33 protein-coding genes and 21 pseudogenes are annotated in these 57,671 nt (G+C 59.6%); 19 read left to right on the top strand and 35 right to left on the bottom strand.

Going from position 1 to position 57,671, the window contains the following annotated elements; translation table 11 throughout:
* Nucleotides 1-127: 127 nt before the first annotated feature.
* Nucleotides 128-229: pseudogene (locus tag AB4Y43_RS30500) on the bottom strand (IS5/IS1182 family transposase); the annotation flags it as partial.
* Nucleotides 230-1,116: 887 nt separating this feature from the next.
* On the opposite strand from AB4Y43_RS30500, the gene AB4Y43_RS30505 reads away from it, so the two are divergent.
* Together AB4Y43_RS30505 and AB4Y43_RS30510 are read left to right on the top strand one after the other, a co-directional pair.
* Complete coding sequence (locus AB4Y43_RS30505) at nucleotides 1,117-2,283, top strand: porin (protein WP_368729505.1); 1,167 nt, start codon at nucleotides 1,117-1,119, stop codon at nucleotides 2,281-2,283.
* 528 nt (nucleotides 2,284-2,811) lie between these two features.
* Nucleotides 2,812-4,098, top strand: a complete 1,287-nt coding sequence (locus tag AB4Y43_RS30510) for a cytochrome P450 (protein WP_069268846.1) — start codon at nucleotides 2,812-2,814, stop codon at nucleotides 4,096-4,098.
* A 418-nt stretch (nucleotides 4,099-4,516) separates the two neighbouring features.
* Here AB4Y43_RS30510 and AB4Y43_RS30515 read toward each other — a convergent pair whose 3' ends face one another.
* From AB4Y43_RS30515 to AB4Y43_RS30560, 10 genes and pseudogenes are all read right to left on the bottom strand, one after another.
* Nucleotides 4,517-4,720 carry a cold-shock protein gene (locus tag AB4Y43_RS30515; RefSeq protein ID WP_069268847.1) on the bottom strand — a complete coding sequence of 68 codons (204 nt, stop codon included), beginning with the start codon at nucleotides 4,718-4,720 and terminating at the stop codon, nucleotides 4,517-4,519.
* A gap of 509 nt (nucleotides 4,721-5,229) precedes the next feature.
* Nucleotides 5,230-5,955: pseudogene (locus AB4Y43_RS30520) on the bottom strand (transposase); the annotation flags it as partial.
* Between the two features lie 236 nt (nucleotides 5,956-6,191).
* The gene (locus tag AB4Y43_RS30525; RefSeq protein ID WP_368729506.1) at nucleotides 6,192-6,419 is read right to left on the bottom strand and encodes a group II intron maturase-specific domain-containing protein; all 228 of its coding nucleotides are present in this window, start codon (nucleotides 6,417-6,419) and stop codon (nucleotides 6,192-6,194) included.
* A gap of 92 nt (nucleotides 6,420-6,511) precedes the next feature.
* A complete protein-coding gene (locus AB4Y43_RS30530; RefSeq protein WP_368729513.1) occupies nucleotides 6,512-7,129 on the bottom strand; it encodes a reverse transcriptase domain-containing protein in 618 nt (205 codons plus the stop codon).
* A gap of 172 nt (nucleotides 7,130-7,301) precedes the next feature.
* Nucleotides 7,302-7,472 (bottom strand): annotated as a pseudogene (locus AB4Y43_RS30535) (IS5/IS1182 family transposase); the annotation flags it as partial.
* A 17-nt stretch (nucleotides 7,473-7,489) separates the two neighbouring features.
* Nucleotides 7,490-9,148 carry a C2 family cysteine protease gene (locus AB4Y43_RS30540; protein WP_368729507.1) on the bottom strand — a complete coding sequence of 553 codons (1,659 nt, stop codon included), beginning with the start codon at nucleotides 9,146-9,148 and terminating at the stop codon, nucleotides 7,490-7,492.
* A gap of 332 nt (nucleotides 9,149-9,480) precedes the next feature.
* The gene (locus AB4Y43_RS30545; protein WP_069268849.1) at nucleotides 9,481-10,929 is read right to left on the bottom strand and encodes a TolC family protein; all 1,449 of its coding nucleotides are present in this window, start codon (nucleotides 10,927-10,929) and stop codon (nucleotides 9,481-9,483) included.
* Entirely contained in the window at nucleotides 10,919-12,262 is a 1,344-nt protein-coding gene (locus AB4Y43_RS30550) for an HlyD family type I secretion periplasmic adaptor subunit (protein ID WP_368661803.1), read from the bottom strand. The genes AB4Y43_RS30545 and AB4Y43_RS30550 overlap by 11 nt, the downstream gene beginning before the upstream one ends.
* A complete protein-coding gene (locus AB4Y43_RS30555) occupies nucleotides 12,259-14,412 on the bottom strand; it encodes a type I secretion system permease/ATPase (RefSeq protein WP_069268851.1) in 2,154 nt (717 codons plus the stop codon). The genes AB4Y43_RS30550 and AB4Y43_RS30555 overlap by 4 nt, the downstream gene beginning before the upstream one ends.
* Before the next feature lie 276 nt (nucleotides 14,413-14,688).
* Nucleotides 14,689-15,649: pseudogene (locus AB4Y43_RS30560) on the bottom strand (transposase).
* 557 nt (nucleotides 15,650-16,206) lie between these two features.
* Here AB4Y43_RS30560 and AB4Y43_RS30565 point away from each other — a divergent pair.
* From AB4Y43_RS30565 to AB4Y43_RS30575, 3 pseudogenes are all read left to right on the top strand, one after another.
* Nucleotides 16,207-16,980: pseudogene (locus tag AB4Y43_RS30565) on the top strand (transposase).
* Between the two features lie 161 nt (nucleotides 16,981-17,141).
* A pseudogene (locus AB4Y43_RS30570) lies at nucleotides 17,142-17,534 on the top strand (Tn3 family transposase); the annotation flags it as partial.
* Between the two features lie 61 nt (nucleotides 17,535-17,595).
* Nucleotides 17,596-18,297, top strand: a pseudogene (locus AB4Y43_RS30575) (IS6 family transposase).
* Between the two features lie 39 nt (nucleotides 18,298-18,336).
* Here AB4Y43_RS30575 and AB4Y43_RS30580 read toward each other — a convergent pair.
* From AB4Y43_RS30580 to AB4Y43_RS30640, 13 genes and pseudogenes are all read right to left on the bottom strand, one after another.
* Nucleotides 18,337-18,933, bottom strand: coding sequence for a 4'-phosphopantetheinyl transferase superfamily protein (locus AB4Y43_RS30580; protein WP_368729508.1), 597 nt, complete (start codon nucleotides 18,931-18,933; stop codon nucleotides 18,337-18,339).
* A gap of 329 nt (nucleotides 18,934-19,262) precedes the next feature.
* Complete coding sequence (locus AB4Y43_RS30585) at nucleotides 19,263-19,502, bottom strand: hypothetical protein (protein WP_368661811.1); 240 nt, start codon at nucleotides 19,500-19,502, stop codon at nucleotides 19,263-19,265.
* 65 nt (nucleotides 19,503-19,567) lie between these two features.
* Nucleotides 19,568-19,741 (bottom strand): annotated as a pseudogene (locus AB4Y43_RS30590) (oxidoreductase); the annotation flags it as partial.
* A gap of 396 nt (nucleotides 19,742-20,137) precedes the next feature.
* The gene (locus AB4Y43_RS30595) at nucleotides 20,138-20,275 is read right to left on the bottom strand and encodes a hypothetical protein (RefSeq protein WP_256095096.1); all 138 of its coding nucleotides are present in this window, start codon (nucleotides 20,273-20,275) and stop codon (nucleotides 20,138-20,140) included.
* Nucleotides 20,276-20,302: 27 nt separating this feature from the next.
* Nucleotides 20,303-21,178, bottom strand: coding sequence for an NAD(P)-dependent oxidoreductase (locus tag AB4Y43_RS30600; RefSeq protein WP_069269252.1), 876 nt, complete (start codon nucleotides 21,176-21,178; stop codon nucleotides 20,303-20,305).
* Nucleotides 21,179-21,253: 75 nt separating this feature from the next.
* Complete coding sequence (locus tag AB4Y43_RS30605; protein WP_141710950.1) at nucleotides 21,254-21,673, bottom strand: DUF86 domain-containing protein; 420 nt, start codon at nucleotides 21,671-21,673, stop codon at nucleotides 21,254-21,256.
* Between the two features lie 34 nt (nucleotides 21,674-21,707).
* Nucleotides 21,708-22,448, bottom strand: a complete 741-nt coding sequence (locus AB4Y43_RS30610) for a thioesterase II family protein (RefSeq protein WP_368661801.1) — start codon at nucleotides 22,446-22,448, stop codon at nucleotides 21,708-21,710.
* A 24-nt stretch (nucleotides 22,449-22,472) separates the two neighbouring features.
* Nucleotides 22,473-28,730, bottom strand: coding sequence for a type I polyketide synthase (locus AB4Y43_RS30615; protein WP_368729509.1), 6,258 nt, complete (start codon nucleotides 28,728-28,730; stop codon nucleotides 22,473-22,475).
* On the bottom strand, nucleotides 28,727-29,086 hold the full coding sequence (locus AB4Y43_RS30620; protein WP_069269249.1) for an acyl carrier protein: 360 nt from the start codon (nucleotides 29,084-29,086) through the stop codon (nucleotides 28,727-28,729). The genes AB4Y43_RS30615 and AB4Y43_RS30620 overlap by 4 nt, the downstream gene beginning before the upstream one ends.
* Nucleotides 29,080-29,820, bottom strand: coding sequence for an SDR family NAD(P)-dependent oxidoreductase (locus AB4Y43_RS30625; RefSeq protein ID WP_069269248.1), 741 nt, complete (start codon nucleotides 29,818-29,820; stop codon nucleotides 29,080-29,082). The genes AB4Y43_RS30620 and AB4Y43_RS30625 overlap by 7 nt, the downstream gene beginning before the upstream one ends.
* Complete coding sequence (locus AB4Y43_RS30630) at nucleotides 29,817-31,181, bottom strand: fatty acid--CoA ligase family protein (RefSeq protein ID WP_069269247.1); 1,365 nt, start codon at nucleotides 31,179-31,181, stop codon at nucleotides 29,817-29,819. Before AB4Y43_RS30630 ends, AB4Y43_RS30625 begins: the two co-directional genes overlap by 4 nt.
* A gap of 7 nt (nucleotides 31,182-31,188) precedes the next feature.
* Nucleotides 31,189-31,491 carry a hypothetical protein gene (locus AB4Y43_RS30635; protein ID WP_069269246.1) on the bottom strand — a complete coding sequence of 101 codons (303 nt, stop codon included), beginning with the start codon at nucleotides 31,489-31,491 and terminating at the stop codon, nucleotides 31,189-31,191.
* Nucleotides 31,492-31,577: 86 nt separating this feature from the next.
* A complete protein-coding gene (locus tag AB4Y43_RS30640) occupies nucleotides 31,578-32,018 on the bottom strand; it encodes a hypothetical protein (protein ID WP_368729510.1) in 441 nt (146 codons plus the stop codon).
* Nucleotides 32,019-32,619: 601 nt separating this feature from the next.
* Between AB4Y43_RS30640 and AB4Y43_RS30645 the strand changes: the two are divergent.
* Nucleotides 32,620-32,742, top strand: a pseudogene (locus AB4Y43_RS30645) (IS6 family transposase); the annotation flags it as partial.
* Between the two features lie 104 nt (nucleotides 32,743-32,846).
* Nucleotides 32,847-33,511: pseudogene (locus AB4Y43_RS30650) on the top strand (IS6 family transposase); the annotation flags it as partial.
* Nucleotides 33,512-33,708: 197 nt separating this feature from the next.
* Here the strand turns inward: AB4Y43_RS30650 and AB4Y43_RS30655 are convergent.
* Complete coding sequence (locus AB4Y43_RS30655; protein WP_069269255.1) at nucleotides 33,709-34,542, bottom strand: LysR substrate-binding domain-containing protein; 834 nt, start codon at nucleotides 34,540-34,542, stop codon at nucleotides 33,709-33,711.
* Between the two features lie 89 nt (nucleotides 34,543-34,631).
* Between AB4Y43_RS30655 and AB4Y43_RS30660 the strand changes: the two genes are divergently transcribed.
* Entirely contained in the window at nucleotides 34,632-35,645 is a 1,014-nt protein-coding gene (locus tag AB4Y43_RS30660; protein ID WP_083245714.1) for an NADPH:quinone reductase, read from the top strand.
* A gap of 97 nt (nucleotides 35,646-35,742) precedes the next feature.
* Here the strand turns inward: AB4Y43_RS30660 and AB4Y43_RS30665 are convergent.
* The 3 pseudogenes from AB4Y43_RS30665 to AB4Y43_RS30675 form a co-directional block, all read right to left on the bottom strand.
* Nucleotides 35,743-36,741 (bottom strand): annotated as a pseudogene (locus AB4Y43_RS30665) (IS110 family transposase); the annotation flags it as partial.
* A gap of 131 nt (nucleotides 36,742-36,872) precedes the next feature.
* Nucleotides 36,873-37,118 (bottom strand): annotated as a pseudogene (locus tag AB4Y43_RS30670) (transposase); the annotation flags it as partial.
* Between the two features lie 54 nt (nucleotides 37,119-37,172).
* A pseudogene (locus AB4Y43_RS30675) lies at nucleotides 37,173-37,976 on the bottom strand (IS110 family transposase); the annotation flags it as partial.
* A gap of 112 nt (nucleotides 37,977-38,088) precedes the next feature.
* On the opposite strand from AB4Y43_RS30675, the pseudogene AB4Y43_RS30680 reads away from it, so the two are divergent.
* The 3 genes and pseudogenes from AB4Y43_RS30680 (at nucleotide 38,089) to AB4Y43_RS30690 (ending at nucleotide 41,500) form a co-directional block, all read left to right on the top strand.
* A pseudogene (locus AB4Y43_RS30680) lies at nucleotides 38,089-39,058 on the top strand (IS110 family transposase).
* Nucleotides 39,059-39,767: 709 nt separating this feature from the next.
* Nucleotides 39,768-39,902, top strand: coding sequence for a gamma-glutamyl-gamma-aminobutyrate hydrolase family protein (locus AB4Y43_RS30685; protein WP_368710022.1), 135 nt, complete (start codon nucleotides 39,768-39,770; stop codon nucleotides 39,900-39,902).
* A 500-nt stretch (nucleotides 39,903-40,402) separates the two neighbouring features.
* Nucleotides 40,403-41,500 (top strand): OpgC domain-containing protein, encoded by a 1,098-nt coding sequence (locus AB4Y43_RS30690; RefSeq protein WP_069269243.1) that lies wholly within the window; start codon nucleotides 40,403-40,405, stop codon nucleotides 41,498-41,500.
* Nucleotides 41,501-41,644: 144 nt separating this feature from the next.
* Here the strand turns inward: AB4Y43_RS30690 and AB4Y43_RS30695 are convergent.
* A pseudogene (locus AB4Y43_RS30695) lies at nucleotides 41,645-42,028 on the bottom strand (hypothetical protein); the annotation flags it as partial.
* A 474-nt stretch (nucleotides 42,029-42,502) separates the two neighbouring features.
* On the opposite strand from AB4Y43_RS30695, the gene AB4Y43_RS30700 reads away from it, so the two are divergent.
* From AB4Y43_RS30700 to AB4Y43_RS30725, 6 genes and pseudogenes are all read left to right on the top strand, one after another.
* Entirely contained in the window at nucleotides 42,503-42,772 is a 270-nt protein-coding gene (locus AB4Y43_RS30700) for a hypothetical protein (protein ID WP_342922778.1), read from the top strand.
* A gap of 554 nt (nucleotides 42,773-43,326) precedes the next feature.
* Nucleotides 43,327-43,639 (top strand): annotated as a pseudogene (locus tag AB4Y43_RS30705) (transposase); the annotation flags it as partial.
* 660 nt (nucleotides 43,640-44,299) lie between these two features.
* Nucleotides 44,300-45,417, top strand: a pseudogene (locus tag AB4Y43_RS30710) (IS5 family transposase).
* A gap of 327 nt (nucleotides 45,418-45,744) precedes the next feature.
* Entirely contained in the window at nucleotides 45,745-46,365 is a 621-nt protein-coding gene (locus AB4Y43_RS30715) for a carbonic anhydrase (RefSeq protein ID WP_368661798.1), read from the top strand.
* A 100-nt stretch (nucleotides 46,366-46,465) separates the two neighbouring features.
* The gene (locus AB4Y43_RS30720; RefSeq protein ID WP_368729514.1) at nucleotides 46,466-47,995 is read left to right on the top strand and encodes a SulP family inorganic anion transporter; all 1,530 of its coding nucleotides are present in this window, start codon (nucleotides 46,466-46,468) and stop codon (nucleotides 47,993-47,995) included.
* A gap of 113 nt (nucleotides 47,996-48,108) precedes the next feature.
* Nucleotides 48,109-48,771 (top strand): annotated as a pseudogene (locus AB4Y43_RS30725) (IS5 family transposase); the annotation flags it as partial.
* Nucleotides 48,772-49,386: 615 nt separating this feature from the next.
* Here AB4Y43_RS30725 and AB4Y43_RS30730 read toward each other — a convergent pair.
* Nucleotides 49,387-49,761 (bottom strand): annotated as a pseudogene (locus AB4Y43_RS30730) (transposase); the annotation flags it as partial.
* Nucleotides 49,762-49,850: 89 nt separating this feature from the next.
* On the opposite strand from AB4Y43_RS30730, the gene AB4Y43_RS30735 reads away from it, so the two are divergent.
* Both AB4Y43_RS30735 and AB4Y43_RS30740 read left to right on the top strand, forming a co-directional pair.
* The gene (locus AB4Y43_RS30735) at nucleotides 49,851-52,721 is read left to right on the top strand and encodes an insulinase family protein (protein WP_368729511.1); all 2,871 of its coding nucleotides are present in this window, start codon (nucleotides 49,851-49,853) and stop codon (nucleotides 52,719-52,721) included.
* An 83-nt stretch (nucleotides 52,722-52,804) separates the two neighbouring features.
* Nucleotides 52,805-53,404: pseudogene (locus tag AB4Y43_RS30740) on the top strand (transposase); the annotation flags it as partial.
* Between the two features lie 155 nt (nucleotides 53,405-53,559).
* On the opposite strand, the gene AB4Y43_RS30745 reads toward AB4Y43_RS30740, so the two are convergent.
* From AB4Y43_RS30745 to AB4Y43_RS30765, 5 genes and pseudogenes are all read right to left on the bottom strand, one after another.
* Nucleotides 53,560-53,775, bottom strand: coding sequence for a hypothetical protein (locus tag AB4Y43_RS30745; RefSeq protein ID WP_069269390.1), 216 nt, complete (start codon nucleotides 53,773-53,775; stop codon nucleotides 53,560-53,562).
* Between the two features lies 1 nt (nucleotide 53,776).
* Entirely contained in the window at nucleotides 53,777-54,634 is an 858-nt protein-coding gene (locus AB4Y43_RS30750) for an ExeA family protein (protein ID WP_368661796.1), read from the bottom strand.
* Nucleotides 54,631-56,065 (bottom strand): annotated as a pseudogene (locus tag AB4Y43_RS30755) (DDE-type integrase/transposase/recombinase). The gene AB4Y43_RS30750 and the pseudogene AB4Y43_RS30755 overlap by 4 nt, the downstream one beginning before the upstream one ends.
* A gap of 260 nt (nucleotides 56,066-56,325) precedes the next feature.
* A complete protein-coding gene (locus AB4Y43_RS30760; RefSeq protein WP_256095109.1) occupies nucleotides 56,326-56,739 on the bottom strand; it encodes a hypothetical protein in 414 nt (137 codons plus the stop codon).
* Between the two features lie 100 nt (nucleotides 56,740-56,839).
* Nucleotides 56,840-57,085 carry an ectoine synthase gene (locus AB4Y43_RS30765; RefSeq protein ID WP_256095110.1) on the bottom strand — a complete coding sequence of 82 codons (246 nt, stop codon included), beginning with the start codon at nucleotides 57,083-57,085 and terminating at the stop codon, nucleotides 56,840-56,842.
* Nucleotides 57,086-57,671 lie beyond the last annotated feature (586 nt).

The raw sequence follows: 57,671 nt of genomic DNA on the forward strand, positions 1-57,671 counted from the left end.
TCACCAGCCGCACCGCCTCCAGCTTGAATTCCAGGGTGTACCGCGCACGCTTCAATTGGCTCATCTTCGTTTCTCCTTGCTGCAGTTTAAACCTCAGCAAGGGATACGTTTTTCAGGGGCAAGCTCAGATCTTCGACTTGTTACGGTTCTTGCGCCACGCCACCTCGTCGACGACGCCCTTGCGACGCGTGCGCTTGTTGGTGAAGTCTAGCGCCTGGCCCAGTTGCGATGGTTGCCGGCCTCGCCTTGCTCAGCCTCGTTGTCGCATCATGATTTACCAGTTCGATACTACCGAAGAACTTCTTGATGTCGAGGCCCAGCGCCCAAGCATAGCCCCCGGCCGCGCCGCCGGCCCACGTCGGGCGCCTGATGCGCGGACCGCCCAGGATGATAGCCGCATGAGTCGTCGTGAAACCACAAGCGATTACAGATATCGCTTGACCACCGTCTGAGCGATGCATTGAGATGTGGGAATTCCAACGGCCTCGTCCCCACACCCTGCCTTCCGGGGGTATGTCAACCTTCGGCACCGGTGGTCTTCGCGGCATGACTGCCGCCCTCGTGAGACGAATTGTTGAGCGCGACTCGTGACAAGCCCCCCGTTTTACACGACTAGTCAAGGACGCTACCGGCTTCACGATCTCTTACGAGGGTTCTTGTTCGAATAGACGCCTCTTCAGCCCATGTCGATTGTCGCGTATTGACCAAATGCTCACAAACGAAATGAGGACTGTCGCACATCGGGCGGTCCGCACGACAATCTTCATCGGATATCAATCCACCTGAAGACGTCGCACTGCGCCTGGTGGCTCCTTTTCGCCGACTAATCTGAGTCGGCACGATCTGTGCTCTGGAAATGTGAAGCGATCTCGCGCTCAACCCGTTTGACACCTTGGACGCCATACAGTAAAGCCTAAGTCGCACAGATATGATCTCCAAAAAATGCAAAGAGGCAACTGCACATATCAACGATACAGTGGCTTTCTTCCGCTGTAGCGCTCTATTTTGGAGCACACCAACATCGGCGCAATCGTGGCAGCACGTCGCAGCGCTGTACAGACAGATGTCGTCGAGCGAAACAGAGCTTCTCACTCACACGCTCCTGGAAATCTAATTATGCGTGGTTGGGAAAGGTCGATATTTCTGGCTTTATTTGGTGCGTCATCCTTGGCTCAAGCACAAGGGACTGTGAATCTCTACGGTGTACTCGACGAAGGCATTATGTACCAAAGCAACGTTGCTGATAGCAAGAGAATTTCGCTTGACTCGCTTAGCGGCCTCATGGGAAGTCGATGGGGCCTGACCGGAAGCGAGGACCTCAGTGGCGGTTTACATGCAACGTTCACCCTTGAGTCAGGCGTAAACCTAAATCAAGGTCAGGCTGGTCAGGGCGGCCTGCTATTTGGTCGTCAAGCCTTCATCGGTATCAAAAGCGACAACTGCGGCGGCCTGACATTTGGACGTCAATACGACATGATCTTCTACTTTCCCGAGCCGCTGACTGCCGAAGCACTGGTCGGAGGCGCGCCGGCGGGACACCCAGGGGATCTGGACAATGCGTCCAACACGGTTCGACCGAATAATTCTGTCCGATACATGAGCCCTGACATCTACGGCGCGAGCTTCGGAATTGAGTACAGCTTTGGTGGTATTGCCGGTAACTTCACATCTACCAGTGGTTATTCGGTAGGTGCAGGTTACGTGAACGGGCCATTGAAACTGGGGGCATCATTCGAGTACTTTAAGAACCCCACCGCAGCGCCAGGCACAGGATTTTTTACTGCTTATTTGAATGGAATCTCTCCTCTTCAAGGTGCTATCAACCGTGGATATGCCTCCGCCCAAGCGTATCAGTCTGTAGTCGTAGCATCCAACTTCACAATCGGCCCCGTCATCGTGGCAGCATCGTTCTCTAATGTTCAATACGCGAATCTCGCCCTGCCTCAGCTGGACGGAACAGTCATATTCAACAACTACGATGTCGGAATAATGTATCGTTTCAGCCAAGCGTGGACAGTCGCAGCATCATACGACTACTTGCAATCGAATGGCATTCAAGACGTTTCGGGACACATACTCGGAAACCAGCACTTCAACCAAGTAACGATTTCAACAGACTACTTTTTATCCAAGCGAACCGACGTCTATTTAGAAATCGGTTGGCAACAAGCATCTGGGACATCGTCTCTTGGGGTTCCCGCTGTTGCGAGCGTCGCGAATGTGGGTGACTCATCCAGCAATCGCCAGATCCTTGCTCGCGCCGCGATCCGTCAAAAGTTCTGAATAGAGCTAAACATGCTGGAATGCAACGACTCACAGCACCGATCGATCCTCCCAAATGACGCGACTGACGCTGCCAGCGTTGGCGAGTCACGCCCCCACTTTCGATGCATGACTAAATTTTCTGACCTTCCTGACATTCCTGATCGGCGTTGCGTCTTATTGGTTAAACTGGCGAAACCATCACACCAATTAATTATCTTAACTTCAACAGGAGACTACAGTCCGCGCACTAATTTGCATACGTTCCGCCGCGTATTCTCAATATCGTCGATATCAAAGAACAATGTTGATATGGATTAAGGATGAAATGAGAAATCATAATATGATAATTAGATACCCCGGACGAAAATTGACAGCCACCACACCAACCACCACCCGCGGGGAGCACCCGCCTGCGATAAAGTTAAATCGATCGGCAAGCACCAACTGAAATGAGCTCTCTACGTTAGCAGACTGGATCATCGCGCGCGTCGACGCTCGTTCGTGTCGCGCGTCCACTAACACGAACCTCCCCTGGACTCAAACAGAATGCAAAAATATGACCTACCAAGAGAAATAGCGAACCGCATCGTCGATCCGAAGTCCCACACGGACATCGATGGCCTCCACGAAATTTACACTTGGGCACGCGCAAACAACCCTGTCGGGAGAGCGACGGCTGCCGGGCATGACCCGTTTTGGGTGATTACAAAACACGCCGACGTCTCTATGATCTCACGGAATAATTCTCTATTCCACAATGGAGATTATTCTGTCGTGTGTCGCCCTAGAGCATCGATAGAGCATATTATGTCCACGACCGGTTCACCGAACATTGTTCGGTCGCTCGTGCACATCGATGGCGAAGAACACAAAAGTTTACGCGCGCTGACTCAATCCTGGTTCATGCCGAACAGTATTCTCAAGCTTGAAGACCGTATTAGATCGCTAGCCCGTGCGATGGTCGCGAAGCTGCAGCAACACAACGGAAAGGTGATCGATTTTTCAGGCGCATTCGCGTCGCAGTACCCACTGCACGTAATCATGGATATTCTCGGTGTCCCTCAGGAGGATTTTCCTCGCATACTTGCACTAACTTACGAGATGTTCGGGAGTGAAGACGAGGAATACACACGCGATACGGTGCGCCAAGGCGACGCGAGCAGTGCGACGGGCAATGCGCTCCTGTCTGTAGTTGACGACTTCAGGGAGTACTTCGAAAGCTTAAACGAAGCGCGCCGGAAGGACCCGCGCAATGATGTCGCGACTTTGCTAGCCAACGCGGTCATCAATGGGCAGCCTATCGATGACGTAACCCGCCTCGGCTATTACGTAATTATCGCTGCCGCAGGGCATCATACAGTGTCGTCGTCCACGTCGGTCGCAATGTGGGCATTGTGCCGCTTTATGGAGTTGCTACCACAGCTTCAGGCAAATCGATCGCTCATTCCACATTTTATCGATGAATGCCTTAGATTCGCATCGCCGGTTCATCATTTCATGCGTACAGCGACTGCCGACACTAATATCCGGGGCCGCAAAATTCGCAAGGGAGATTGGCTGATGTTGTGCTATGGCTCGGCGAATCGCGACGAAGAAGTCTTCCCTTCGCCATTCACATTCAATATTGATCGCAGACCCAACCCACATATCGCGTTCGGTGTCGGCGGCCACGTATGCCTTGGTCGACATCTCGCGCACATGGAGATGCGGATTCTGTTCGATGAGCTGATTCCGAGATTGCAACGCGCTGAGCTAGTGGGTGAGATCGAATACATGGAGTCAAACTTCGTTTGTGGACCGAAACACCTTCCCGTTCGCTGCATGTTGCAATAACACAACCCGCGATATCCGCATGCACGAAACAGCTAGCCGTGTATCGAACGAGCACGTCAATAACAGGGGTGGCATCATATCCGGCATGAGGTGATAGGCCTACACAGAAAGCAGCCCAGGCCCAACCTTCGATCCGGGCGCCATACACGCTGGCTCTATGACATTGACATGCCAAGCTGCGAATTGGACTCTAGAACCGTGCGCGTTGCCGGGATTGCATCGCACCCTTGCGTTCGCGATGAGGACAGCTGCCGTATCACGCGCAGCGACCATTCCGCCGCTGTGTCACCTCGGCTATCAACCAGTGTTAGGTTCCAGCTCTCCTCGCCCAGATTAAACGCCACCTACCGGCGGCCACCTGATGCCGCATTGCGCCGATGTCTTCCTTGCTGCCGCGGCATTACCAGAAAGCGCATGGTCAGTGCGGCTGAATGCTTATCGCCTGCCTGCCCTTGGGCCCGTTTTTTGCTTCGAAGGTTACCCTTTGATTATCCTGTAGCGTCTTGAATCCCTCTATCTGGATATCAGAGTAATGCACAAACAGATCGCAGCTTCCGTCGTCTGGCTGAATGAATCCGTACCCTCTTTCATCGTTGAACCATTTAACCTTACCCGTTGCCATTTTCATTTCCTTATCGACGCTTTCTATCAATATAGGATATGCTTAAAGAAAAGTAGCCGACGCACCAAACTCGCAAATTGATTTGCGTCGACCTACCTTGTCCAAATACAGACCATTGCCGCGCGTCGCGCTCTTTAACCGCATATGGCCCCCCAAATCTCCCCTTCCGGACACCCCCGGGTTATGCAGCAGAATCCCCTTCCCGCTGCGCCGCCAGCCAGGCTTACACGAACCGGGTTGGCGTCATGAAGCCAAGCGATGGATGAGATGACTGTTCTACATGCAAGTTTCAACCGGGAATCTTGGTCCGGGACATCGGAGCGCGGCCGCAGTCACACCCCCCTCATTCATTCGCCCTCATTCACTCACAATGAGCGGAATCCACGATCTCTTTGTCTTCACGCAACACGAAACAGAGCTAACGTCAAGAGTGGTGTATGGGCAGCATCGTGACGGTCGATATCAAGCGGCGAGTTTCTGCTGAACCGGTCGATCGTCTTGCACCGAGTCGCCGCCCAGAAGCCCATTGCGCCGTCGCCGACCGCCAGCCAGAGGTCCTGCCTTCAGACCGCGCTTTTTCAGGTCGAGCAGAAGCTCCAGCCACGACGCTTTCGTCTCGCGATACCCATCGCCGATCGCCACACGCTCTTTGCTCCCGTCCGGTTTCACGCCGATGATCACGAGCAAGCATTGCCCATCGGAGTTCTCGCTGCGCAGCCCCGTGTGAATGCCGTCGACCCACCAATAGACATAGTGCGACTCCGACAGATCACGCCGGCTCCAGGCCACATGCTCGTCGGCCCATTGCGCCTTAAGCCGGCTTACCACGTTGGCCGACAAGCCCTTGGCGTCATCGCCTGGCAGCACGCTCAACGCTTCGCTCATATCGCCCGTCGAGATACCCTTCAGATACAGCCAGGGCAGCGCTGCGCTCACGCGAGGCGACTCCTCACGTACGGCGGCCAATCGTCGAATTGAACTTCACGCCCGATCCCGATCGGTCGCGCACCTTTTGGCACCTTCACAGCAATCGGGCCGGCGGCTGTCAACACCTCGCGCTCTGGCAAGCAGCCGTTGCGCACGACGGCGCGCTGCCCGTGCAAAGTCTTGACGTTCGCGAACCGCTCCATCAGTTCTGCCAGCTCCGCTTCGATCGCTTATTGAATCACTTGCTGCGCCCCGTGACGAACCAATTCGTCCAGACCAAGTCCACCGCCTTCAATTCCCCGCCTCAGATCCCCCGTACACCGTGGGTGAGTAGCCCGCGGGAATCGCACCCGCAGGCCCTCTCAGGTAGGGTCGAGAACTGGCGCGCGCACGGTAGGCTCCGGTGGTCTTTCCACCGCTTTCGCGGTGGCCCTCAGTCCGGCTGCCATAGTCACGTTTCCAGCTCCCGCCACGTCGAACGCAGCTTGCGGTTTTCCCGCACTACGCTCTCCTGTTTGCTTCACGTCAAGGTTTATGGGGCCTATCATGCCGGGCGCGCTTTCGGTGCGACGGTACGGCGGACCCTGTAGCCATTGAACAGCCCCAGTTCCTCATACAGCCAACGCCTACTCCACCGCTTCCAGCCGAAGCCCCGTCGGTTCCGGGATCGCCCCGTGTGGCGCCGGATCTTCTTTTCCACCCAGTCCCTGATGAAGTTGAAGCACTCGTTGGAGTCCCCGATAGCGAAGTAATGCACCCAGCCCCGCAGCACCGGATTAATCAGTTAGACTACTGGATTTACCGGCTGTGACTGGTATCGCCGGAACACCTCCTTGAGCTTGCGCAGTAACGCCGTACGCTTCTTCAGCTTCGGCGTGTAGTGCGCTCGCCACGCCCTGTCCCGAAGCTGCGGAATTGACGGAAGTCAAGCCCCAGAAAGCCGAAGCTCTCCTTGCATCTCAGATCCACGGTGCGGCTCTTCTCCTCGTTCACCTCGACCTGTAGCCTGTCAAACTCCTCCCGTAGTCGTCTGCTTACCGCCCCCAGCAGCCAGTCATGGCGCGGGTGTGCATCGATCAGCACGACGAGATCATCAGCGAAGCGGGCATACTCGACGTAGGTATACTTCCCATTGCGCGTGGCTTCTTTCGCCCGCCCCAGCATCCGATCCACCTCAGTGAGGTAGACGTTACTGAGCAGTGGCGAAATCACCCCGCCTTGCGGAACACCTTGCTTACCCGATGCCGTCAGCATCAGCTTCAGCAAATGCATGGCGTCCCGGTCATTGACCCGACGCGCCACTTTTTCGAGCAGTAGGTGATGCCGCACGGTGTCAAAGTACGCACGCAAATTCAGATCTATGACTCGGGTCTTCCACTGAACAATCGCCGTCGCCACCCGATGCACCGCTTCATGCGTGGTACGCTTGGGACGATAACCATACGAATACGCATGGAATAGTGGATCGAGGATCGGCTCAATGAGCCCCCGGCGTCATAGTAGTTGTCGCCTCTGAACTTTCTTATCGAGAAGAGTCAGAGGTACGAGTTGAAGACGAAACAAACGTATTCTGTTGAGTTCAAGGACAACCGAGCGCTTGAACCGCACGCTGTACTTGCTCATGAAAAAACACCCCAAATTGTTGGACGGGTGTCGCATGCAGCGCGTCACCGAGCGCTCCCTTCGGCCAGTTCCGATCGAGTTTGCCATCTGTTTTCATGTGGCCGATGGCTGGCTCAATCGCACTGCGGCGTCTGATCATCGCCCGCCATCCGCGCGTGACGCCTCGCCGCAGTCCCGGGTGGTAGACCTTCACACCTTCGATCCACCTTGCGTTTTGGCCTACGCTATATGTGTTGTGTTGATTTGCTGATCGACCGAATGCAGCCTCGTATACGCCGCACCCCATTCGGATGATTGAAAATGCAGCGCGCTCATACTGGCGACCAGGCTATTAACCTGACTACCAAGCGTGCCACCGGATGTGGATTTGGCAACGCAATTAGATTCGGGATCTGAAATGATTACTTCGCCGCCCCCACCCTTGTTCCAAAGTTGATCGGCAGACACTTCAAACTGAGTGTCGTATCGATTGTTGCCATTATGGTTTCCCCACGGATTCCGGAGAATAAAATCCCCGGTTGATTGGTCATACCCAAGAACAGAGAACATGTGTTCGTTCACCAGCTCTATCTGGCCTGAAGGATCCGTAGTGTTCTGAGAGCAACCGTACATCACCTCGGTTTTATTATTCAAACCACTGATGATGGATTGCTTCACCGTGTCATCCCACGATGTCTGTGAAAAAGAGGAACACTCATAGGACTCCGCTTGCCTTCCAGTCACAGCCGTGAGGCCAATGTCACAGCCACCGTCAATTGCTTTATATTGATTCGCGAGGCCGTTCATGTGCTGGTATTCTACAAAGGCCTTCTCGAGAATTTGAACCCAGCTATCACAGGAATTTTCCGCAGCATTTTGAGCAACTGCATCATTCACAGTAACGTAAACGGGATTTCCTGGGCCATCAAAGAACCTAACCCCGTAAACCCCGTTGCCATCACTCGTAAACATCGACGCAATTTTGCTCGGCTCATCCTGTGCCACACATGCGAGTGCCGCCATCAGATAACAGTCGCCTACGCGGCCTTGGTTGACATCGTTTGCAGTTGGCGCGCCGCTCGTGCCGAACAACGGGTGCGTAACGTTCGCATAGCTACCGCCAAGGCCCGACAACGATGGGTTGTCGGAGCCTAGGAACCATTTATCAATCAGCTCGTTGAACTGGAGCTGACTACTGCCAGGGGCAAGATCGCCCAGCTTGGATGAGGTGTTCTGTCCGCCCGTCCAGTCAACGTTAGCGGCGTTGCCGTTGACCAATGCATTGGTCACATAGGCAAGGCATGACGATTTTCCAAGTTGCGCCGATACTTCTGACGCGTAAGTCTTAAGACTATTCAATTGTGCGTCTGTTAATCCACCGCTTCCAATGGCGCTAGCAACGCTTTGTAAATCTGAAAGTATCGAGCTGTATGTGTATTTTTGCTGTGATTGTGGCTGCGGATGAACGCAGGCGATCTTGTCGTTATATCTGCGCATTTCAAAGCTATCGATCGTATCAGATAGATATGCGGCGACGCAGTTTCGGTATATATCGACTCTATCCGTAAGCTCTGAAAGATGGGTTCTCAAGCCATTGACACCGGTTTGGGCGATATCATCGGTCCTGTACATACGAGTTGATTTTGGAAGCCCGCAATCAATTGACATAGAGTCGAAATCGTTACGAGCGAGCCCCACTGAGTTGGCTTGACCGCCGATCATATCGTTAAAATTTCCAGATCCTGCGCTGATTAATGGGCTCCCAAGTGAATTACGTAACACATCGATATTGTTATCTACTCTACCCTCGATCGTCTCGCCCGTTTTTGATGATTTCGTCAAAAATCCCTGTCTTTCCGTAACGACCAGTTCCCTTCTGCTTCGCGTAATTGACGCCATGTCACCCCCTGAAAAGATCACAAATCACAACACCTTGAGGAACAAGCAGGCACGCCTTTCAAACTGCCTACCAACTATTCCGGGCCCCTTCAAACACATGAACGCGCATAGAAGAGAGATCGTGGAGATTGAGTTTCATCTTGCGCTGATATGCCGGAGAAATCGTCAAGAGTGGTGTATGCGGGTCGGTCGCATGATTAGGCGGCCAGCGCTTGAGGAACCGGTGCGCTTTCAATCACCGGGACTCCGTCTTCAAAGGGAATGCCCATTACGGATGGCAGCTGCTCCATAACCACCGCCAGTCCGATGCTTGCGGCAAACTGGATTCCCCGCTAGAACACATGATCTCCTATCGCACTCCGATCAAGTGCGCCGGCTGCCGCCCGCAGCTTCACGCGGTCCGACTCCCATTCGACAACGCTGCGAACTCGCTCCTGCTGAGCGTCCGCAAGTGCCGACTGCACCGATAGCAACTCAAGGATGTTGGCAACGCCCTTGTCGTAGCGCCGCCGCGAAGACGCAACCGCAGAGCGGGCCGCTCGAAGCAGCTCTTTCGCGGCTTGCAATTTTCCTGCCGCGGCGACAGCCTCCGCCTGAGCCTTAATCACGTCCGTTAAAACTTGCTGCTCAGTATCATGGAGCTGGGACTCGCTTTGTTCTGCCTGCGCTTGCGCTCTTCTCACCTTGTATGTGCTTGAGAACCCATCAAAGAACGGAATCGTCACAGTGATACCCACAGTTGTTGTATTACTGTGAATCGCCTGCATCCCTTGGTTCTGGTAACCGTTCTGATAAAAGTTGCCCACGAGGTCAATAGTCGGTAGGCCTTCGGACCGTGCGACCTTCACCTCCGCCCGCGCGGCTTTCCACTGCTCGCGGGCCGCGATAATCGCTGGATGCCGCGTGGCAGTCTCCTCGAGCCAGTAATTCAGGTCTTCCACAACATGAGATGTCGCCGCGTCTTCCAATCCTGCGAGCCTCAGTTCGGTTGAAGGAGCTACCCCGAGAAAATAGAGCAAAGCTCCATTCGATACGCGATCGTCCGCGGCAGCCTGCTGTTCGGCGAGTTTCGCCTTGGCAAGGGCCGTGGCGGCTTGCAAGCTATCGCTTTGCTCAGCCACGCCCATTCGCTGCCGGCGTTCAACGGCCTCATAGGTTTGTTGAGCCATCGAGGTAGATTCGGCGCGCGCCGCTAGCGTCGCCTGAGCCATCTGTGCGTTGAAGTAAGCCTCCACAATGTCCGACATCACCTTTTGAATCGACGCGTCGTGGCTAGCCAAAGCGGCCTGCAATGAACGGTTTGCAGCTTCGCTGCTCGCAGCGCGCGCGCCAAAGTCGAACATTCGCCAAGCCACGCCCGCACTCAGGGTATGCCCATTTGCGGTTGAGCTAGAAATAGGCGAGTCAGGGTACTGTGTCCGGGTACGTAAGGGTGATACATCTGCCGACAGCGTTGGAAGATAGGACGCCCGTGCTTCGCCGACCGCCGCGGCTTGCGCTTTGATTGCGGCAAACGAAGCACCGATCTGTGGGTTGTTGCATAAACCGATGTCGACTGCGCCGGCCAAGGTCAGCGGCCGTGCGAGATCGATGGCGGCGGGACATGTAACCGCCGGCGTTCCACTTTGTAAAATGGCACCATGACTGAGCAGGGGCGGTCGGGTCAGCAGCGGGTCTTCCAGAAGGTCCGGTACGCCAGAGCTATGGGCGCGTGCGCCGACGAATAAGCCAAGCAGAATCACTATTCCGCGCAGCCGGCTGCTCGCTCTCTTACCGTTCATGCAAACTCTCGCGGGATTCCTCAATAAGCGGTGACAAAACATATTCAATGACTCGTCGCGTTCCAGTTTTGATTTCGACACTTACGCCCATACCAGGCGTCAGGGCAACGGATCGGCCATCAATTTCCATCGTCGGTCGATCCAGCATCACCTTTACGGAATAAATCAGCCCCCGCTTCTCATCCTTGATAGCGTCGTGTGAAACATGGGTCACACGCGCAGCAACAGTGCCGTATTTTATGTATTCGAAGGCATCGATCTTGACAGCCGCGCTTTGTCCCTCCCTGACGAAACCGACATCCTTACTTTCGATAAAGGCTTCGACCTCTACCTTGCTCTTGGTGGGAACTAGCTTCATCAAAGGCACAGCCGCCGGGACCACTCCTCCGATAGTATGTACAGCCAGTTGCTGCACAGTACCGTCCACAGGCGCAACCAGTTTGAGAAGGTCGCCGTGCGCTTCGGCGCGTGCAGCATCCTTCGTAGCATCATTGAGCACCCGCTCCGCGTCGTCCAGCGCATCGAGTGCCGTCTTGCGCGTTTCCGCAATCAAAACCGCTCTCTGGTTTCGCGCGTCAATAAGTTGAGCCTGGAGGTCGATACGCTCCTGCTTCTTCTTGAGATATGCATCGCGTGACACGTCGTCTTCTTTCGACAGCTGCGCGTAGTCCCGCTCGCGCTCTACTGCCAACGGAAGCGCCGCTTCAGCGTGGCTGATCTCTCCCTCCAATCGGCGCCGCTTGGCGACATAGTCATGCCACTGCCCGTTCAAGTTCTGTTCGGTTTCATGCCAGCGCTCACGCGGAACGCCCGAATTCGGCGCCAGAACAGGCGGCCGATCGCTGTCAACCGCCGCAATCAAAGCGCGTGCACCGGCAGCGTGCGATGCAGCTATCGCTGCACCGCCGCGAGCCTTTTCTAGGTCGCTGTCCACAGTGCGCGAATCGAGTTCAACGAGAACGTCGCCAGCGTGAACCGTCTGACCTTCCGTGACGTGCAATGCTCGCACGCGAGCGACCTCAACTGACGCAAGAGCCTTGCTGTATCCTGATGGAATCACCTTGCCGACGGCATTCACAACTATGTCGACATGCCCCAGAATTGACCACGTGATTGCGACTACAATCCACAGAATTAAGATCTTTGCCACCCAGCGGCCAGTTGGCGAGACCGGTTTTTCCTGCAACGATAGAGCTGCAGGCGAAAACTCCGCCTCCTCGGAGTTCAGGTCACGTGGTGTAAGTGCGCGTCTCTCCCGCCACGCGTACGCGAAATGATCGCGGTACCTGCGCCACAGTTCACCCCATGCCTGCCATTGGTGACGCAGATTCACGCCATGCCCCCCTGCTGCAGGCTGTACAAGTGAGCGTACATTCCCTGCGGGATCTTGAGGAGCTCTTCGTGACTGCCGACCTCCGCTATCTGGCCGCGCTCCATTGTCACGATGCGATTCGCCCCACGGACGGTTGATAGTCGGTGCGCGATGATCAGCACAGTGCGCCCACGGCAGATGCTTCGCATGTTTTTGTGAATGATCTTCTCCGATTCATAGTCCAATGCGCTCGTGGCCTCGTCAAAAATCAGGATTCGCGGATTGGGAAGGAGCGCACGGGCAATCGCAACGCGTTGCCTTTGCCCGCCCGACAGACCGGTGCCGTGCTCGCCTACCATCGTGTCGTATCCTTCTGGCAACTGGCAAATAAACTCATGCGCACCGGAAAGGCTAGCCGCTGCGATGATCGCATCCAGAGAGGCGTTCGGCATTGACAACGCGATGTTGTCTCGTATCGATCGATTGAATAGCATGTTTTCTTGCAGCACCACTCCGATTTGCTGGCGCAATGAAGCGGTTTCAATCGTAGCAATATCGTGACCGTCAATTAGTACACGCCCGCTTTCCGGGATGTAGAGCCTTTGTGCCAGCTTCGTAAGCGTGCTTTTTCCCGAACCCGAACGACCAACAATTCCAATCACCTCGCCCGGCCTGATGGACAATGAAACACCGCGAATGACTTCCGGTGCATCGGGCCGATAGCGGAACACAACACGGTCGAATTCCACCGCACCGGTCAGCTTCGGCAAGCGCGACTTGCGGCCGACGACCTCCGTGCGAGCGTTGAGGATGTCGCCTAATCTTCCCATTGAGACGCCTACCTGCTGGAAATCATTCCATAGTTGCGCTAGGCGCAAGATTGGGTTGGAGACCTGCCCTGCCAGCATATTGAAAGCAACCAATTCACCTACTGTCATCTTTTGGTCTATCACGAGCTTCGCGCCCCACCACATGATGGCTACGTTGACTAGCTTACTTATCAGTGTGACCCCGCTATTGGCGATGGCCGCGACGTTATTGACAGACAGCCCCGCGGCTACATAGGCAGCTAGCTGTTTGTCCCACTTCTGAGTCCAGCGGGGTTCGACGGCCATCGCCTTGACGGTATCAATCCCACTGATCGTCTCAACCAGAAACGATTGGTTTTCGGCGCTGCGATTGAACTTGGCATCAAGTCGGTTGCGAATGATAGGCGTGCACACCATTGATAGCAGTGCATAGAGCGGAATCGAGACAGTCACAATTAACGTTAGCGCTCCGCTGTAAACCATCATTACAGCAAAGAATACGATCGAAAAAATCAGATCCAGCACTAATGTCATGGCGTTGCCGGTCAAAAAACTTCGGATATTTTCCAACTCCCGTACGCGCGCCACTGAATCCCCAACCCTGCGAGTATGAAAATACGTTAGCGGCAAGCCTAACAGGTGGCGGAATAGCCGAGCTCCGAGTTCAACGTCGATCTTGCTGCTGGTATGAGCAAATACCCAGTTTCGAATTGCAGTCAAGGTCACTTCAAAGAAGATCGCAGAAATGAGCCCAATCGCGATCACATTCAACGTCTGCATCGCATTACTGACAAGAACCTTATCCATTACGGCCTGAAAGAACATCGGCGTGACAAGGCCGATGATTTGCAATACTAGGGATATCAATAAAATTTCGCGCAGCAGACTCCGATATTTTACGATCGCAGGGATAAACCACGTGAAGTCGAACTTGGCCAGGTTTCCGGTAAAACTAGCTTTGCTGGTGCAAAAAATTAGCTTCCCGGACCATAACCCGATGAATTCATTCAATGGGAGGATAACTGGTGTGCTACCCGGCCGTTGCATGACCATTCGCGGCTCTTCCCCACTAGTATCGTATTTTCCTGCGATGAAATACTGCCCGTCGTTGTCGATACCGATGGCTGGCAACGGAGCGCGATCAATTCGGTCCACGGACTGATGCACCAGCTTTGCTGTCATGCCGATTTCCTTGGCCGCCAACAGCAGCAACTGGTTGCCAAAGACGTTGTTCCCAAATTGGTGGCGCAGCTGAGATTCATCAACCGGAAGGCCGTGCAACATCGCCATCATGATGAGGCAAGAAAGCCCAGAGTCTTGGCCGGACGGCACGGCGTGCAAAGAAGCGTCTAATTTTGTCATCTTGTAATGTCAGTAGACATTCGGCATGGTGGCTTTGACACTTTTGAACACTCCCCTATTGCATTGCCGCAATCCTTGCCGTTGTCGTGGTTTGCGTGCCAGTGTTAGCCGCATTCCTTGTGCGTGTACGCAGTCCCCGTGATCCGTCCAGACAAGGGTCGCGGGTTCGTGGCAGGCACACGCTCCGCAACCGTGTTGGGTGCTCGCGCAAAAACGCCGGCTGTAACTGCAGCGCCGTTGAGATTTGATTTCGTGTTCAATCGTCATTCATAGGACTTACGCAAAACGCATGGTTACGGACGGATTTCTGAGTTCGCGGCGGAGGAAATCATCGAGCAGTTCGTGCTTGACTTGGTAGAGCGTGCGCCCGGTCTTGCGCGCGATATCGGCCAGACGGACCCATACGAGTACCGCGCTCGCGATATGGTTGCGCTGGATGCCGGCCTTTCGGCACTGGCAACGCTGAAGACCCGTGAGCTGCTTGAGTTCGCGGTTTAACTGCTCGACCTTCCATCGCAGGCCACACGCGTCTTGTGTCGCCGGCAAAGAATCCTGGGTGAGCTCGTTGGTCACGACCCAGTCCGTGCGGTGTGTCGACACCTCTACCCGGAACAGTTTCACCTTGTGATGTTTCGGAAAGCCCCTGATCTTGATCGTCTTCGTGCGCGAGAGAATGGGCGTCCCATTGCAGCGAATCAACATGCCGGTATGGCAATTCACCTTCGGAGTCGTCGACCAGCCGGTTACTGCGCAGCGGGCAGTAGTACGTCCTCAAAAGCGATTCGATGAACAGCATCATATCCATGAGCACGCGGCGAAACGGCAGGTTTTTGTGATGAACCACGTTGGTCAGCATGTCCAGCACGTGATCGAGTTTGGACCTGCCGTCGCCGTCCGGATCGTAAATACGGTAATCGATAATCCAGTATTCGCCGCTCTGCGGATTCACGTACACACAGTTCACCACACCGATGCCCTTGATGAGGCCGTGGGCGTTGCCGCTGTATTGCCGCCGCACGAGTTCGATCTTGTGCGAGAAGTCCTTGTCGGTCACGGAATCGTCGAATACGATGCAGCCGTCTTCATGCGCGACGAGCTGCCCACGCACGTTGTCCCACACCAGGCGCAGCGTCATGTGCTCCCGTCGCAAAAAACGGTTGATGGCATCGTGGCTCATGTTGTCAACGTGGTCGGCGAAGTTGGTCAGCGTGCAGTTGGTCGAGACATAAAGGCGCAACGCTCGACGCTGCGTAAGTCCTAATTCAATCCACTCATAATGGTCCGCGAAAAGCAAACGCAAAACTTGGGCCAACGCCATCACATGTGCATCGGTTGCTAATGGTTTCAAGCGCGGCCGCAGTCCAAACCCAATGCTCTGCAATGGTTTGAGCCTTGCGAGGTGACGCGGTAAACGCGCAGCCAGATCGCAACCGGTTCGCGCGGTGGCCATCCGGTGAGCATATGCACGTGGTAGGCGTACGGCTGAAGGTCGCTGGCGCTGAATGCGAGCACGACACAGCCAACGGAGTCTGGCCATCTCGACGTGAAGTGTCGAATTTCTTCCAATCGGGCCGACGGATGTAGGCAATGTGGGGTTGCGGACAAACGGTGTCAGAGCCAGAGGGGCGGTCGCCCGTGATGGTCTGATGTGATGGACGACTCCCGCGACGGTGTCAACGCCGATTGAAATCTGACCCCTAGACATCATGTATGGACCTGCCGCACCTCAAGGTACGCGGATTAAGCTTGAGGTGGGCTACACCGCGGCTCAGAGCCGCATTGAGGGGGCAGGTCATGAACAAGTTTAGCAAGTACGTGGGCCTGGATGTACATCAGGAAACGGTTGCCGTGGCGGTCGCCGACACGGCCGGCGAGCTGCGGTATATGGGCGAGATCGTGATCACGCCCGAGGCCATCGCGAAACTGGTGGCACAGGTCAGGCGCGGCACGGGAAGGTTGTCGTTCTGCTACGAAGCCGGCCCCTGCGGCTACACAATTTGCCGACAGCTGCGTGAGCTCAAGCAGGACTGTCAGGTCGTGGCGCCGTCGCTGATTCCGAAGAAGCCGGGCGAACGTGTGAAGACCGACCGGCGCGAGGCCCTAAGCCTGGCGCGCCTGCACCGAGCCGGCGAGTTGAGCCCCGTGTGGATTCCGGATGAGGCACAGGAGGCGCTGCGCGATCTGCCCCGTGCGCGGGAGGACATGAAGCATCTGCAACGCCAGGCCAAGCAATGGCTGCCGTCGTTTCTGTCGCGCCATGGCTATCGCTACATGGGCCGCTCGAGGTGGACGCAAGCGGACGGGCAACAGCCATGTGCGACGCATGCTGGTTGAAGCAGCGTGGGCCTACCGACATCCCGCACGAAAGACCGCAATCCTGCAGCGGCGCGCAGAGCGTACACCGCCGGAGGTCCAGGAGATCGCGGCGCAAAAGCGGCTGTGTCAGCGCTTTCGAAACCTGATGGCACGCGGCAAGCTCAAGAACCAATCTGTACCGCCATTGCGCGCGAACTCGTAGGCTTTATCTGGGCAACCGGGCAACACGTCGCCCCCCTCAGTTGGGCTTAGCCAGCATGAGAGGTTAGTTGAGCACGCAACAGGATGTTTGGGCTAGGACCAGGCAACGGTGAGAGAACCCTCTTGGCAACACTAGGAGGTAACTGGAAACAGCACAACCCTCAAATCTAGATTGAGGCAGCTCCCCGACGTTTTGTTTGTCATGCGGTAACCAACCCACGCATATCAGAATGATCAACCGTCGGATACCCTACGCGAAACTGTCGTGGCTGCAGGCGTGGCACATCCGGGATGAGACCTACTCACAGGCGCTCGCTGAACTCGTCAACGCACAGTTCGCCCTTCCGTTCGCCGCCCACTGGGGCGATGGCACCACCTCGTCATCCGATGGGCAGCGCTTCCGTGCGGGCAACAAGGCCGAGAGCACGGGACACGTGAATCCGAAATACGGCGCCGAGCCCGGACGCATGTTCTACACGCACATCTCCGACCAGTACGCGCCGTTCTATCCGAACCTCGTGAACGTCGGTGTGCGCGATTCGACCTATGTACTCGACGGACTGCTGTATCACGAGTCGGATCTGCGCATCCAGGAACATTACACGGTTCTGTTGCAATAGCGGAGGCTGGTATGCTGCGGGACCTTACAGGATGATGTGAACGACAATGAAAGCGCTGAGTCCAGCGCTAGCCAAAGTGCTGAAGCGGTTGCACTATCCGCTCGAGATAATGTTGGTGTACGTGCGTTGGTACGTGGCCTACCCGCTGAGCCTGCGCAATCTCGAGGAGATGATGTCGGAACGCGAGATCGCGGTCGATCATTCGACCGTGCACCGGCGGGCCATCAAGCTTTTGCCGGTGCTTGAAAAGGCGTTCCGCCGCTGCAAGCGCCCGGTCGGCAAGAACTGGCGGATGGACGAAACCTATGTGAAGGTACCGGGGTACATGGAAGTATCTCTACCGCGCCGTCGACAAGGCCGGCAACACGGTTGACTTCCTGCTGCGAGCCAAGCGGACAAGGAGGCGGCCCGACGGTACTTCGAGAAGGCCGTCGATCAGAATGGCGCGCCCGAAACGGTAACCATCGACAAGAGTAGTGCCAATCTGGCCGGGCTGCGCGCCGTGAACGCCGAGCGTGAGACGCCCATCAAGATCCGCCAGGCCAAGTATCTCAACAATATCGTGGAACAAGACCATCGGGCGATCAAGCGCCGTACCCGACCCATCTTGGGATTCAAGGAATTTCATTGTGCCCGCATCTTGTTGAGCGGCATTGAACTCATGCATATGATCGCCAAGGGGCAGATGGAAGACGCAGGCGAACTCAAGCCATCGGCCGCCCGGCAATTCTACTCGCTGGCGATGTAAGCAATCCTCATCATATCGTTATCGTTCGCCCAAATCGTCTTACCGCGACAGAACCCCTGGCCACAGCACAGAAAAATCGGCGAGCCCGGCTCCGACACTCCCGTGCGCCTTGAGAAATGCCTCGTTCGCGACCCAGACGTCAAAGAACTGGTCGCGTCGCTTCTGGTGCGGCAGCGCTGAAAACGCAGCGCGATCCGACTCACCCAGCACCCTATCCTGCAGGGTTTCCCAATTCAGCGACGCCGAACATTGCTCGATGTCGACGCCGACCCGGCGGCAATGCGACCAGGCAACGAGCGCAAAAGCACCGCTATGAGAAACGTTGAAATCGATCGTCGAGCCGGGACAGTTGCTGAGAAATGGCCGACCCATGGCTGACCGGGAGAAGTCAAGATCGCTATCACTGAAACCAACCTCTCGCGCAAGATGCGCCCGGAGCATGGAACGCGTAGCGGCGAACCGCACTGCGTCGCGCTCATTGCAGAAGCGACGCGCAGACCGAATTTCGTCGCGCGATAGCGCCGGAAAAGTCAACGTTCTCGGGGATTTTTCGAATTCGAGACCGGCAAGCAGTACGCGAACATCGTCGGGCACACCTACGCCTGTTTCGCGCCGGCAAAGAAACTGTTGATACATGGGCGTGTCACTCCAGGCCAGAACATCTCACGCATCCCATTGGTCGCTTCGAACCTCTTTTGAGCAGCAATGCGGCCTGCACATCGCGAAGCCGTCCGTAACGGACATGCCGGGACTCGCCGCGTTTTCGCGGATACCCGGTGGCCTGTCCCGTTTCGCGAGCTTGTTGCACAAGCTGAATCCTGCGGGGGAAGCAACCAGCCGGACGCGCATCGCTGCGGGACTACGACCTCGCGACGTCCCGTCCGTCATGTCTCCCGGCGACATCTCTCGCCAAGCCCGGTCAACACCGAACGCTTCCCAAAGGCATGGGACATCGACCCGACACATCACCCCGATCTGGGGTCCGCCTTCAGATTGACTACCGTCCTGCCATGCCCCCGCCCTTTTGCCAGCTCGTCCGCAGCATCGACGAGCTGTTCGAGCGATATCTCGCGAATCATGCTGTCGAGCTGTGAGCCTGGCACGCATTCCGAAAGCCGCTCCCACGCTTCGACGCGTCGCGGCGTGGGACAGCGCACCGAATCGATGCCAACGACGTTGATCGCGCGCAGCAGAAAGGGAAACACAGTGGTTTCAAGTTCGGTCCCACCACGAGTCCACAGACCGCCACATAGCCGCCGGATGCGAGCCGTGCAATCGCTGACGACAGCACGGGGCCGCCAACGGTATCGATGACACTCGCGAACAGTTCGAACATCATGCCGTGACGCCCGGGCTTGCACGCCACCGCGTAATCTCCGCGGCCGATGGTCCGGGCCGCGCCGAGCGACCTCAGATAGCTTTCGTGCTCGGGCCGCCCGGTCATTGCGACGACGCGATAGCCGAGTTGTGAGAGGATCACGATCGCGAAACTACCGACGCCCCCACTCGCGCCTGTCACGAGAATCTCTCCGGCCCGCGGGACGGACGTCGTGCGGTTCCAGAGCGAATGCGCAAAGCATTGACGTGAACCCGGCGGTGCCGATCCCCATCGCCCGCCTTGGCGTGAGACCAGGCGACAACGGGACGAGCCAGTCCGACTGGACGACCTGTGTCAAACCGCCCCAGTGACGCTCGCCTATCCCCCAGCCTGTCAGCACGACTGCGTCGCCCGGCTGGAGCCCGGGGCTGGCCGACGTCGCGACAACGCCGGCGAGATCGATGCCCGTATCGCTGGAAACGTACGAATAATCCCGCGATTGGCAATCGCCATCGCGTCCTTTTAGTTGACGCTTGAGTAATGGACGTCGACGACGACATCGCCGTCCGGCAGATTGTCGACGTTCAGCCATTCGATTGACGGTAGGACGCCATTGTCCGTTTCCTTCAGCATCAGTGCCTTGAGTCGGGATGTGCTCATTGTCATTGTGGTTCGCGCCGTGAAACGTCACGGCGACGCGATCTGTTTGGCGAACATGTCGGCAGAGCGCATGCCCGGCAACGCATCGACGAAGAAGTCCGCCTGCAAGGGCGCGCCCGCCTGCATGTCATAATGGGCGAAATCGCGCACGCCTGCGGCAAGCAGTACCTCGTCGTCGATGAAAAACCTGCCAGTGCATGTGGCTGCCGGCTGCGTGAGAATCGCGTACGCGGCGTCGGCAACGATTTCAGGCGTGCGCGACGCCGCGATCATGTCCTCGCCACCGAGCACGTTGCGCACCGCCGCAGTCGCAATCGTCGTTCTGGGCCACAGCGAGTTGACGGCAATTCCAAGGTCCGCGAATTCTGCCGCAAATGCGAGCGTGAACAGGCTCATCGTGTACTTTGCGATCAGGTACGGCGGGTAGTCACGAAACCACCTTGGGTTCGTCGACAACGGTGGCGACAGTGTGAGGATATGGGGATTTGACGACCTGCGTAGGTGCGGCACGCACGCCTGTACGCAGACAAACGTGCCGCGTCCGTTCACGCCATGCATCAGGTCGTAGCGACTGACAGGCGTGTCGAGTGTGCCGGTCAGGCGAATCGCGCTCGCGTTGTTGACCACGATGTCGATCCCGCCGAACGCTGCAACTGTCTCATCGACAACTGCCTGCACCCGCGCTTCGTCGCGGATATCGGCGACGAGCGGCAACGCATGGCCACCTGCGTCCTCAATTACTTTCGCAGCCGTGTAGATCGTCCCTTCGAGATGGGGATGTCGCGTCGCGGTCTTCGCGGCGAGCGCAACATTGGCACCGTCGCGGGCTGCGCGCACCGCGATCGCGAGACCGATGCCGCGACTACCCCCCGACATAAACAACGTTTTTCCGGCAAGGTTCATGACTGCTCCTTTCGCCTACGTCTGCGTCCGTGTTGGACATCGTGCTACACAGGGTACGGTGATGCGAATGATCCGTCATGCGGCCCGTTCATCCCGTTGCGCTACGGCTTTCAGGTCCGGACGCGGGCCGGGCAATGCACCGCGGTCCACGGGCATTCCATCGATCTCTGGAACATGCTTGCGCATCGCCCGCTCTAGTTCTGGCACACTACGCCGCACTGCGAGCCAGACGAGCTTCCTCAACCGTTCCGGGTTGCGCTGGTGCATCAGGTAGTCGACGCGCGCGCCGATCAGCCGCCACGGAAAGTCCGGTAACCTCAACCGGTACTCTGGACTGAGACAGGTCCATGTGTAGCCGATCATTTCAATGTTGCGCACGACAGCGTCCTGCATCATGTTCGACGCCATGAATGCGCGACGGCCCTCCCGTGTATATTCGCGAATGCGCCGGAGCCGGTGCTTCATTTCCTTTAGGTACTGTAGATCGTCGTCCATTTGCGCCCCCTCCCGCGTCACCATGAAGCTCCGCTCATTGCAGGTCGGCGGGCAAGCCAAGCATTTGCCGCGAAATCGTATCGAGCAATGCCGACTGCGAATCGCGCAGATAGAAGTGGCCGCCCGGAAAGACACGCACTGCCGCGACGCGCTCGACCCCCCTCCAGCGCTCAAGTTCGGCGGCACGCACAACAGGGTCGTCTGCACCGCCGAGTACGGTCACCGGACAGCGTAGTTGCACCACGGCGGGCCGGTAAGCATCGAGCAGCGTCATGTCGGCGCGCAACACGCGCACGAATTCCTGTGCGAATTCGGCGTCGCGCAACAGCCCGTCGGGCAGGCCGCCGTATCGCGAAACCGTCTGGAGCAACTCCGTGTCCGTCACCTGGTTCACGAAACGTCCCGGATGCGGCGCAGGTTTAGGCAGCAGCCACGACGACACGAACAGATGCACGGGCGCGCACGTGAGCCGCATCGCCACCTCGAACGCGATCGCCGCCCCCATACTGTGTCCGAACAACGCAAACGGTCGGCAAAGATAGGGCTGCATCGCCGCTGCGACCTCGTCTGCAGCCTGGTCCATGCGAGTATGCGGAACCTCGTCGAGCCGGCTCTCGCGCCCCGGCAACTGGACAGCGAACACATCGATCGCAGGTTCGAGGAGGCGACGCCAGCCGCGAAATGCCGACGCGCCACCGCCGGCATGCGCAAAACAGAACAGCGACAGCCGCGCTGTCGTCGTCGGGGTCGCCGAGGGGAACCACCGCGTCGTCATTACGGGCATCATTGTCATCGGTGTTCACCCGGCAAGCGCGTCCGAAATCGCATCCAGAATGAACGCGCGATCGTCGACGACGCCGAAATGCGCCCCGTCGCGTGTAAACAGGCTGAACTCACCTGTTGTGAAATCGCGCCACGCGAGCGCGTCCTCGTGCGTCACATAGATGTCGTCCTTGCCCCGAAAGCTGGTGATCGGCACGGACCACGGCGAACGCGGCACAAACACGTAGCGGCTTGCCATCTCGAACTCCGCCCGCACGACAGGCAGCACGAGCTCGCGCAACTCCGGAATCGCGAGCATCCGCTCGGTCGCCTCGATCTGGAAGTGACGCAGCGCTTCCGCGAGGACGTCATCCGGTTGCCGGTAGAGCGGTGCGATAATATCGAATTCACGCAGTTCGACAAGCGTCGCCGCGAGCCTGCGCTCGAACGCGGCATCGGCAACGAGGCGGTGCGGCGGACGCGCACCCGATGCGAACAGGTGCGCGGGTGTAACGCCCTCGCGCTCGATCAGTGCACGCGTCGTTTCGTACATGGTCAGACCGCCGACACAGTGCCCGAAGAATGCGACCGGCCGGTCCAGCAGCGGACGCAGCTCGGCGAGCAGACCATCGACGAACGCGTCGATCCGGTTCACGGGCGGCTCGCTAATCCTCGAGAGCCGGCCGGGCGGCTCGACCGCAAGGATCTCCGCATCCAGGCCTGTCGCATCTGCCCACGCGCGGTAGACGGCTGAACCGCCACCTGCGAACGGAAAGCAGATCAACCGGTAACGCGCCTCGGGATTCGGCCGGATCCGGACAAGCCATCGTTCGGCCGGCACAGTCGCCGAAGCCGCCGTGCTCAAGGTGGTCTGTACAAGCGCAGGCATCGCTGCCCCCATCTGTTCGGGTACGGCGTCGTCGCTCTCAACCTTGACCTTCGGTAGCAGTTCGTCGACAAGCTGATCGAGACTTGGCCCCTTGAGCATTGCTGCGGCTGGCAATCTCACGCCAATGGCCGCATCGAGCTGGTTGATCAGTGTGATCGCCATCAGCGAATCGAGACCTAGCTCGCGAAGCGGCTGTGTCGAATCGAAAGCGCCCTTGACTTCAAGGATGGCGCGGACCATCTGACCGACGATGTCGCGCAGCACGTCACGCCGTTCGTGGTCCGGCACCGATCCCAGCCGCGTATTCACCTGGGCGCGCGTGAAGAGGGCGCTGGCAGCAGGCGCTGGCGCACCACGCACGAGCCGCTCAAGCAGGAGCGGGCGCCTGGGGTACTGCGCGGCCCATTGCGGCCATTCAGTGATCGAAACGATGCTCTGCTGGACCCCGCGCGCGAGAATCGCGTGCAGCAGCGCGATCCCTTCTTCTGTTTCAATGTACACTGTGCCGCGCGCGCGCCAGATTGCCGCGCCCCGTTCTCCTGACTCAGTCGCAAGACCCTCACCGCCCCACGGCCCCCAGTTGATCGCCTGCGCCGGCAGACCGAGCCGGCGCCGATATTCGGTCAGACCGTCGAGAAATGCATTACCGGCAACATAATTCGCCTGCCCCATCGCCCCCGTCAGGCTCAGCACGGAGGAGAACAACACAAAATGATCGAGCGGCAGGTCACGCGTCGCGACGTGCAGCGCCCAGCCACCGAGCACCTTGGGACCGGTCGTTCCCGCGAACCTGTCCCAGTCCATCTGTGCTAGCACGCCATCGTCAAGATTGCCTGCACAGTGGAACACGCCCTTCAGTGCCGGTAGCTCGGCCCCGATCTGCCGGATCAGCACATGCGTGTCCGCCTCGCGCGTGATGTCGGCCTGCCTGACGACCACACTCGCCCCCTGCTTTTCCCAACGCTCGAGAACCGCCCTGGCCTGTTCGCCTGGGGCGCGACGCGCCGTCAACACCAGATGCCGGACGCCCTGCGCGGTGATGAGCCAGTCCGCGACCTTCAGACCGAGCGCCCCCAGCCCTCCGGTAAGGAGATAGGTCGCGGCCGGATCGAACGGCGGAACAATCCGTTCGGGCGCCGGTTCGTCATCCTGATCGAGGCGCACGGCATAGCGGCGACCCGCGCGCAACGCGACCTCATTTTCGCCGTCAACGGCGAACAACTCCGCTGCCAGTGCTGCGGCGTCTTCTTTCCCGCCGATGTCAATCATCCCGGCCCATAGTTCGGGATATTCGAGCGCGGCAACACGTCCGATGCCCCAGACTGACGACTGCAGCGGGTCGCCGCCGGGCGCGCGCGCCACAGGGGCGTGCGCGCCGCGCGTGACGAGCCAGACGCGTGGCGCGGCCTCGATGTTCGCTTCGGCGAGCGCACGCACGAGCGCAAGCGTACCGCCACTGAAGCGGCGCTCGGCCGCGGCGAGTGCGTCGACTGAGGTGGCCTCGTCCACGCGCTCGCCGAGCCCATGCAGGAGCACCACACCAACGGAGCCGGTCCCGTCGGGGTGCGCGGACAGCGCGGTGCCGAGCGACGCCTGCACGTCGCCGTCCGTGCCGCTTTCCGGAAGCGGCAGCACGGACGTATGGTGTCCGAGTGCACGTAGCCGTGCGTCGAGCGCGTCGGCGATGCCGAGATCGGAACTGGTGACGATCAGCCAGTTCGACGGTCCGGCCGCAGGCGCGTCCTGCAGCGGCTGCATGGGCCGCTCGATCCATTCGAGCCGATGCAGCGCGCGATTGCGTGAGTTGACCTGCGGCGAAATCTGCGTGCGCGTGATCGGTTTCACCGTCAGTCCACCGAGCAGTGCGACGGGAGCGCCGTCATCGCCGTAGATCTCAATATCCAGTGTGACGACGTCCGCCTGCGCCGGGCGCCGTTTCGCCCGTACCCATACGTGCCCGGCACCCGTGCGCTCGATCTCGAACCGTTCGACTGAAATCGGCAACCATGTGCCTTCCGGTTTCGGTTCTAGGCCGGTAAGGCTACGGTACTCGGGTACGAGCGCGGGATAGATATGCAGGCACGCGTCAAGCAGAGCGGGATGCAGCGGATACGCGGCCACTTCGAGATGCGCGGGCAGTTCCACCCGGCCCAGCGCTTCCTCATCGCCCTGCCACAATGCGACGATGCCGCGAAAGCCCGGGCCGTAGCCGAATCCGAGCGGTGCGATCGCCTCGTAGTATCGCAACGGCTCGATCGGCACCATCCTTTCGAGGTCTGCCGATGCGGGTAACGGCATCGTGATCGACGCGAGGCGTGGTGCGGCACGCGCACACACCCGCGCGCGAAGGTGGCGCCGCCACGCGTCGTCAGTCGCACTGCGGCTGACGAGTTCGGCATCAATGTCACTCCCATCGCCTTGCAGAACGACCTGAACGGCGCGCGCGCCGTCATCGGGGACAACGAGCGCATCGTCGTACGTCAAAGATTCAACCGACACGGGCGCGCCTGCAAAACGCTCGTTCCCGGCCACCGCGAGGGCAACCAGCCCCGCTGTCACCGGTAGCACTGCCATCCCGAAAATCCGGTGATCGGTGAGCCACGGTACCGTGTCGAGGTCGTAGGTCGCGGCGAACTGCCACGCGGCGAGCGGCGAGAGCAGACGCCTGCCCGGAATATCGCCTCCGGGTCCCGTTGCGGTACCGACCGCAAAACCAATGTTTCCCGCCGGCACGCCGCGGCCCGCGTCGAGCCAGTAACGCTCGCGCTCGAACACACAGGTCGGGGCGGACACGCGGCACCGCGAGTACGGTGCGTCGAACGCACGCCAGTCGACTGGCGTGCCGCTGCGCCAGAGCGCGGCAAGCGACGCCGTCAGCTCGCTCCATTCACGGTCGGGTCCGATCGAGGCGAGGAAGCGCCGCTCGCCTGCTTCGCCATCGCCCAGAATCTGCTGCGCGAGCGACACGAGCGTCGTGCCGGGGCCAACCTCAACGAAATCGACAATGCCAGCCTGTGCGAGCGTGCGCACACCGCGAATGAAACTCACCGGCTGCAGCGCGTGATCGCTCCAGTACCGGGGTGTCGGCGGAGCGTCCGCGAAGGCGCCAGTCAGGTTCGCAACGAGCGGGATCGTCGGCGCGGCCGCGCAATAGTTGCCCGCAAGCGCTTCGAGCCCAGTCGCAGCAGGCGCCATCAAAGGCGAATGGAATGCATGCGAGACGCTCAGCTCCCGCCCGCCGATGCCCGCCTGCTGCGCACGCGCGAGCACTTCGGCGACGGCCTCTGCGCGACCCGACACGACCGTGTTCTCGGGCCCGTTGTACGCAGCGATGCCAATTGCCTGCGGGTCGCAAATGTCAAGCAGTTGCGCGACCGTCTCTCCCCCTGCGAAGAGCGCGGCCATCGCACCGCCCTTCGGCAACGCCTGCATCAGCCGGCCGCGGGCCGCGATCAGCGCAATGCCTGTCTCGAGGTCATAGCAGCCGGCCACACAGGCCGCCACGTATTCGCCAACGCTGTGCCCAAGCACTGCGTCCGGCATGATGCCCCACGACCGCCAGAGTTCGGCAAGCGCCCATTCGACTGCAAAGAGCGCTGGCTGCGCATACGCGGTCTGGTCAATGCGCGCTTTTGAGCGCGCGTCCCCATACAGGACCGACAGCAGCGGCTTGCCGAGATGCGGGCGCAACAATGTGTCGCAGCGGTCAAGCGCAGCGCGGAATACCGGCTGCGTTCGATGCAGCGCGGCCGCCATCCCGGCGTACTGCGCGCCCTGCCCGGCAAACAGGAACGCAAGCGGGCGCTTGCCAAGGCGCTCCACCGACGGGGGCGCAGCGAGTTGCGCCGCCAGTTCGCTCGCTGTGCCGCCGATCGCCGTCAGCCGCCAGTTGAACGGCTGGCGCCCGGTATTCGCGGTATGGCAGAGGTCGGCAACCGGCTTGTCTGTCGTCGCAAGAGACTGGCGCCATCGGTCCGCGAGCGCTCCGAGCGCGCGCCCGGAGCGGGCAGACAGCGTGAGCACGTGCAGCGGACGGTCGTCCTCAACGGTCGTCGGCGCCCGAACGGGTGCCTCCTCAAGCACGGCGAACGCATTTGTGCCGCCAAGACCGAGCGAATTGACGGCCGCGAACCGCGGCGCAGCGCCGCGCGGCCAGTCGCGCAACGCGGTGTTCACGAAGAACGGGGTCTGCGGGAACGCAATCCTGGGATTCGGTGTATCGAAGTTCAGGCTCGGTGGAATCTGCCCGCGATCGAGTGCAAGCGCGACCTTGATCACGCTTGCGATCCCCGACGCCTGTTCGAGATGTCCGATATTCGTCTTCACCGAACCGACCGCACAGAACGCGCTGTCCTGTGTGTGGCGCCGGAACGCCTTTGTCAGCGCATCGATTTCGAGCGGATCGCCGACTACCGTGCCGGTGCCGTGCGTCTCGACGTAGCCCACTGCCCGTGGCGCAACGCCCGCGCAGGCGAAAGCGTCGAGCATCGCCTTCGCCTGCCCGCTCACGCTCGACGCCGTGTAACTCACTTTCGACGCACCGTCGTTGTTGATCGCCGTGCCGCGGATCACCGCATAGATGTGATCGCCATCCGCACGCGCGTCTTCGACGTGCTTGAGCACGATCGCGCCCGCGCCGCTGCCAAACACCGTGCCTTGCGCACGCGCGTCGAACGCGCGGCAATGCCCATCCGGAGACAGGATATCGCCCTGGCGCGCCGTGTACCCGGCGATGTGCGGCACGCGTACGGTCGACGCCCCGGCGATCGCCATGTCGCATTCACCGTTCAGGATGCTGCTGCATGCGAGATGGATCGCGACGAGTGACGTCGAGCATGCAGTCTGCACCGTGACACTCGGCCCCGTCAGGTTCAGCTTGTACGACACACGCGTCGCGAGAAAATCCTTGTCGTTGCCGATGTGCTCGACACCGCCCGTCGAGCCGCGCAACGCAGGGTTCGACGCGAAGTAGCTGCTGACCACGCCGCCCGCGCCAGCGAACACCCCTATCGAACCGTCATACGTATCTGGCCAGTATCCGGCATCCTCGAGCGCATCGTGGACAACTTCGAGAAAGACGCGGTGCTGCGGGTCGATCACGCGTGCTTCGCGTGGCGAATATTCGAACAGGCCCGCGTCGAAGCGGTCAAAGTCGTCAATGACGGGCGACGCTTTCACGTAACCGGGCGATGCGAGCTGCGCGGGGTCGACCCCCGCGCGCAGCAGCGCGGCATCATCGAAGAAACGAATGGACTCGACACCATCGATGAGATTCTGCCAGTACGCTTTCCAGTCGCTCGCCCCCGGCAACCGGCAGCCGATCCCGACGATCGCGATGCCACGACTGGAGGACGACCGAGAAGTATTCGCTCCGTCGTTGGGCGTGTGCGTGGTCGCGTCCGTCATCCTCGCGCCCCCCGCCGTTGTCGGCGACGCTCGCTTGCCGCCTGCGCATCGGCCAGTTCGTCATTCGGGTCGGCCAGCCCCGTGTCGTCGAAGAGCCGCAGATAGGCGCCAACGAGCTGCCCGACAGTCTGGACCGACGTGATCGGCACGAGGGTCTGGAACGGATCGGCGCCGAACGTCAGTTCCAGATCGAACACAAGCTGGGCGAGATCGAGCGAACTCAGGCCGAGCGTCGCATTCAGCCTGTCGTCCTCACGCAGTTCTCGCGCCGGCAGCCCGCGCTGGCTCATGATCTTGCTCACGGCACCATGGACGAGCCGCTCGGTCTCGTGGCGCTCAAATCGTTGATTCAGCATGTGATGCCTCCGTCCACGGCGACCGTCTGCCCCGTGACGAACGAGGCGCGATCGGATATCAGAAATTCGACGACGTTTGTGATGTCGGTCGTATCGGCGAGCCGGCCGAGCGGGGTGCGTCGCGCAATCCGCGCACGCGCCTTCTCGTCGAGGTGCTGCACCATATCGCTTTCGAAGTAACCGGGCGCGACCGAATTGACACGAACGTTGCACGCACCGAGTTCGCGCGCAAGGCTGCGCGTCAGGCCATCGAGCGCCGCCTTCGTTGCGCTGTAGACGGCGACCCCCGCGTGGCCACGAATCGCGTTCACCGACGCAATGTTCACAATCGCGCCGCGGTTCGCTCGGAGCATCCACTTCGTGCAGCTTTGCGTGAGCAGGATCGTGCCAGTCAGATTGACCGCGATCATCTGTTCGATCGCATCCTCGCGCATCAGCGCCAGGAGCCCGTCGTGACTCACGCCTGCATTGTTCACAAGCGAGCTGACGCCACCCCAGCGGTCCGCCACGCCCGCAACGAACTGCGAGACCGCCGCGCTGTCGGTACTGTCAACTGCTTGCCAGTGAAACCGCGCGGCGTGCGTGTCGCGTTCGATCAGATCGTCGATGTCGCCGGTGCGCGCACGGCTGAAGGTCGCGACCCGCCGGCCAGCGCTCAGACACGTGCGCACCAGCGCAAGCCCCAGGCCCCTGCTTCCTCCACTGATGATAACTACGTCGTCTGCATCGCTCATACGGGCTGCTCCGTCGGTCGTGACACTCTGGCTTTCTTGAACCTGTCGTTATGATGCACGCCGTCATCGACATCGATATGGACCGGCACCTTGAAACGTTCGAGGCGGCCCGCGCAGAAATCCCGGAGCCGGGCGGCAAGCATCGCCGGCGCCTCCGGCTCGATCAAGGATACGCGCGCGACGACGACGTGTCCGGTCACCGGATTGGGCCGGCCCGACACCGTCACGTCGCGGACGTTACCGGCAGCGAGCAGCGTGCTCTCAACTTCGCCCGGGTAAACCTTTTCGCCGCCAACATTGATGATCTCCGAGCGGCGCCCGAGCACGCGCACATACTCGCCGTCAGTCTCGACGACATCCTGGGTGTTGAACCACCCTTGCTCATCGAAGGGCGACGAGGCATTCAGGTAGCCGAGCATCGCCGTTGCGGAACGTACCCACAGTACGCCGTCAACGATCTTGTGTTCGAACCCGTCCGTGCCGAGCTTCATCCACAACGAACCCGCGCCTTTCGATTGCGTTGGCAGGATGCCAAGCTCGGACAGTCCGTACGTCTGTTTCAGCTTCACACCGGGCAGTGCGCCGTGCAGCGCGGCAAGGGTCGTTTCGGGCATGGGTTCAGTGCCGTATGTAATGAGCCTCAGCGACGACAGGTCGTAGCGCGCCGCAACACCGCCAATCAGCATCATGTTAATGAACGTCGGACTGGTCGGCAGCAACTCGACACGGTAGCGCGCGATCGCTTCGCACACCGCATCGGGTGTCCGCGTAGCCGGCGTCACAATCGTCCCACCCTGGCACAGCACGTTCAGCAGCGTGTTGATGCCGCCGATGTGATCGAGCATCAGAAAGACAAGCGTGATGTACGCGCGGCCCTTCGCCCGTTCGAGCCTCGCTGCCATCCGGTCAAAGTCAAGCAGGGAAGCCTTGCTTCGGCCTGTGGAGCCGGAACTGAAGAGAATCAGGCCAGCGGCACCTTCCGCGCGCAACTGCCGGATCAGCGGATGCGCGGTAACGGGCATCGACCGGCGTTCAACTCGGGGAGCACCTGCCACGTCGAACATGATGACGAGGCCGACCTCCGCAATCTCAAGAAACTCGTCGCGCTTCACGCCGGCAGACGCAATGGGCACGATGATCGCTCCGGCAAACGCGAGTGCGAGCAGCAATGCGCAGACATCAGGCGCATAGTCACCGCACACGGCCACCGTGTCACCGCGCCTCACGCACCAACGGTCGAGTTCGCCGTGCCAGAAATCGATCCGCTTGCCGAATGCATCATAGGTGACGGTCTCGCCTGCCGACACGAGACACGGACGCGGACCGAAAGAACGAATGCGCTGCTGCAGAAAGGTCGTCATCGCGAGCCTACCTCGACGCGTGAGAGACGACGGCGCCGTCGCTCGCCGATCCGCACGCTGCCATTTTGACCGCAGCCGTCATCGCCTGCCGTAGCGGCTGGCCGAACAGCCTGCCAACGACGTTCTCGTCGATCACCACGCGCAGCACCGACTGGTACGACACAAGCGACGCGACGCCAACGTCGATCGCAAGAGCGCTGATGCGCAACTGCGCGTCAGCGAGCCTGCGGAACGCCTCGTTCGAGTCGCTCAGGCCCTGTACCCATTGCTGATAGACGGTCGCCTGACTCGGAATGACTGCATTCAACATCGTGTAACCCCCTATCGAAAACAAGCGCGCACGCGGCACCGCAGATGCCGGCGTGCATCGCTGTGAAATACGGGCGACAAGCCCTGTCAGGATGGTGGACGGCTGGCATGACTGCGACGATCGAGCGCGTCGTGTAAGGCGGAGAGTTCGTCTTCGATCTCGTCGCCGCGATAGTAGAGAAAAGCGCCCGTCTCGCCGCCGACGAGGACTTCGAGATAAGGTTCGGGTTCGGCCAAACCCGCATCGCAACCAGCATGGAGGACGTCCACGCTGTCACGCAACGATTCACCGACCGTCGTCACGACCGAAGCGAGACCGAGCGTACGCAACCGGTCCGCCCATACGGCGAGCCCCCTTTCCCCACTGCCTGCGACGATCGGTACGTAAAGGCAGAACGAGCGCTCGTCGAGCCAGCTCGCGTGCCCGTCAAGATCGGGATACGTGGCATTCGCCTCAGGACACGTCCGGGACGAGTGTGTGGAAACAGGCTCCGCCTGCGCGACGTCCTCTGATGCGCTACGTATCACACTATGGCGACGCCGACCGGACGACAGCCCGATGAGGCGCGCAACCACTGCCGGCCATGCGCGCGCAAAAATGGATCGGTTCGCTTGCCCCATTGAATGCTCCTTCGTCCCCGGAGTGAATCCGGTCAAATTGTGGCGATCCGATAACACGTGCGATTGCGGCGCAGCGTTTACGTGTCGCCCCGCGAATTGCGGGTGGCATCGAGCAGCCACAGGGATTTTCAATGCAACGGGAATCCTAAATCTCTTCCGTTCGTGAATCAGACCGCCGAATACGCGTTGAGCAAACGACGCGTACACTGACACTCCAGGCTCGTCGGCGTGAGGTACCGCGCCCGCATTGATCATAGGAGAAAATCCGGAAGGTACAAAACCTCGACCGCATAAAATTCTGCTCTGCGGTGATCTGTCGCAATACGGCGGTCTGCTATGCTGACGGCCCTTAATGTGTGACTTGATCGATGACCGAGAAGCTCAATCCGAGCTGTGGCAAAAGTACTCAAACAGTTGCATCACCCGCTAGACGTGATGTTGCTGTGTTTTGTTGCAATAGGTCGAGTCGGCTATGATGTTCGTAACAAGACGAACGACTGAAAGCTGGATGAAGACGCTGAATCCGACCGTGGCCCGCGTGCTCAAACGCCTGCATTACCCGCTTGATGTGATCCTGACTTGCGTGCGCTGGTATGTGGCCTATCCGCTCAGTCTGAGAAACCTGGAAGAATGATGGCGCATCGAGGCATCTCAGTGGGGCTCTGGTGCAAATAGGGCCGGCGAATGGGTTAGAGTTGTCGGAACAAAACAAACCGACGAGCCGCGACGAACAAGCTGAAGAGTCCGGAGAAGTTGTTCGGCGGACGCCATTTTGATCGGGAGATCATCATTGTGTGCGTTCGCTGGTACCTACGCTACAAGCTCAGCTTTCGCGATCTGGTCGAGTGATGGTCGAACGGGCATTGTCGCTGGCTCACACGACGATTCTGCGCTGGGTGAGGCGTTATACACCCGAGTTCGTCAAACGCTGGAACCGCTTTGCTACACCTGCGGCTCGCTCGTGGCGTACCGATGAGACCTACCTGAAGATTCGCGGCAGGTGGGTCTACCTGTACCGGGCAGTGGATCGGGCTGGGCAGACGGTGGACTTCATGCTCAGAGTCCGACGCGACGTGGCTGCGGCCAAAGCTCTTTTCAGCAAGGCCATCAAGCGTCAGGGCCAGCCGCTGCAGACCATCACGCTCGACGGCTATGCCGCCTCACACCGCGCGGTACGCGAAATGAAGACCGATGGTCTGCTGGCTGAAGACACGAAGGTCCGCTCCTCAAAATATCTGAACAACGGGATCGAGCAAGGCCATCGCCACATCAAGTCCAGAACGAACGTGATGCCTGGTTTCAAGCGATTCGGGAGCGCCGCGACCACGATTTCAGGAATCGAGTTGACGCATCGCATTTGCAATGGGCAGTTCGATCTCGCGAAGCTCGGCCTCAAGGAGGAACGCCATACAGTCGCGGTTGCATTCGCATATGCAACAGACAACTTCTTGCCGGGGCCTGCGCCGATTTTTTTTTGGCCCCGGCTCGGCGCGCACGATAGCGGTCAAGCATTGCGTCGGTGCTGGGCGCGCGCAGCACCGAGCATTTTAACGAAGGCGCCCGGAAATTGCCGCCACTCCCGCACGGGTAGCCGCACTCACTCCTTCAGAAGGTCAATCAGCGCACGACCAAGTGGATCAGGACTTCGCTCATAGGTCACCAGCCTTATCCCCGGCAATTCGGGCCAGGCACCATTGCCTTGCGGCAAGGTAACAAGTCCGTCGTCCAGCGCGGATTCGCAAAGGACCGAAATGCCAAGGCCCTCCTTGATGCGGGACTGGACACCGACGACGCCACTCAAAGTCAGCGCTTCTCGCCATTGGATCGTGCCCGAATTGAGCGCCGAGATGGCAGCAGCTCTGAACGCGCAGGGAGCGGGCAGCAGGCACAGGTCAACCAAGGGTGGTGGGACGTCCAGATCTTGAGCCGCGACCCAGTGCATCTTTTCCTCGCGAAACAGGTGAGGTGAGCCGCGACCCTCCTGCTCCTTTACGAGAACGACATCAAGGTCACCGGCATCGAACGCACGTAGCAACTCCTCACTAAGCGCTACCCTGACGCTCAGCTCAACCCGCGGGAGCAGTCGACGAATCCGGCCTAACAGTTCCGGCAGCCGGTGAGGAACAAGATACTCGACGATGCCCAGGCGCAGGCGCCCTTCGAGGTTCCTGCGGCCAACCATACCGACAGCCTCATCGTTCAGACGCAGCAGACCGACAGCGTAGTTGAGGAACTGTTCCCCGGCAGTAGTTAGCTCGACCTGGCGACTGTTGCGGGAAAAAAGCTCGACCCCGAGTAAATCTTCAAGCCGCTGAACCCGCGTGCTGATCGCGGACTGCGATCTGCAAAGGCGCTTCGATGCACCGGTGAAGCTCCGCGCATCCGAGACAGCAACGAAGCAGCGGACGAGGTCTATGTCAAGGTCTCGCACATCAATCTCCAATAACGATAGCTGCGATCGGTATTATGCGTTCTTCAGCTTGATGGCTCCGCGATACGATTTCCTCGTTACGAAAATGAATGGAGAACGCGATGCAAGCTGTCTGGTATGAGCGGGTCGGACCCGCACGCGAGGTGCTAGTGAACGGGGAGCGTCCAATGCCGTCCCCCGGTCATGGGGAAGTCCTTGTGCAACTCCATGCGTCGGGCGTCAACCCCTCGGACGTCAAGGCGAGGGCGGGGGCTCGCGGCGGGAAGAGCGACCTTGCCTTTGCGTTCGTCATTCCACACAGCGACGGTGCCGGGATCGTTATCGAGTGTGGCCCTGGATGCAACCGGCTCACCCCTGGAAGCCGCGTCTGGGTAAGCAATGGGCAGTGGCGACGGGCTTCCGGCACCGCTGCCCAGTACATTGCGATTGACGAGAAGCTGGTCTTCCCGCTCCCGGACAACGCCTCCTACCTGGTTGGCGCAGCACTGGGCATTCCAACCCTCACGGCGTGCCACGTCACGACAGCTTTCGGCGACGTGGCCGGGCGCACCGTCCTGATCAGTGGCGGAGCCGGCACAGTCGGACGGCTGGCCGTGCAGTTCGCCAGGCAGGCAGGCGCGTTCGTGGTCGCATCCGGACATGGCTCAGCTGATGAAAAACGCATCACCAGCGCTGGTGCCGATGCCTTCGTTGACTACACGAGCCCCACCTTCGTTGCGGACGTGCTCGATGCGACAAATGGGCGACTAATCGATCACGCCGTTGAAGTCGAATTCGGCGCCAATGTGGAGTCTCTGGCCGATCTGCTCTCGGATCGCGCGACAGTGGTGACCTATGGCTCAGCCAGGGTGATGCGGCCGGAGATACCGTTCTACAAGTTTCTGTTCAAGGGCATCGAGCTTCAGTTCGTGCTGGTTTATTTGCTCACACCCGGGGAACGAGCCGACGCAGCTATGCGCATCAATCATCTTCTGGAGCTGGGGACGCTCGACGTACCAATCCATGAGGTACTGCCGCTTCGGGATTGCGCACGCGCGCACGAGCTGGTCGAGAGCGGACAGCGCACAGGTGCGGTTATTCTGGACGTGGAGAACGTCGCATGACTATATCTCTGTCGGACTGCCGCATGAAGATCACCCTGTTCACAGGACGGACCAGTTATCGGCCTGGCGATCGCTCGGGTTATGTTGGTTGGGGGTTCCTGTATCTCCGGCACAGCCGCAGTTGCGCGTCCCAGGCTCGATCGATGATCGCCTTTGGAATTCCTTCGTGTCGCCGCTGGATATCAATGCTCACGCGTGCCGGATGACGGTAGCTCCACGCGGATTCGACCAGCAGCTTTCTTGCGTAACTGTTTCCTGTCTTTGTGATGCTGCCTTGTCGCCGTTTGCCACCTGACGAATGTTCCGACGGCGTCACGCCAAGCCACGCCATCAGTTGGCGTGGATGCTCGAAGCGCGACAGATCGGCCAGTTCGGACACAAGGCCGACAGCCGACGTGAAGTTAATGCCCCGCATCGACTGCAGCGCAAGCACAGCGGGATAGAAACGCCAATCTGCAACGGCTTCACGCAGCGCGGTTTCCAGTCGTTCGCATTGCGCCAAGCGATCCTCGATCGTGCGGCGGTGCTCGTTGAATGCCAGTTGTTGCCAGCCACTATCGAACGAGAATGTGCTAAGCCAGCGGCGGTGAGCAGGCCCCCAGTCCGCTCGTCCAAAGTAATTCACACCATGCTGGAGCAGGAACGATTTCAGCCGGCATCGCGCCTGCTTGAGGTCTTCTCTGGCTGATGACCAGGCACGGGCCAGATCGCGAAACGCTTCATCTTCCATCGTTGGCACATGCACGGCGGACAGGTCACCGGCTCGCAGTGAGCGCACCAGCTTGATTGCGTCGCGGCGGTCTGTCTTGACGCGCTCACCCGGCTTGCGTGGGATGAGCGATGGTGCGCACACCATGCAGTCGAAGCCTTTGTCGATCAGCCGTCGATAGAGGCCATAACCGCATGGGCCTGCTTCGTAGACCACGCAAATGTGTCGTGCTTTGCACCGCAGCCGTTTGCATAGGCGATCAACTTCGATCTGTGTCGTACCGATCTTGCCGAGCAACTCTACGTTGCCCATATCGACCGAGTAGGCAACCATGATCGAATCCTTGTGAACGTCGAGCCCTACGTACAACGTGCTATCGTCGTGCATGCTAGCCTCCGTGTCGGAAACAGACCGTTGAGCGGCGGATCCGTCCCCACTCAATGCGGCTCTGGCAGCCATGCTAACCCGCGCTTACATCCGCACGGCGGCTAGCCTCGCCTCACGGGGAGTCATACTGACTTGCTGATTCCCAGCAGGACCACCTTGCCGCCGGAGCCCGTTTGTCGGGGTACCAAGCCGAGCCACGCCGCGAATTCGCGGCCTGATCTGAATGACTTTGAGTCTCCCATGGTCGCAACCGCGGCGGTCGCCGTGAGCAGGCCTACACCCGGTATGGCGGCAATGCTCTTGCTCGCCTTGTCCTCTTTCATCCACGCCTGCAAACGTCGCTCGATCGTGGCAATCTGTTCATCAAGCTTGCTCAAACCCGCGTCTACAACCGCACGGCGGCCAGCCTTGCCGAATGGAAGTCATACTGACTTGCTGATGCCCAGCAGCACGTTCTTGCCGCCGCTGGAGTTCTGTCGGGGTACCAGACCGACCCACGCCGCAAGTTGCCTGGCATTCCTGAAGCTCATTGCGTCACCGACAGACGCGACGAGCGCGCTCGCGGTAAGTGGCCCGATGCCGGGGACACGTGCGAGGCGTTGACTCGTTTCGTCGCTGCGGTGCCAGGACTGAATCTGCTTCTCGAGCTCCCGGACCCGCCTGCCAAGGTCCTTCAGATGGTCAATGAGCCGCTGGATCAGCAATCGAGACGAGCCAGTGAGATCGCTCTCTGCATCTTCGATTAGTTCGGGCACCTGGCGCTCGAGATGCCCGATGCCTTGGGGAACAACGATCCCGAATTCGGCGGCAGTCCGCGAATCTGGTTGGCCTGTGGGGTTCGGGGCCGGACAAAACCCTGACGTACGCGATGCAGCGACAACACCGATTGCTGCTCGATGGTCTTGACCGGTACGAAACGCATGTTAGGTCGCGCGACTGCCTCGCAGATCGCCTCGGCATCCGCCGCGTCGTTTTTGTTCGTCTTGACGAATGGCTTGACAAACTGGGGTGCGATTAATCTTACGGTATGGCCCATTGCCAGCAGCTTGCGGGCCCAACAGTGCGCGCTGGCGCACGCCTCGATCCCGATTACGCAGGTGGAGAGGTTGGCGAAGGAACTCCGCAACGTGATTTCGCTTGAGCACTTTCTTCAGCACGGTTCGGCCATGTTCATTTACACCATGCACGGAAAAAATGTTCTTCGCCAGATCGATGCCAATCGTCGTAATCTTCATGATGGGCGCACCCCTCGGTCAGGTGGTTGCGGTGACACTTCCACTAATGGGATGGTCCCCGCCCTGGCGGATAGGATAGGCTGGCAGTGTTCATACCGAACTGGAGGCCATCATGGACGGAGTCACGCTCGTTGGTATCGATCTGGGCAAACACACATTTCACCTGCATGGGCAGGACGCAAAAGGCAAGGCTGTGTTCCGTAAAAAGATGAGCGCAAACAACTGGTCGAATTCTTCGCGACGTTCCATGCTTGTACCGTCGTTATGGAGGCCTGTGCCGGTTCGCATCATATGGCCCGCAAGCTGGCCGAATTCGGGCACACGGTGCGCTTTATCTCGCCTCAGTTCGTCAGGCCATTCGTCAAGTCAAACAAGAATGATTTCGTCGACGCCGAGGCGATCTGCGAAACAGCATCGCGCCCGGCGATGGAGATTTGTAACCCCGAAGACGGAATCGCAACAGACGTTTTCGGTGCTGCATCGTGTGCGTGAATCGATGGGTGCGCGAGCGCACCAGAACCGTAAACCAGATGCATGGCTTTCTCCTCGAGTTTGGCATCAGTCTGCCGGTGGGCAAGGCCGCTGTCGCACGTCTGCCGTCCGTGCTCGCCATGCAGGAACTGCCGCTCCGGCTGGTTGCGATTCTGGAGCGCCACCACCAGCACGTCAAGTACCTCGAGGAACAGATCGGTGAGATTGACCAGGAGCTGGGCCGCCAGCTCGCTGAGGACGAGATCGGACAGCGCCTCATGAGCATCTCGGGAGTTGGCCCGGTCACCGCAAGCGCGTTGGCCGCGAAAATGGGCGATGCAAAACAGTACGGATGCAGCCGCGATTTTGCGGCATCGATTGGGCTCGTCCCCCGGCAATACAGTACGGGCGGCAAGACCAATCTTCTCGGGATCAGCCGGCGCGGCGCCAAAAATGTCAGGCGCCTGCTCGTCCTGTGCGCCCGAGCCTACATGCGAGGCCTAGAGAAACGAACCGGCCGCCTGACGGACTGGGTTCGCGCAATGCTCGTGCAGCGGCATTCAAGCCTGGTGGCGTCTGCACTGGCCAACAAGCTGGCGCGAACCGGCTGAGCAATTGTTGCGCGCCACACCACATTCGACGCGGGCTTCACAACCCGCCCGACCTGAACGAACATGGCTTCATCTTTATTGACCACACTCACCCAACTGGTTTTGCGACGACCGAAAATTGATGACGTGAACGGCATACCGGCCTGACGAAGAACCTGCGTGCCAAACAGGCTTTCGAAGCCGAGCCACTGTTAAGGATCGTCAGGCGCGAATCTCATCGTGGCGCGGGGTGCGCCCCCCAAAACGACGCCGAATAGATTTAGGCAAGCCAGCTCGCCATCGAAAATCAGGGTTGCAAAAATGTGGCGGACCATAGATTTGGCAAATTGATGCCGCTTCGGGTGGGGGCGTCGATCCCATTACTTTCGACTTTAGCTCCGCGAAACTACGTGATCTACGGTATTACGAACGACGCAGCACCGTGACGAAAAGATGACAATGCTGCAACCGATCATGGGACGAAAATCGGGCGTTGCCGCTAGGGTGAGCGGCTTCATGCTGGTTGAGCCCTACCTACTAACCTGACGAACCTGACATCAAGATCATCTTCCACGCATACACGCATTAGTATGCGTTAGGTTTCCATAATAAAAATTCATATTCAATAACTGATCTAATGTGGCAATATCGCTTTGACGGGACGTGAATACGCGCTCCGCTTCGAGCATGTCTGATTGTCGTCGGGTCTGGCGGACTGCGGTCGTCGGTCATCGACGGCAGCGAGTTACGCGTCAACTCGCTATACAAGCAAGGAATCGCACAGGTTGGCCAAAGAGTTCGGTTGGAGGCAGTCGCGGATGACGGAGGCATGGAAGCACTGTACACGGACGCATCCACATTTTAACTCGCGCTGCAGTGGCCTCCTGAATGGCACGCCTCAAGCGACGAGGAGCCGGAAGATGCTAGGCGCGTTCGGCAAGGCATGTGATGGCTATAGAGCGAAGCGTTCGACGAAGCAGAATGCAACAACCAATTAATCTGCAGTTGCCTATTGGGAAGAGCTAACCCGGATTCTGGATTGGACGCAAACAGATGCTCCACGCTATTACACGCGCATAGAAGACTTCATGTCTACGCGGTCGAAAGAATTTTTGCGCGGCTAGCAGGAGCGAAGCCCTGCCCGGGACGGCCAGATGCCAGCCGATGCGGTTCGCAAAGCCCAATGATATTGGGCATATTAGCGGGCAAAATTAAGCCTTCAAGACACTACGTCGGCAGCAGTGTGGTAGCTCGTTCTCTCTTCTTGATGGCGAATCCTTTCCGTAATGAAATTTCCTTCATGCGTTCTGTTTGCACCCGAGCGCCCTGCCCGTGAGTGCTCCAGCCTCACACCATCCATACTCCATGCATTCATCGACCTCCCGGCTGCCAGAACTCGATTTTCTCCGCGGTCTCGCATTGCTGATCGTTGTCGTCGATCACGTCAGCGGCAGCGTCGTGTCGCACATTACGTTGCACACGTATGCGCTTTGCGACGCTGCTGAAGCGTTTGTGTTTCTCGCGGGCTACTCGACAGCCACCGCATGGACTACTCTGGCAGCGTACCGCGACAAAGCGGCCGCGCGTAGGTGGTTTATCAAACGAGCGTGGGTGATCTATCGGGCATTTCTTTTCACGGCTGGCTTACTGCTGCTGGCGAGCGCCGTCTTGCGCGCGTTCCACATCGAAACGCCGCACACGGCACGTGATCTGCAGCAATTGATTGCGTCGCCGGCAACGGTGCTGCGCGATATCGTGCTGCTACGCCGTCAACCATATCTTGCGTCGGTGCTGCCGATGTACGTACTCTTCGCGCTGGCAGCACCGGTGATGGTACCGCTCGCACGCGAGCGCCCGTGGCTACTTGTAGCGCTATCGTTCGGGCTCTGGGCGGTCGCGGGAACCTTATATTGGTATCTTCCCGCCGCACTGAACAACCGATGGGATTTCAATCCGTTCGCCTGGCAACTGGTATTTGTGCTCGGCGCACTCGCGCGCTGCCAGCCCGTTTATCAACACATCGATTCCGCGCGTTTCGGCAGGATCGCGTGGCTTGCAGCGCTCGCGATCATCGCCTCTGGTGCCTATTACAAGCTGAGGATCGAGCCCTCAACGCCTGGCATCATGAAGCGGGACCTCGAATGGCCACGCGCGGTGAATTTCATTGCGCTGGCGTGGCTGGTCGCCGATCTCGTCCGCCGTGGCTGGATACGACACGCTGCTGAGAGGGCACCGTGGGTCGGAGCGATCGGCCGTAGGAGCCTGCAGTGCTTCGTCGCCGGCACCGTAGTTTCGCTGAGCGCCGATGCCGTGTTGGCCCGGACAACCGGCGGCCAGCATGATGTGTGGCTGGGTCTCGCTGCAGATGCAGTGACGATCCTGTCCGTATTTGCCGTTGCCTCGCTCGCGAGCCTGCCGGCCCGCGCGCTGACGTCACGCCTGAGGAAAAGGCTCCGCCTGTAGACCCATTAGCCGTCGGATAGCGTCATGCGCAAAGCCGGTTCCTCGCGGCTCTTGAGTTCGAGCTGGGACTGAATAATGCTTCGCTGATTCTTCTCGCAGAAGCCCCGCGCACGGCTCGGGGGGGTGACGTGGCTCACTTTGCACTCAACGTTGATGCTGTGTCGGAAAGCCGCGGCAGTAAGGGGTTTGCAGAATCACTTTTTCAGGTGGTCGCCAGCATATGGATGCAGCAGGCAATTCTGAAGAAAGCCATCCGTGGATGGAAGCGATCTGTTCGAAGCGGATGCGCAGTCGGCGGAAGTTGTGAAGCCACGAGATGGTCTGCTCAACAGAGGCTGACCACGTCGAGCGATTTCTGCAATGCATGACCGCATGCAGTGGACATCGATATTTGTCGTGGTCGTAACCTCTATCGCCCTCAACGACCCGAGGCTTTGATAGTGGTTTGCCAGGCTTGCCGCGGATGGGCGGAATTGCCTCGACGAACGCTAGAAGTTGAATGGGATCGTTGCGGTTGACACCAGTCAAATCACCGCGAGCGGGAAGTTCCTGCAAATGCATCAACAACTATCAGCTTCAAACCCTTGCCGCGCAAGGCGCTTCGAGTTTTTCAGGGTCGACTAAATTACTGTCTCAAATCCGGGAGCCACTTTACAGATCCTGCGCGAAGGGTACGACACTTCTGTACAACGAGATGGGATTGAGGGACTATATTCGCTGTTCTACTCCGACCGCATCACGGTGTTGGTTGGCTCGTTCGCAGCATTGACGCATATCAACATCGAGGGTGAATCGCGCGCGTATCTTCACTAATGCAGGTGCGCGAGCGGGCGGCGGCAGGTTTTTAGTTTGTGGCGCATCGTGGTTCGCAGCAGAGAAACCATCAACGTAGTCGCCCGGGGGCTCCTCGTCATCGTGCCAAGGCCGCATGATCCGGAATTCCCCAGAAGTTACGCGTCAGGATGACGCACGAATGACTGTTACTCAGGAGGAGGTGCGACTATGAAAAATATGGCCGACGCCGACACGATCGAGTGCCGCGGGATTATCCGGAGGAGGGCCTTCGAACTTGCCGAAAGCGGTGCCTTTACCGACTGGCGAGCAATCAGGCTGACGCTCCACTCGCTCTTTCCCGCTAATCGCGTCGACGATATCCTCGCGAGCCCGTTCTGTCGTCTGGACCTGAATCTGCGATGCGGCAAGCCCATCCGTCAAAGCCTGTCCAATGAATATGGTCACGTGCAAGACAGCGAGCACGAAAGCGCCGGATAGCGATCAAGGGAGGTTTGCACGAGAGCCGTCTGCGACGGCACCGACTCCCAGTCCATTGAACCATTGAAGTCCTACCGAAGCTGGACAAGGGCCGTCCGGAAGATGAACCCCTCTTCTGCATGCAAACATGCTATGTATCTGATTTGACTTCACGGTTCGCTCGCAAACGGCCCGCTCACTCATGCGATGAGCCGACTGCAATGATTGCTGTTCGGCGCTTGATCGGCGCTTGATCGGTGCTGGATCAATGCCGGGTGTGGCACAGCTGCACAGATGGCGGAAGCATCATTCTCGTCGTTCTTGCCGCCGACCACAAAGGGTTTCACATATTGTGTCGGCAGCAGTCGAACCGTGTGCCCCCTGCGAGATAAATTCCAGAGCCCAGAAGTGCGAACCGTGACGGTGTTCGATGCCGATCAGGCTCGGTTCCAATCTCGAAAAGAACTTGCGCAGCTGCGGAAGTTTGCGCAGCTGTATCGGAGCAAGATCTGCGAACAGGCAAGGATGGTGACGTGGCCCCGGTGGACAAGTGGTCCTATGGCGTGTTCACGCTAATGTCGTTTGATCGTCCACTCTGGCGATGGAAATCACCGAAGCCCAATTATCAACGGATCGAGCATTGTCTGCCACGACAGCGTGGCAACAGTCAGTCTGACGAACCTGCAAGTGCAATGCGATCTTTATGTCGCCGAGCACGGCTGCAAGTGGCGTGGACTGCCGAAGCGCTTCGGTAGATGGCATACGATTTACACGCGGATGAACCGCTGGTCCAGAAGTGGCGTGCTGCGTCGCGTGTTCACGGAATTGCAGCGTGCACAGATCGTTCGCATCAGGATCGACGCGGTTTCGCTGGATAGCACTCCGATCTCGCGAAGCTCGGCCTCAAGGAGGCCGCTGCGCCCACCGTATGGAATGCGGTCCTGTTTGATCAATAAGCTATCCTACCTATTTGAACCAGAACCCTTCATCCCACGATTTTACTCGACCACCCCAGCAACGCGACAATGCCAATATGATCGATCCGCGACCAAACCGGTTAGCAGTCCTTTATCGACGCGGACTCATCGCACTGCCACCGCAACATGCACCGAACTTTGTTGCGCACACCCAATAATCAGAACCAGCCGAGCGCAAATAATGCCACGCGGTAAGCGAGACTACTGAGAAGTACGTCATCAAATTAATTTATGCCTGCACTTATGTCTATGGCGTAGGTCCTATTGAGGTCTGTTTGCTGCATTTTATCAATGCATCTAAAGCACAGTCGGTATAAAAGATGTGCGCAAATCTATGCGCCTACTGAGGCAACGCATGGTTCCGTTCAAACAATGGACGGGGTAGCCTAACGTATTTGACGACACAATTGCGACACGATGACTCATCTAAAATACCGGGTAGACTGAATTCTGTTATGCAAACCTTAATGACTGGAATGAAATGCATCGCAATTCTCATCAAGCTCAACACCATCTGTCGGCGCAAAAACTGTATGAGATCGCCATCATGGAAGAATCTTCTGCCGGGACGATGGCAAATGGCAGTCGGCATGGCGTCAGCGCCGACACATTCACCGAGAGTCTGTTTTCCATGTGCAAGCTGGACGACTTCGTCCCCAAGTCGCATCCGTTGCGTTCGATCCGCGTGATGGCGAATGAAGCGCTGGCGAAGATGGATCGACTGTTCGCCCAGATGTACGAAGCGGACATAAAGGGCGGGAGGCCGAGCATCGCGCCAGAGAAGTTGCTGCGAGCCACGCTGATTCAGGCGCTTTTCAGCATCCGCTCAGAGCGCCAGCTGATGGAGCAGGTGCAGTACAACCTGCTGTTTCGTTGGTTCATTGGCCTGGCGATGGACGACGAGGTGTGGGTGCCCACGGTCTTTACGAGAAACCGCGAGCGTCTGATCGAGCACGACGCCGTGATCGAATTCTTCAACGAAGGGGTGTCCATCGCCGGGAAGAAGTGTCTGCTCTCGGGCGGGCATTTCAGCGTGGACGGCACCCTAATCCAGGCGTGGGTCGGACACAAGAGTTTTGTACGCAAGAACGGCGACGATCAGGACAACGATGGTGGCGGCGCGGGCGACTGCAAAAGCGAGAAACGCAGCAACGAGACACATCAGTCGAAGACCGACCCCGATGCGAAGCTCTATCGAAAAGGCAAAACGGCCAGCGAATTGAGTTACATGGGCCATACGCTAACGGACAACCGGCACGGCCTGGTGGTCAACGCACGTGTGACACGCGCCGACGGTCATGCCGAGCGTGAAGCGGCCAAGATCATGATCCACGACGTACGGCAGGCGGCAGAGGATCCGCGCGCGGAAATCACGCTGGGTGCAGACAAGGGCTACGACGCACAGGAATTCGTCGAGGCGCGCCAGCAGATGAAGGTCACGCCGCACGTTGCGCAAAACACCTCGGGGCGGCGTTCGGCAGTGCACGATGCGATTGCCTCGAGCGTGGGCTACGCCATTTCGAGCAAAAGCGCAAGTTGATTGAACAGGGTTTCGGCAGGGCCAAGACCGTGGGGCGCATGCGCCAGGTGATGGTGCATGGCTTGAAGAAGGTGGACCAGATGTTCGTGTTGAATATGGCGGCGTACAACCTTGTGCGCATGCGATCGCTGGCACGGGTGCGTCCATAGTGGCGGGAAAGCGGCAATGAGGCCAAAAAAGTAGCCTCAAACCGCCAAAACAACGTTGAATTCGCGTTGAGATTGCGCAATCAGAAAAATTTTCGGCAGAAACCGCGTAAGCGGAACAAGGCCGTCTCCGTTGGGCTGTATTCCAGCGGCCTGCTAGGGTATCCCGGCGGCGGCCGAGTGCACTGGGTTGGTTGATTGACGGGTGACCGCGAAGTCCGCGCCACGTATTGGCGTCGTCCAGCGTCATTTTGGAACGACCCATTTTTTTGATAGAAGGCTATTCGCAAGCATTGATCGAAGCCAACGACCTGATTGGAGTCTCGACTCGTGAATCTTCCAAAACGCATGCTCGTCGCCAATGTCGCGTGGGCCCAGGAAATCGGACGGCGCGAACCAAACTTGTTTCGCGCGCTAGCCATGGGGCAGAAACCGCAAGTGCTCTGGATTGGCTGCTCAGATAGCCGCGTACCCGTCGAAACCATCACCCAGTGCGCGCCGGGGGATCTATTCGTTCATCGCAACATCGCTAACCTTTTTCATGTTGATGACGACAACACCATGAGCGTGCTCGAATATGCGGTGTGTGAGCTGCGGGTCGCGCACATCATTGTCTGCGGGCATTACGGATGCGGGGGCGTGCGCGCCTCGCTACTTCCGCCAGCCGATGCCTCGCCGCACTTCAACCGCCACATCAGGCCGCTTTGCGCACTCGCACACACGCATCACGCGGCGCTCGCTCGCCTGCCATCGGAAGAGGCACGCATCAACCGGCTCGTCGAACTTAATGTACTCGAACAGGTACGCCTGCTGCGCGAGCATCCGCTCGTGCGTGGGCGTGCACCCTCTCCCCTTGTGCACGGCTGGATCTTTTCACTGAACGACGGCCAGATGCGCGAACTCGTGTCGGGCTACGGGCGTGAAACAAGGAAGGCAATCGCCCCCGTCTGACCCGCTCCAGATCGCTCCGCTTACCTCGTTCACCGGAACATGGCAGTCGCACAAGTTTCGCCGTCGCGGTATTCACCCTTCACTATTTTTCGTTTCCGTCATGACTTCGAAAGCTTTCCCTTCTGCGCTTCTACGTGACCTCGCAGCCGGCGCTGTAGTCTTTCTCGTCGCGCTGCCGTTGTGTCTCGGCATTGCAAAAGCCTCCGGCGCAGAGCCGCTAGCCGGGTTGGTGTCTGGCATCGTTGGTGGCATCGTCGTCGCCTTGCTCAGCGGATCGTCCCTCAGTGTGAGCGGCCCCGCCGCGGGCCTCGTCGTGATCGTCGTCGACGGCATCGCGCGTCTCGGTAGTTTCTCTGCATTCCTTATTGCATTGCTGCTCTCGGGCGCCATCCAGTTCGGCTTCGGCACGCTTCGAGCCGGGCAGCTCGCGTCGTATGTCCCCACACCCGTCATCAAGGGAATGCTCGCCGCAATCGGCCTGCTGCTGATCATCAAGCAGGTTCCACTCGCAGTCGGTCTGACGTCGGGCGGCAACACCGAATCGTTGGCAGGCGCGCTTGTATCCATCTCGCCCATAGTCTGTACTGTAACCGCCATCTCGCTGGCCATCCTTGCGGCCTGGGACACGCATACATTGCGACGCTTCGCCCTAGTGCGGTTCGTGCCCGCGCCGCTTGTCGTCGTAGTTGCGGGCGTAAGCGCGACGCTGGTTTGCGGCGCGTTAGGCGCCACGCTCGCGTTGCCACCTGAGCTCCGCGTAGCGTTGCCGGCCATCAAATCGTTGGCGGCGCTCCACGACGCCTTGCATTTCGCTGAGTTCGGGTTGAGCTTCGCGCGCCTTGTGGATCCAGAAATCTGGATCGTCGCCCTGACGCTTGCCGTTGTCGCCAGCCTAGAAACGCTCCTGAGCCTCGAAGCCGTCGAGCAGATCGACCCGCAGCGTCGCGCCGCACCACCGAATCGCGAACTCAAAGCGCAAGGCGTCGGCAATATGGTGGCAGGCGCCATCGGGGGATTGCCCATCACATCCGTCATCGTCCGCAGTTCGGCCAACGTCCACGCCGGCGCGCGAAGCAGGCTCTCCGCAATCGTGCACGGCGTGCTACTCCTCGTCAGCGTGTTCGCGCTCACGGATGCGATCAACCTGATTCCGCTCGCGAGTCTCGCCGCCATTCTCATTCATACCGGCATCAAGCTCGCCAGACCGTCGCTGTTCATTATGCTCGCGAAACAGGGAGCGGCAGCGTTCACGCCATTCATTGTAACGATTGCCGGGGTGCTCGCCACCGATCTGCTCACCGGAATTGTCCTCGGCGTGCTGTGCAGCGCCGCGCTCGCGTTGTGGGCGAATCTGCATCGGCCTATTGCCCTCGCGCGACACGACGACCATTTCCTGCTCTCGTTTCGCAAGGATGTGTCGTTTCTCGGCAAGGTGGCGCTCAAGGAGATGCTTGCGCATATCCCGGATCGGGCGACTCTCATCGTCGACACAACCCGCGCCGATTTCATCGACCACGACGTGCGCGAACTGCTGGACCGTTTCATTGACGAGGCGCCGCTGCGGTCGATCTCGGTGGAGGTTCTACATGCCGCAACGGTGCTGCCTCGTGCAACGCGCTCAGGCGCCTGACCGCATGCCAACAATGATGTTGGGATCCGTGACGGTTGTGTGTCGCATTAGATGCTATGTGGGGGGGCCGCGGAAGTAAGCCCGACTGGAGTAAAACGGAGCTTGCACACATCGTTTTCTCCGAAGGAGCACGCAAATGGATGGCGCGAGCCGGTGCCTCGTGGCGTATGCTGCCGACCAACTTCGCGCCGTCGGAACTGGTCTATCAGCAAACACAAACGTTGGCTGAACGCGGGTTGTTTCGATGGGATGGTCAGCGAATTGCGTTCGGTGCTGCGTATCGCCCAGGAGCGCCGGGGGCAACCCAGCGCGGTTATCCTGGATGGACGCACGTTGCAGTCCACGTGCGAAAGCGGCCCGCGTGCGGGCTACGATGGCTATAACCGCAAGCGTGGCAGCAAGGTACACATGGCGCTCGATACGCTGGGCAATCTGCTGGCTGTGCACATTACGCCGGCCAACGAGCAGGGGCGAGCGCAGGTCGCCGAGCTTGCCCGCCAGGTTCAGGAGGTATCGGGTCAAACAGTGAAGGTGGCATTCGCGGACCAAGACCATACAGGTGAGGACGCGACGCAGGCCGCGCGTGATGAAGGCATTGAACGGCAGGCCATCAAGCTGCCGGAGGCGAAAAAAGGCTTTGTCCTCCTGCCGCGTCGCTGGGTGGTCGAGCCAGCTTTGGCTGGTTGAATCGCTTCCGGCGGCTCGCACGAGATTACGAGCGACTTCCGCAGACGCTTGCAGGGCTTCATTTCGTCGTTTTCGCAATGTTGATGCTCGTTCAACGCTTCCCAGCGCGACGCAGTAGGGCGCGGGATCTCCCGGTTCCCATGCAAGGTGTTTCCGCACGTGCTCAGGGTCTCCGACCGCGCGGGGTCCGGGATTGCCTTGCCAATACGGCAATCCCGGTGTGGCTTTCGGCAAGCGTCCAGCGCCTCGGCACCCCGATCAGCCCGCACCTTTCGGAACGGGGAATGGATTTCGCAGCTCGATACCTGGCCGATGCGTACCTCTGCCAACGCTTCGCCTACGCCCTTACGGACGCACACGCATGACTCGAGGCCGTTGTGGTTGGCTAGACCTTCAACGTATGACTCTTTCATTCACAACACCTTGCCGGGTTTGACCGGCGCACGGACGCGTTCATTTCATTGCTCACGCCCAATGCGGCTTCGAACAGCTTGCTGTGCACGACCTGCCCTCGTCGTGTTTATGCAGAAGTCGGGACGATACCCCCCACTGGAAATTCAACAGAGGCAAAATTGAGTCCATTCATCTACGGCTGTAACGGCGACCTTGAGGTAGGTCAAACATTGGTCAACACGGTTAGGAGGCCATGAACAACGAAATTGGAGCGTGTGCGAAACTAAACATTAACGAATGTCGCGAAAATACGTCGGCGTGAAGTGCATGTGGTAGCGTATGCTTGGCCAGCCACACCCTGACCTTCGGATGCTTGTGCGTCGCATCGTTGTCGACGATCAGATGCACATCGAGATTGTGCGGGCACCGCCTGATCCGCATGCCTGAGAAACGCGAGGAATTCCTGATGACGGTGGCGCGGCTTACATTGCGCAATGACTTCACCCGTTGCCGTATTGAGGGCGGCGAACAGCGGGTAGCGCCCTGCCCGCCTGGCACTGGCTCTTTTCGTCGACGCACAGCACCAAAGCATTGGTCGGTGGGCTCAGGTACAGCCCGACAATATCGCGCACCTTCTCTACGAAGTAGGGATCATTAGACAGCTTGAAACTCTTTGACCAATGAGGGGCGTTACATAAGTGGAACGTAAGGACAGGCCACGCGCCGCTGCGCTTAGCCGTACCTCATCGATCAGCCAACCCGACACTGAATCACAATGACCTCCTTCGAACACATCTCCAGTCACCCCATCCCGGATCTGCGCGCGCAGCTCGAGCAATACCTAGACCCCGCATCCGGAGCACGTCATGTACATTTGGCCAGCGACCAGGACGAGTTCGCTTTCCTGGTGGGCTTTCCGACGGTTCCGCAAGCTAGCGACGGGCGTGCCCATATCCTCGAGCATCTTGCACTGTGCGGCTCGGAGCGTTTCCCGGTGGCGGACCCGTTTTTCGCAATGCTGCGGCGCTCAACGGCGACTTTCATGAATGCGATGACGTACCCCGACCGCACGGTCTATCCGTTCGCGAGTACCGATCGCACCGACTTCTTCAATCTGCTCGACGTCTATCTTGACGCGACCTTCTTCCCCAAGCTGGATTACCTTAGCTTCCGTCAGGAGGGCTGGCGCCATTCCTTCAAGGACGATCGCCTGGTCCGTCAAGGTGTAGTGCTCAACGAGATGAAGGGCGCGTTTGGCGATCCGCTGAGCATCCTGTACTCCGGCCTCAACAAGGCTCTGTTCCCCGGAACGTCCTACGCCGAGAACTACGGCGGCGACCCGCTCGTCATCCCGGAGCTTTCACACGAAATGCTGCTGGAGTTCCACGCCAGCCACTACCACCCTTCGCAGGCGATGTTCATGAGCGCTGGTCGAATCGAGGCAAAGGAGATTCAGGCCAAGCTCGTTGAGCGCGTGCTCTCGCGCCGCACGGGACGGTGCCCGGCGCGTCGGCCAGAGCTGGCTGCTGACTGGATAGCACCGCGCCGCGCTCAGGTCAGAGTACCGTCGGCTCAAGCGCGCCCTGACGAACATGGCCTGCAGCTCAGCTGGCGCTTCGGTGAATCCACCGACCCGCTAGCCACTGCACGACTTCGGCTACTGAGCCACGGCTTGCTTGGCGACGCCTCCGCGCCGGTGATGAAGGCGATGCAGTCGGCAGGCTTCGGCCGACCAAGCCAGATGAATTTCGTCGACAGCGGCCTGCGCCAGCTTGTGCTGCATATTGGCATGGAAGGATTGACCGAGACACAGGTGGAGCGAGCAAAGAGCTGTATCGAGCACGCCCTCGAGGACGCCGCAACTGACGGCGTTCCGGTGGATGTCCTCAAAACCGCACTGCGCGACATGCGTTTTGCAAAGCGCGAGATTCAGGGGGACACCATCCCAGACGCACTGCGCCGGTTGCTTGACGCCGTACCCTTGCTGATGAACGGAGGCGATGTCGCAACGGCATTCGATATCGAACCCGTGCTTCAGCAACTCGGGAAAGAGATTGAGGACCCGGCCTTCTTCAAGCATGCCGTCCGTGAGCTGATCAATCACCCGAATCTTCTGGCCACGCACGTGATTGCAGATGCCGACTTCGCGACTCTGCGCGAGGCGCAGGAAGCCAAGGCGCTCGCGCTGAAGGAGCGCGAGCTGAACGACGACGAGCGTCGCCAGATCGGCGCCGAGGAGGCCGCTCTGGCCGAACACCGCAGGGCTCGAAGCAACATCGATGTACTGCCTTGCGTTCAGCCGAGCGAACTCAGGCGTGAGCCCATCGCGTTGCCAGAGATTCAACATCAGCACAGCTCGATTAGCGTCGTCGGTGGCGCCACCAACGGCATCACCTATGCGACCACGCTTTTCGATCTGAGCACGGCCCCGAAGGACGATTGGCCCTGGCTATCCCTGTACGCCGACATCGTGCCGGACCTCGGGACTGGTAGTTTGGGATTTGAAGAAGCGGGCCGATGGCGCCAGCGTCAGGTGTCCTCGTTCTCAATGACGCTGGACACCTTGGTGGAGGCCGGTCGCACGAGCCTGACGCCGCAACTGAACGTTCATGCCTCCGCGCTGACTGAGGACGAAGCCGGAATCCCCTCCGCCATCGCGGCGTGGACCTTGGTGCCGCGATTCGATGAACTCGACCGCATCTCGTTTTTGACCAAAGCGCGCGTCGCGCGTAAAGTCAACGGCTTAGCAGCGGCGGCCGGCCAGTACGCTTCTCTGGCCGCGGCCGCGGCCTACTCGATTCGTCGGCAATTTGCCCACCGCGTGCACGGCCTAGCCTCTCTGCCATTCGTCGCCGCGCTAGGCAAGATGCTGGAGTCGCCGGAGGGCGTTCAAGCTATCGCCGACCACCTGAAGCGCATTCACCAGCTGTTGCTGGAGGTGCCCAATCGCGTCATTTGGGTTGGCCTGAACGGATCGTCGCTCGAGGCCTCGAAGGCATTGGACCTGCGCCCCTCTCGGGCTGGCAGGCTGGGTGCATCTGACGCGATCTCGCGTGCTCATGAAGTCGCCAACGTGGCCTTGCGTGTGGCAAGCCAGGTGAACCATTGCCACATTGCATGGGCCGCGCCTAGTGTCGAGCATCCCGATGCTGCGCCGCTCGCTGTTGCCGCCGAGCTCCTGACCCATCTTGCGCTGCACCGCAAGCTGCGCGAAGAGGGGGGAGCCTACGGCGGCTGGGCCAGCTATAGCGCGGAGGATGGCCTTTTTACGATGAGTTCGTTTCGCGATCCCCGGCTAGCGGGCACCTACGCGGATTTCGCGGGCTCGGTGCGCGAGATCCAGGACGCATACTTTAGCCAACAGACCCTCGAAGGAGCCATCATCTCAGTCATCAAGCGACTCGACAAACCTCTGGCACCATATACTCTCGCCAGTGCAGCCGATCGTTCGGAGCGTCGCGGTGTGACGAAGGAGATGCGCCGAGCCTTCCGCCAACAAGTGCTCGCTTGCACTTTGATGCAAGTCAAGGAGGCGCTCGCTCGCTGGCTACCGCCGCAAGCGGCTAGCCGTGCCGCCGCTGTGGGAAATGCAAACCAGGATCTCTGCGGAATGGCTGTGATCGAGGTAGCTGACCTTGTGAATTGATTCAAGTGATTGCGGGTTTGACCGTGCCTCGATTTCGCGTACAGCAGGAATTTTGTTAATTTCCTACTGTACGGAGGGGTTGCATGTCAGAAAGGTCAGTGCCGAAACGACAACACACAGACGAATTCATGATCGAGGCCGTCAGGCTTGCCGAATCAGTCGGGCAGCACGAGGCTGCACGAAGGCTTGGGGTGCCAGTGGCGACGCTAGGGAACTGGATGCGGCGTGGCTGCCGATTCGAGGGCGTTGGCCCGGCGAGTGGTCGCGAAGCGGTCACGGCACGAACAACTCGCCCGATCAGTGCGCTGGAAGCGGAGAACAGCCGGTTGCGCAAGGAATTGGCCAGTGCGAAGCTGGACATCGAAATCTCTCAAAAGCGACGGCGTACTTCGCGAAAGGGTCGCGGTGAAGTACGCATGGATCGATTCCCACCGCGACCAGTACCGCGTCAGCCGCCCGTGCCGAATGCTTGATGTATCGCGCAGCGGCTATTGCCAGTGGCGTCGCCGCGGATCGAGCAGGCGCGCTCAGGCCAATGCAGCGCTGGACGCCGCGGTCGCCACCATCTACCCGGCGAGTCGCGGCAGCTGCCGTCGTCCTCGTATCGTGCGGCAGTTGCGTGCCCAGGGCCAGCCGGCGCGCGCGGAGCGCGTACGTCGCGCAGCCTGCAACGCCAAGGGCTGACCTGCTGGCATAGCCGCCGCCGTGTCAGCCTACGAACAACAAACTGCGCAGAACCAGTGAGCGTAAGCACGTAAATCGATGGGGCAATGGGCAAGCTAAATGTGATGTCCAAGGGACGAAGTAAAACGGGGGCGATGAAGCCCCCGTTGTTGTTTCAGAACGGCTCGTCGACGACCTGATGCGGCGGTTGCGTCGGACCGCGGTACCAAGGCTTGCGGTAGCGCCGGATCTGGGTAGCGTAGGCGCGGCTGAACCAGAGATAGAAGTCTTCGATGAAGAACTGCATCATGTAGGCGGCCTCGTCGGAGAGTTCGGGCAACGGCAGGCGTCGGGCCGCATCGGGTTTGTGAGGTGATGTTTTACGGGACATGTCATCTTGCTCCATTGGGTTGACGTGCGGGCGTTCGGCGCGAGGATGGCGGTGACGGGGCAAAGACCTCGAAGTACAGCTTCTCGTCGAGTTCGGTCAATTCCCGCTGCGCGGCGGTGGCGAGCAGATCGTTGGCAGGCGTGGTGAGTACGCGGTAGTTGCCCAGCGCGTGTTCGCACAGTGTGTGGCGCAGCGGCGGCGTCATCAGCTGTGGGGCGCCAGCGCTCGCGAGCAGATGATCGAGGCAGGCCAGCAGGTCATCCACCGTGGCCTTCTCGGTCGCCAGGCGAGATCGGATGCGGCTGCCCAGCGGCAGCAGTTCGTCGCGCCGCAGCTTGTCGGTCAAGCGCGTATCGCCGGCGATCACCACGCACAGCAGCGGCTGCGAATCGAAGCGAGCGCTGGCCATGAGCCTCAGTTCGTTGAGTACGCCCGCGCTCATCTCCTGGGCCTCGTCAATCAACAGGATCGGACGTCGGCGCGTGCTCTGCAGATGTGATAGCCACCGCTCGCGCAGCGACCGGAATCCGCCCCAGCGGTTGTGTGCCTTGAACTCCAGATTGAAGATGTCGCCCATCTCGCGATAGAAGTCGGCGAGACTGCTTTGCGGGTGATTGATCGAGACGACCATCAGCTCGGTGAGCCGCTCGAGCTTCTCGGCCAGCACGCGCATGATGACGCTCTTACCGGTGCCGGGCTCGCCGTGGATCATCGCGAAGCCGCCTTCGCGCACGAGCGCGTTCTCGATGCGCCAGCAGAAGTTCTCGACGCGGGGCGGCACGTACAGCGCTTCGAGCGGCGGCTCCGGCGAGAACGGGTTCCACTTCAGGCCGTAGAGGGCTTGCAGGCGTTGGCTCATGCGCCCTCCTGCCAGTCAGCGGGAATCCAGGCCGGCGGCAGCCCGGTTGCCGCATGTTCGGCCAGCATCTGGCGCAGCAGCGGTGCGATGCCGGGCGCAGTGGCCGGTGGCAGCTCGACAATGACGGCATCAATGCGACGGCGCTGGCCGTCGGCATTGGCGACCTTGTCCAATGGTCACAGCGGGCACAGCACGACGTCGCTGTTGGCGTCGATGAGATCGACGCGACTCAGGTCCCAGCCCGCGTAACGCAGGCGTACGCGCTGCAGGTGCCGGTAAGCCAAGGGGATCTCAAAGCGCGTGCCGGCCAGGCTCACGGTGCCGTCCGAACGCCGCTGGGTTCGTGTCACGTCAATGCGAAACGCGGCCCGTAGTGCATCGCTGGAGGGACACTCGCGCCGCACGTCGGGACCGGCCAGGTAGCGCTTGAGCGGCGTGCCGCCGATCTCGGAATGATGCGCGTGATGGTACTCGCGCTCGATCCAGGCGTGGATGGCCTGGTTGAGCAGTTCGAGCGTGAGATTGGTCTCGCCTTCGAGCATGGCCATCACGCGCCCCTCGATACGCGCCCAGAACGTCTCCTGCTTCGCGTTCTGATACGGAGAATATGGCAGCGTCGTCTGATGCAGCACGCCGAGCGCGAGCAGCCCGGCAGTCGTCTCCTCGGCAGCATTGCCGCACCGTTGTCGGTCATCAGCGCGCGGCAGCCCACGGCGCTGGAACGCCTGGGCGAGTCCGTGGATCAGGCCTGCGCGCAGTCTCATCGAGAAACCATTGCGCGTGACAGACGACGCGCGAGCGGTCATCGATCACGCACAGCAGCATCGGCGTGATCCACTGGCCGTCATGGATGAGCAGCTTGCGCGATCCGTGATGGAAGTCGAGATGCCAGAGCGCGTTGACGTGCTCGACCTCGAAGCTGCGGACCTCGAGCTTCTCGAGGCGATCGCGCGCGAGCATCGCGCCGGCGCCCGTGTGCCGGGGCTGGCGTTCCCGGAACAGGCCCTGCGCACGCATGTAACGGCGCACGGTCGTGTACGACGGCAGGTTCGCCGCACCGAGCATGACCTTGAGGTTGTCGAAGTGCAACTGGCAGGTCCAGCCGGGATGGTCGCGGTACTGCGTGCGGATCGCCTGTACCGTCTGAGGCGACAGGTTTGCGCCGGCGCCACTTGGGCGCTTGCGCTTGCGCAGTTTCGCCACCGGGTCGTGTGGCGCTTTGCGGGCCTGATAGAACCACCGTTCGATGGTCGAGCGGCCGAACTGGATATCGTCGCCAGTGACGGGATGACGCCAGCGTCTGGCGGCCAGCGCGGTGATGAGTTCGCGCAACTGCCCCGACTCGGGCGGTGCTGCAAGCAAGGGGCCGACGATCGCAAAGCGCAAGCGCGCCCAACGATCCCGCACGGGTAGATCGTGAAGTTCAGTCATGCGTTCTCCAAAGATGCGGCGCACCGCGCCGCGATTCAGGGGAGAGGCGAGACTACAAGCGCTGTTCGGAGAGGGCGAGCGAGAAGTTCTGCGGGCGGCTACCGTCCCTCATGCACGGTGCTCATGGCGCTGCTGCGGGTGAGCGGCGAGAGCCAGCACAGCATCGGGTCAGGCTGTAACGCCGCAGCGAAGCGCTCGAGCAGGCTCGCCGGCGCCTGCACGGTCTCGACGGGCGGCACGAACGCCGCCCGCCCAAGCGTTCAGAACGGCGTGCTGACGAAGTCGGTCTGCCACCAGCGCCGCCATTGCGCGATCGTTGCGCGCGGCACGCCCAGCTCGCCGAGCTGATGCATCGCGGCAGCAGTGCCGGCACTGGCGCGCGTGGCACTGACGACGACCATGATTGCGGCAACGTAGACGCGACGGCCGAGAAAGCGCACGGAGAACGGCGTGGTGCGACGGCGGCACTCGGCGCAGCAGAAGCTGTAGCGGAAATCGCCGCACTCGGCGCGGGCTTGCCGGGTAAGGCCGCGTGGTTTGCGGCGATAGCGGGCGCTGTGCAGAACGCCTCTGCAGCGGCGGCAGTGCTGCGAGCGGGGTTGCTCGGCGAAGTCTTGATCGATCCGCAGCAGCAGGCGGTAGAAGTCAGGATTACGGGCACTCGTGCGGCACACTGCAAAGGTCTCGGGTCTTGGAAAACGCGAGACTCTCCCTTGGGCGTTGTTTGTGCAAGATGCCTGAGGGAGATCCCCTCGGCTACATCACGCAAGTCGCTCAAACCGCCCCGAATCCCCATCGACTTGCGTGCTCATGCTCACACCTCGCCCTCTCCGGCGATGCAGTAGAAGCTTCGAGATGGTTACGGTATTGCAAAAACGAGACCGTGTTAGCGCGCACTACGGTGTGGCAGACGCTAAAGCCCATGCCGTCCTTAGCCGTCAGGAGGCGGTGGCTAGTACCATTGCCCCAATCGACGAAGTGATCCGTCGCTTCAGCATCGTTCAGGCTACGCACAATCATATTGTTTGATCGCAGGAATACAGGTGCAAGTCATTCGTAGAAGCGTGGCTTCCGCGCGCTCCCGAAGCGGAAAGCCAAGGTATGGCTTTTGGGACGGGGCAGGCTGGCAAGAACCTGCCAACCCATGTCCTCCACTGCCATTCGCCCCATTCCTGATACGGCACCGTCCAGACCTCGTCGGGGAGCCGTCGCCCATCTTGATAACCCAATCATGAGATGAGAGACCTCGCCACGATGCGCGCGCGGCGGTCGTGGCAGCATCAGGATCGATCGAGCAAGTTTCATCTGAACTCCTAGAAGTGAGTTGCTAGATTGTTATGGTCAACGTATCCCTATCAAGCAACCGATGTGCCAACGACTTTCTGAAAACACAGCTGAGAAAACAAGGCGCCACTCGCCGTGCTAGCTGGCATCCTGCCGTCACACTTGCGACATCGATGTCTTAAACGAGACACAGCTCAAGACAGGACCGCGGTGGTCGATGGCGATGATCGCTGGAAAAGTGCAATCTCCCCGAGAGGCTCAGACAACCTCGCTGTGCTGTGCGCCGGCATGGAAGAGCTCGCCATATGGCTCTGACAGTTTG

Source organism: Paraburkholderia sp. BR10872, assembly GCF_040965835.1.
In the GTDB taxonomy this organism is placed as follows: Bacteria; Pseudomonadota; Gammaproteobacteria; order Burkholderiales; family Burkholderiaceae; genus Paraburkholderia; species Paraburkholderia nodosa_A.

Excerpts from the sequence above, each read along its gene's own strand:
- AB4Y43_RS30600 (WP_069269252.1), bottom strand. The coding sequence starts at position 21,178 with ATGAACCTTGCCGGAAAAACGTTGTTTATGTCGGGGGGTAGTCGCGGC.
- AB4Y43_RS30515 (WP_069268847.1), bottom strand. The coding sequence starts at position 4,720 with ATGGCAACGGGTAAGGTTAAATGGTTCAACGATGAAAGAGGGTACGGA.
- AB4Y43_RS30750 (WP_368661796.1), bottom strand. The coding sequence starts at position 54,634 with ATGAGCCAACGCCTGCAAGCCCTCTACGGCCTGAAGTGGAACCCGTTC.
- AB4Y43_RS30580 (WP_368729508.1), bottom strand. The coding sequence starts at position 18,933 with ATGTATCAACAGTTTCTTTGCCGGCGCGAAACAGGCGTAGGTGTGCCC.
- AB4Y43_RS30625 (WP_069269248.1), bottom strand. The coding sequence starts at position 29,820 with ATGAGCGATGCAGACGACGTAGTTATCATCAGTGGAGGAAGCAGGGGC.
- AB4Y43_RS30605 (WP_141710950.1), bottom strand. The coding sequence starts at position 21,673 with ATGGACGACGATCTACAGTACCTAAAGGAAATGAAGCACCGGCTCCGG.
- AB4Y43_RS30540 (WP_368729507.1), bottom strand. The coding sequence starts at position 9,148 with ATGGCGTCAATTACGCGAAGCAGAAGGGAACTGGTCGTTACGGAAAGA.
- AB4Y43_RS30620 (WP_069269249.1), bottom strand. The coding sequence starts at position 29,086 with ATGCTGAATCAACGATTTGAGCGCCACGAGACCGAGCGGCTCGTCCAT.
- AB4Y43_RS30595 (WP_256095096.1), bottom strand. The coding sequence starts at position 20,275 with ATGAGCACATCCCGACTCAAGGCACTGATGCTGAAGGAAACGGACAAT.
- AB4Y43_RS30745 (WP_069269390.1), bottom strand. The coding sequence starts at position 53,775 with ATGTCCCGTAAAACATCACCTCACAAACCCGATGCGGCCCGACGCCTG.
- AB4Y43_RS30545 (WP_069268849.1), bottom strand. The coding sequence starts at position 10,929 with ATGAACGGTAAGAGAGCGAGCAGCCGGCTGCGCGGAATAGTGATTCTG.
- AB4Y43_RS30720 (WP_368729514.1), top strand. The coding sequence starts at position 46,466 with ATGACTTCGAAAGCTTTCCCTTCTGCGCTTCTACGTGACCTCGCAGCC.
- AB4Y43_RS30630 (WP_069269247.1), bottom strand. The coding sequence starts at position 31,181 with ATGACGACCTTTCTGCAGCAGCGCATTCGTTCTTTCGGTCCGCGTCCG.
- AB4Y43_RS30765 (WP_256095110.1), bottom strand. The coding sequence starts at position 57,085 with ATGATTGTGCGTAGCCTGAACGATGCTGAAGCGACGGATCACTTCGTC.
- AB4Y43_RS30690 (WP_069269243.1), top strand. The coding sequence starts at position 40,403 with ATGCATTCATCGACCTCCCGGCTGCCAGAACTCGATTTTCTCCGCGGT.
- AB4Y43_RS30615 (WP_368729509.1), bottom strand. The coding sequence starts at position 28,730 with ATGACGGACGCGACCACGCACACGCCCAACGACGGAGCGAATACTTCT.
- AB4Y43_RS30505 (WP_368729505.1), top strand. The coding sequence starts at position 1,117 with ATGCGTGGTTGGGAAAGGTCGATATTTCTGGCTTTATTTGGTGCGTCA.
- AB4Y43_RS30635 (WP_069269246.1), bottom strand. The coding sequence starts at position 31,491 with ATGTTGAATGCAGTCATTCCGAGTCAGGCGACCGTCTATCAGCAATGG.
- AB4Y43_RS30700 (WP_342922778.1), top strand. The coding sequence starts at position 42,503 with ATGAAAAATATGGCCGACGCCGACACGATCGAGTGCCGCGGGATTATC.
- AB4Y43_RS30555 (WP_069268851.1), bottom strand. The coding sequence starts at position 14,412 with ATGACAAAATTAGACGCTTCTTTGCACGCCGTGCCGTCCGGCCAAGAC.
- AB4Y43_RS30610 (WP_368661801.1), bottom strand. The coding sequence starts at position 22,448 with ATGACGACGCGGTGGTTCCCCTCGGCGACCCCGACGACGACAGCGCGG.
- AB4Y43_RS30660 (WP_083245714.1), top strand. The coding sequence starts at position 34,632 with ATGGAGAACGCGATGCAAGCTGTCTGGTATGAGCGGGTCGGACCCGCA.
- AB4Y43_RS30510 (WP_069268846.1), top strand. The coding sequence starts at position 2,812 with ATGCAAAAATATGACCTACCAAGAGAAATAGCGAACCGCATCGTCGAT.
- AB4Y43_RS30735 (WP_368729511.1), top strand. The coding sequence starts at position 49,851 with ATGACCTCCTTCGAACACATCTCCAGTCACCCCATCCCGGATCTGCGC.